The organism is Bacillus sp. 5mfcol3.1 (assembly GCF_900114335.1).
GTDB lineage: Bacteria > Bacillota > Bacilli > Bacillales > Bacillaceae_G > Bacillus_A > Bacillus_A thuringiensis_S.
On record NZ_FOST01000003.1, the window covers coordinates 115,343 to 173,013 of the forward strand.

The following is a 57,671-nucleotide window of genomic DNA, read 5'->3' on the forward strand; positions in this document are numbered from 1 at the left end:
AGTAGCGGGAGAGAGTTAGATTATATGACTGCTCTTAATGAAGCAAAATCAGGGAAGTTAGCTCATGTGGACGTATTTCATAAGTATGGCAGAGATATTATACGTAGTGAACCGGATGGAATAAAAGAAAATAACTTAGATAATTTACCTTCATTTTAAACGGGTAAACCTCAAGAAGAGAATGTACATTACGATATTCTCTTCTTTGTTTTGCGAAGTTTTCCTAGCAAATAGACGATTCATTTTTAAAGTGAGATCATACTTTTAAAGAGTGCTCTAAATTTCTCTTTATCTTCTGCTGTAAATGGTTTCGGTCCCTTTGTACGTTTACCACTTTTTCGAACCATTGCACTTAAATATCGTGTTTGTAACAATTGTTCAATGTTATCATTCGTATACTTATAGCCTTTATGGTGTAGAACGATACAGCCTTTTGCTAAAGCGAGCGAAGCAAGACCGTAATCTTGTGTTACGATTAAATCTTCTTTTTTTGCTAACTGCATAATTCGGTAATCTGCAGCATCTGCTCCAGAATCAACATAAATTGTTTCGACACCTTTTGGCTGCTCTGCATTAGAATAATGTGAAAAACTAGTAACGAGGGTAACAGGAATTTCCACATTCGTAGCCTCAAAAATAATCACATCTTTTACAGGACAAGCATCTGCATCAACGTAAATCTTCATTTTATCACTCCTATAAATAGGTTCGAGTTGATAATAATGGTAGATTTAGGTTTTGTCAAACGAGAAAGCTTTATTTAAAGTTATTTTCACATACCAAAATAGCCTGGCGTAAACGAGAAATACCTTCCGCAATTTGATCAATATCCACTTTTCCATAAGATAAACGTATATAACCATCTTTCGCACCGAAAATACTACCTGGCATAAAAGCAATTTCTTGTTTTAAACTTTGCATAATGAGTTGTTTTTCGTTTATAGGTTCTTTTAATTTCCCCCAAATGTATATACCACCAGTAGGGTTTGAAAAAGAGATTTTATCATGAAGTTGCTCGTTTAGGGCACGAACGATAACGTCTCTTTTTTCTGCTAATTGTTTTCGTAACGGTACGATATGAGACTGAAATGGTACGGTTTCGAAAAATTGCTGCATAAGCCACTGCGGGAAAATACTCATTCCTAATTCCATTTGGTGCCGTGCGTCTGACAATCGCTCTACGACAGACTGTGGGGCGACAAGCCAACCGACTCGTAATCCTGGCGCAATCATTTTTGATAAAGAATGTACATAAATGACAGTTCCGTTTTCATCTATTGATTTCAAAGTAGGACAAGGTTGTTTCTTTTCTAGCGTCAGCAAACTAGAGGGATCATCTTCAACGATTGCAATTCGTAAATCTGCGCAAAGTGATAATAGTTTTTTTCTACGGTTTGGATGAAGCATCGTCCCCGTAGGATTTTGGAAGTTTGGATTTAAAAAGATCATTTTAATACGGTGTTTTCTATATAACTCCTGTACATCATTTGGATTAATACCATGTTCATCGACAGGTAACGGGAAAATACGAATACCTGCTGATTGGAATAACGGCAAGGAATAACAGTGTGAAGGACTTTCGAAAGCAACAGCATCACCTGGATTTAATAAACATTGCACGATAAGGTGAAGTGCTTGCTGTGCGCCAGATGTAATCATAATGGATTGTTCAGTCGCCTCAACTTTTAAATATTCCTTCATATATTTTACGACCGCTTGTCTTAGCGGGAGATAGCCTTGCGGATGATCGTAACTTAATGAATGCGTTAACGGTTGTTCACGTAAAATCGCTTGTAGTTGATCGTGGGGATAAAGATTACAACCGAGCTCTCCGTTTGCAAAATCAATAATATTTTCATTTTGTTGTACTTCTGCCCGAATATGGCGAAGTAGTGGTAAGTTTGGTAAAAAAGTACCACCTTCTACGAAATTTCTCCAGTTCGGCGTTAATGTTGGAGAAACACCCCACATATGTGTACTCACTCGTGTTCCTTTACCAGTCGTACTCTCTACAATTCCCATAGCACGTAGTTCATTATAAGCAGTCGTTACTGTACTTCTGTTTACATTTAACTGCGTAGCTAATTTCCGTTCTGAAGGGAGGAAGCTTCCTGGAGGAAGTTCTCCATATGTAATACGTTTTTCAATAAAGTCAACAACTTGCTGATAAATAGGGATTTTACTGTCACTATCTAGTTTCCATTCCATAAAAAACGCCTCCGTATCTCTTATATACATCAAGTATAGCAAATTGGCTGGGTAAAAAAACAGCCAATTGGACGGTGTTATATCCAGCCAATTTTACTATGCTAAATAGGGAAGGGGAGATTCGGATGAAACGATGGCAAATGGAATGGCTCCTAGTATCAGTTGCATTAGTATGGGGAGCAAATTATACAATAGGAAAGTATGGAGTGGCATTTATGTCATCCATTCAATTTAATAGTTTACGATTTTTAGTAGCATCACCGGTATTATTACTTATCACTTTTATGATGGAACGCTCATTACGTATTGAAAGAAAAGATTGGTTACGATTAGTAGCAGTCGGTATCGTTGGTACAACAATGTATCAAACGATGTTTATGCTATCTGTGAAATATACTTCAGCAACAAACGCCTCATTATTAATTGCAATGTCACCTATTTTTACAGGGATATTAGCAGTATTGCACAAACAAGAACGTTTTTCGATGAAAGTACAAATTGGTTCAATAGTGGCCTTTGTTGGTGCAGCATTCGTTTTATTAACAGGGCATACAGGAGGAGCTACTTACGAATATGCGTGGCTCGGAAACATAATTGGATTAGTCGCAGCGATTGCGTGGGGATGGTACCCAATATTAGCGCAACCTCTTATAACAAAATATTCCGCAATGAGAGTCACATCTTGGTCAACTTTAATTGGAATTGTACCTCTCGTTGTATATTGTTTATTCAACGTAAATACATTAACGTGGCCAGTAGACATGCCAAGCTGGGGGTCTCTAGCATATTCAATCGTCTTCGCGACAATCTTCGGACTTGCAATGTGGTATGTCGGTATTAGTAAAATAGGCTCAACGAAAGTAATGGTTTATATGTATCTTGTACCATTGTTCGCAGTTATCTTCGCGGCAGTAACTATCGGAGAGCAAATCAACATGATGCAACTCGTTGGCGGACTTATAATCTTTATCGGTTTATATGTTGTAAAAAAGGGTGGAATTCAAAAGCCAGCTCTCAATTTGAAAAAAGTAAGTTAACAATAAAAAGGATCTCTTTCATATAGAAGGAGATCCTTTTGGTTTTTGTAATAAAAGCGCTTGTTCAACAGCCCATTTTTGATGATCATGAATGAGAAGCTCTACAGCAAGTAAAGGAGACATCCACCGCAAAACATGATCTTCCTCACAGTTTTCAGTTTGTGTCTGCACCATGTGCGCAATATAAAAGAACCCATCGTTTAAATAATAAGTATCTTCTTTTTCCGCATAAAAATATCGCATTGCATTACCGATATATTGATTAATTTCAATTACCCATCCTAATTCCTCTAGTAGTTCACGATGTAAGCATTCATCTTTTGTTTCGGTACCTTCCATACCGCCACCAGGTAAAAAATAACGGTCTCCTTTTTGGATAATAGCAATGTTTGAAGAAGTTGAGTTAAAAATAATTGCATAACAACTAGGCCGTAATACATATGCTCAGTAGGCTTTTTATAACCAAAAATAAGTTTAGATATCATAAAACACGTCACCTCTCTATAAAATACACAAAAGGAATAATAAGGTAAAAATAGAATTGTATAAGTATAATCTTACGAGATTGGAGTGATAACAAAATGATAAATCGAAAGTGTTCGCGCTGTAAAGAAATTACAGGTACATTGCACGGTGGTAAAAAAATTAAGGAAGAATTTCTATGTGAGGACTGTTTGCAAAAAGGAATTGCGAGTGGAGAAATCGAATTATCACAAGTGGAAGAAAAACAAACTTCGTATCTTTCTATAAAAATATTAAAAATAATGAGTGTGATTTATTTAATAGGATCTATTTTAATGGCTTTTTCAACTGGTCCATTTATACATAATCTGGGGTTTGATGAAATGTCCATTTCAGGATCAGAATTAGGTTTAATAAGTATTGTTATGCTAGGTTCTATATTTCAGTCAGTTCTCGTATTTTGCGGGATATGGGTATTTATCCTATTAGTAGAAACAGTCATTAAAATTTATGAAAAAATGAAGTGAGTGAGAGGGAGAAACATATGCGAGTAAGAAACATCCAAGGGGAAGATTATGTAAAGATTCATTCTGTTTTAAATGATTGGTGGGGCGGGAGAGACATGGCTACCATGTTGCCAAAATTGTTCTTCATTCACTTTCAAGAAACGAGTTTTATTATTGAAGAAGAGGGAGAAACGTTAGGTTTCTTATGCGGTTTTTTTTCACAAACATATAAAGATGAAGCATACGTTCATTTTATCGGTGTGAATCCGAAGTATAGAAGAAGAGGAATTGCATCGACATTGTATTCTTATTTCTTTGATATCGCTCGTGCAAATAACCGTAAAGTTGTAAAAGCAATCACGTCACCAGTAAATAAAAAATCAATACAGTTTCATAGGGAGATTGGCTTTCGAATTGAGGCTGGGGATGATGAAATAGAGGGTGTATCGGTACATACAAATTATGATGGGAATGGTGGTAGTAGAGTATTATTTTTGAAAAATGTGTAAAAGTAGGCTAGCACAAAGTTAGCCTTTTTGTTGTGAGGAGCTAGAAATATGGAGAGTAAACAAAGTAGAAATGAGTATTTAAGACGCATACATAAGGTTCAAGATTATATAGAATCAAACATAGACAGTTCACTATCCATTGAAAAGCTAGCGGATATAGCAGGATTTTCGAAGTTTCATTTTCATAGAATTTTTAAAGGAATAGTAGACGAGCCGTTATCACGATATGTAAATCGATTGAAGTTAGAAAGGGCAACAAATCTTCTTACATATCGATTGGATATGACGATTACGGATATCGCTTACCATTTTGGTTTCACAGATTCAGCAGTTTTCTCCCGAACATTTAAAAATTATTACGGTGTAAGTCCGTCTCAATATCGAAATGACAATAGCAAGAATTGCAAAGACGTAAGGGGAATTCCTCAATACAATGAATGTAAGCAGGTTCGAGGAAATGTTGAAATTGTAACAGCGGATGATATAAATGTTGCATACATAAGACATATCGGTACATATGGAGAGTTAACGATAGCTTTTCCGAAAATGATAGAGAAAGTATTTCATTACGCAGCTAAACAAAACTATCATGTATTTGATGATACGAAAGTATTAACCATTTACCACGATCATCATGAATTTACTGAGGACTATCATTTAAGAACAAGTTTATGTATAACAATTCCGGATGCGTCCGCAGTAGAAACGAACGACATAGGAATAATGATAATACCTTCTGGAAAGTATGCAGTAGGACATTTTGAAATATTCCAAGATGAATATAAAGGGGCATGGGACTTTATATACGGTGAGTGGCTGCAAAATAGCGGATATAAACCGAGAGATTCGTATCCTTTTGAAATGTATAAAAATGATCCAAGACGGCACCCGGAAAAGAAACATATAGTTGATATATATGTACCTATCGAACCTTTTTAATTATAGGTTAAAGGGGAATGAATGATGAAAAATGCTGAAAAGTTAAATCTGATTATAAAAGAAGAATATGAAAATATGAATGGGATGTTAGTAGTGCAAAAAGGGGATTATATTTTTGAAAACTATTATAACGGTCATGGTCCAAATGATGCATTTCATATAGCGTCAGTTACAAAAACGGTAATCTCTGCCCTAATTGGGATATGTATAGATAAGGGCTATATAAAAAGCGTTGATCAAAAAGTAATAGAATTTTTCTCGGAATATAACGTTAATTCATCTGAAATAACAGTACGACATCTGTTGACAATGACAGCTCCACATCCTTTCATAGACTGGCAGGAGCCGTTAGAAGAACTATGTATGCAACGAGATTGGGTACAGTATACGTTAAATAGGATAGGACAAGGCGGAGAAATTGGATCTTTTAAATATTCATCTGCAGGAGCACATGTACTATCAGCGATTATTACGAGTGTAACAGGAAAAAGTGCCCGTGAGTTTGCGAATGAATACTTATTTCAACCACTCGGCATGAGCGAAATTCCAAACTACAATATGAAAGCATTTGGATTTGATGACTTATTCGGAAAAGCTGTAAAGGGATGGGTTCACGATCCAAACGGTATTTCGACGGGTGGCTGGGGACTAACGTTAACGGTTAGAGATATGGCTAAGTTTGGACAGCTGTATTTGAATGAAGGTATTCATAATGGAAAACAAATACTATCAAAATCATGGATAAAAGAATCAATAGCGATGAATTCAAATCAATATGGTTACTTATGGTGGTTACGAGAAGAAGAGGGTGTCTATTCGTATTGTGCAATGGGTGATGGTGGGAATATGATTTGCTGTATTACGGAGAGGGAATTGGTGGTGGCGATTGCGTCTGAAAGTATACCGAATGCAGGGGATAGATGGAAGTTAATTAAAGAGTGTATACTTCCTTATTTAAAAGATTAATATGTTTATATTATGAAAATAAGAATAAAAGGTCTAGTTATACTTGTTTTGTTTTCCATAATATAAATAAGTGTTGTGAGAACAAAATTGTTCAACTAAGATTATAAAACTTCAACACCTATACGATTATTGAATAATTGCAAGGTGTTGAAGTACTTTATGAGCAATTAAAGGTACTTTCAACTAAAAGTGGAAACACCTTTTTTCTTTAGTTTTAATTATTCTTTAACTTTGTGATGTATAAGATACATTATGCCGAGCACAATTGCTAGTAAGATAAATTTAATTAATTCTATTAGGCTGGCATCCCACTTGTTTTGCACTACATCTGTTAAATAAAATACATTAAACATACCATGTAAAATTGCGGGTGATATTACAGAACCACCGTATTCTCTCGCGTATGTCAAAATTATAGATAATATAAATAATAAAGCGAGATAACTTAATATTCCTACAAACCAAAACTCATAATTTTTATAAAAGATTGCTACTGGTAAATGCCATAAAGACCAAAACGAAGCTGTAATAATAGCTGTTTGCATGAATGAATATTTTTTTCGTAAATAGTAATGAAAATTTCCGCGCCATATAATCTCTTCTAATAATGCAGATAAAAATCCAACTGTAAGACCAACGAGTAAGAGAAATCCTAATTCATTCCAATGATTATATAAGAACTTAATATCATAAATATAAAAATAAAAATGGAGACATAGTCCTAGAAGTAGTGGGAATAATATGGAGAAGATTAGTGTTTTTATTTTTGGACGTGTAATTCCAAATGTGTGAACTATTTTTTGCTTCTTATATAATTTTTGATATAAAATAACAGCTAAAAACGGAACAACCATCGTAAACCCCAAATAATTACGACCATTTTCTATGTTCAGCAAGATGACATATACAAGTGATGTAAGAAAATAAATACATAATGTTGAATGATAAACTATGTGTTTATTAATATTTTTCACCTGCCTAAGTATGTATAAGTGGTTAATCGAATATCCGATATTTTAATTATATATGAAATGGAAATCGACAGAATGAATATTTCCATATTATTGTTTTTAAGATAGAAAAAGTGTCGAAATTGCATATATTGAACTTGTAGAAAAAATTTAATTATCCCCGTAACTTTTCACAACAAAAAATCGTTAAACAAAAGAATAGATTTTTTATCACGAATGGGGGAGAACCATGAAAATTCTAATACTAGGCGGTACACGATTTTTAGGAAGAGCTTTCGTAGAAGAGGCGTTGAAAAGAGGGCATGAAGTTACAATATTCAATCGTGGAACAAACAATGAAATTTTTCCAGAAGTGGAACATTTAATCGGTGACAGAAATGGTGATGTATCAAGTTTAGAAAATCGAAAATGGGATGTTATCGTAGATACGTGTGGGTTTTCTCCGCATCACATTCGGAATATTGGAGATGTCTTAAAAGATAATTTAAAACATTATATATTCATCTCAAGCCTTTCCGTATATAAAGATTGGATTCCGCATGACATAAAAGAAGACTATATATTACAACCTGAACCGACGGAAGAGCAAATAAAGGCTGTAGAAAATGGTGAAATATCTCCTTATGAGCATTATGGTGCGCTGAAAGTATTATGCGAAAAAGAAGCAGAGAAGTATTGGCCGGGGCGTGTTTTACACGTAAGAGCAGGACTTCTTTCAGGAATGTTCGATTATACAGATCGACTTCCATACTGGATCGGGCGTGTAGCAAAAGGAAGTAAAGTGTTAGTTCCAGGAAGAAAAGACCATCCAGTACAGATAGTTGATATAAAAGACGTCGCAAACTGGGGACTAAACATGGCAGAAAACAAAAATGCAGGTACATTCAATGTAACAGGTCCGAATTATGATTTGACGATGGAAGAGCTATTAAATACGTGTAAAAAAGTTACGAATAGTGATGCTGAATTCGTTTGGATAGAGGAATCGTTTATGAATGAACATAAAGTGCAGCCTTGGACAGAGATGCCTTTATGGCTTCCAGAAACTTTTTCATTAGAAGGTGAAACGAAGCCGTGGAAAGGTGGATTTTCAATTAGTATTGAAAGTGCTGTTAAAGAAGGACTTACTTTTAGAAGGTTAGAACATACAGTTACAGATGTGTATGAGTGGATGAAGAGTGTGGACGAATGGGAATTAAAAGCAGGGATTTCAAGGGAAAGAGAAAAGATGTTATTGGATAAGTGGTATGGAATAAAGAGAGTTTAAATAAGAATCTTGTGAAAAAAGGACTCTGTTTATTGGTTAAACAGAGTCCTAATATGAATCTACCACTCAATCGGTTCTTCCCCGTACATCTCCCATAGTGTAGGAAACATCTTTTTTAAACCTTCCTCATCGTCTTCATCCCAATCTAACTCGATATCAACTTCCTCAAACTCTTCATTTGTTAAGACATGGTATAGTGTAAAGTAAGTATCATCTTCATCCCCAGTCTTCTCCATGTAAACTTCTTGCCCGAAATATAGAGTAAGTTCTTCAATCTCTGGGACGTCATACTCACTCAAGTTTTCTAATACAGGAATTAATCGTTCTGGATCTTCAATACAAGCTTCGTATGTCTCTTTTCCTTGATATAATAACCATCCGCGGAAGTAATCGAAAGTATCATCTGAACAGCCACCCATAATAATATAGGCTGCTGTCCATAAACGGGAGGTATAGGAGTCTTTCAAAAGGCGATGCATATGCGTATCAAAAGCTACAATTTCATGTACTGTACGTTTAGCAAGGTGAGAAGTAAGCCATTCTATTTGTTCTTCTTGGTCCTCACCTTTCGTTTTTGCACGATGAAGTAGTTCCCAAAATTCTTCTTCGGTTATCGTTTTTTCTTTTATGTAATCTTCCCCAGGCAACGGGTCTGTATATCCTTTTTTACGTTTGGAAGCAACTAGTTTATTAGCTTCTTTCATACATTCTTCTTCTGTTTCAAACTCTTTAGCTTTCACACTGCCAGCTGTGCCAATTTTTCCGTAAAACACAACATAGTCTTTTTCTTTCACAACGATTTTCCAAAACTTATTTGATTTCTCAGTTTGCTGGATTAATAACGTTTCCATCCGTACCCCCATAATGTTTTCTAGTGTGCAATATGATTGTAACATATGTATATACACTTGTAATGATGAAAAATAATAGTTTAGAAAATTCAAAAATCATTGAATGAAGTGAATAAATTTAGTAACCTTATTTGTACAGTAATTACATAATATTTTTGTAATAATTCGATATTTATATGAGGGGGCATTACGGATGGATCTTACGTTTAAAGTTGAGGAAACATGTTTTAATTACCGCGTTGGAGCAATTTGTAAACATGATAATAAAATACTCATTCTGCAAGGTGACGGTGAAGATTTTTGGTATGTACCCGGCGGTAGAGTAAAAATGCTAGAGAATAGTGAAGATGCATTAAAACGAGAGCTTGCGGAAGAGATAGGTGTTCCTATTAAAAGGAAAAGGTTAATATGGTCAGTAGAAAATTTCTTTACACTTTCTGAGCGAAAGTTTCATGAAATTAGTTTTTATTATGAAGTAGAGCTACATGAGTTACCTGCGAGTGGAGCGGATCAATATATTTTGGAAGAAGAGGGTAGAACGTATTTGTTTAGATGGGTGCCAGTAGAAGAACTGCATACATATAACTTACAGCCTGCATTTATAAAAGAGAAAGTAAAGGATGTATCAGTTCACACAGAACATATCGTATTACAAAAGTAAATGTATTCGGAGGGGAAAATGGTGAAGGGAACTAAAAAAGAGGTACATATAAATGACAAACTAATTCGTTACACACATATCGAAAAAGGTTCTAGTACGGTTTGCTTTATGTTTTCAGGTTCAGGATACAATTATGATAAGCCGTTATTTTATTACGCAACGATGTTAATGCTTGAACATAAAATAGATGTAGTACATATTCATTATTCTTATGACGAACAAGTAATGAATAAATCAATGGAAGAAATAACGAAAGTAATGATGGATGATATTAATCCTATAATGAAGGAAGTATTAAAGGGTAAGCAATATAACGATACTATGTTTTTAGGGAAGTCACTTGGAACAATTCCGATTGCAAATGATTTAATGAAGAGAGAAGAGTTTTTACAGTCAAAAATGATACTACTTACACCTTTACTAACTTTTGATTCTATTTTTGAGGCGATTTTACATAGTCATCATGAAGGGATATTAGTAATTGGAGATAAAGATCACCAATATAATGCAGATCAAATTGATCAGTTGAATAAAACGAATCTAACGATCGATGTTGTTAAAAATGCAAATCATTCTGTAAATGTTGGGGAATATGAAACAGAGAATTCAATTGAGGCGATAGCAAATATAATAGAAAAACTTAAAGAAGTTATTAGGACAAACTAACCTATCAATACATGCAAAAAGAGGTGCAATTTGCACCTCTTTTTTACTTAATAAGCCCTCAAAACATGAAGTAAATAATCCTTACGATTCAGCGGATTATAATCAACACGTTTTCGAGTAGGGAAGGGAGCCTTCAGTTCTTTGTAACCAGATGGCTTCATTGTAAATATTCCTTCTCCTTCAGTGAATGAATGGAGTATTCGCTTAAAATTCTCTGTTTTCGCAACAGGTAATGAGCCTGTTAACTGGTAAGAATCATTGTATAATTTAGGCTCGCTAAAAGTTGCTGGAATAGCAGCTAATTTATACATCGCGGTACTAATTGCGTACTCCGGTACATTCAATTCAAACTCGTTTACTGGTTCATATACATATGTTTCAGCTTGAATTAAAGCATCCATTAAAACGAGTGGTGTTAAGTTCCTAAAGTCACTCGCTGTTGTAACAGGACTAGCATAACCTGTATGTGTTAACGTGACGATAATGTCCGTAACTTCCCATCCGTATAAACCTTGTTTTAACGTTTGAAATACAGTATCTTCAATTGCTTTATGAAATGCTAATGGAAGTGATCCCAGTTCAACACCTAACTTATATGTTACGCCAGAATTAAGTTCATCACGTTCGATTTTAAAACCAATTGTTGCGTAAAATGGATTCGCTTTTTCGCCCATTACTTCAACACTTTTCCCTATGCCAATGGGTTTTTCAATACATACGACACGCGTATTTGAGAAAGTAACTTGCAAATTATATTTCTCATAAAGAGTTGTTTCAATTACTTCTTTTTGAACTTCACCGAAAAGGCGAATATATAGTTCATTATGAATATCATCTTTCCACACTTTAATAAGCGGATCTTCTTCACATAGCTCCATAAGTGCAGCGTATAGATCATGAATACGTTCTTTTGGTAATGCTTCAATAGCAGCTTCCATTTGTGGTTCGGCAAAGTGAATATCTTTTATATAATCAGTCCGTTCACCGATAATATCACCAATTTTAATATCACTAAGTCCCCACACTTTGCAAAATTCTCCGCTAGGAACGATTGAAGCTTGAACTGCATTTCCGTTATGAAACATACATATTTTCTTAATCTTTTCTTTATGAGCTAGAGCATCATCACGCAGTATATGAACATATTTTCTAACGTGTAAACGACCAGAAAAAACTCTTACATATGCAATCTTTTCCCCAGAAGGTTCACGTTCAATTTTAAAAACAACACCGGATAATACTTCATTTTCTGCCGACTTATTAGCGGGAATTAAGTCTGAAATATTTTCGAGCAGTTCAGTTACACCTGTACCTGTCATGGCTGAACCGAAAAAGATAGGGAACACATTTGCTTGCGCTATCTGTTTAATGAGTTCCTCTCTTAATAGTGCGCCCGGTACGATTTCATTATTTACATATGACTCAAGTAATGATTCATTATATGGTGCTAACAGTTCCATACAATTTTCATATGATTTGTATTCAATGATTCGGGCTTCTTTCGTTCCTTCGTTTTCTACAGAGTAGAAAGGGAATGCTTCATTTGAAAGAACCTCTTTTATTTGTTTCATAACTTTTTCAGTATTTGCACCGCTACGATCAATTTTATTAACGAATAAAATAGTCGGTATGTTTAGTTTCTGTAATGTTCGCATTAAAATTTTTGTTTGCGCTTGCACACCTTCAGCAGCAGAAATAACTAAAATTGCACCGTCTAGAACACGAAATGATCGCTCCACTTCAGCGATAAAATCAGCGTGTCCAGGTGTATCAATGACATTTACTTTTATGTCATTGATACAGAAAGAGACGACAGATGCTTTAATCGTAATTCCGCGTTGTCTTTCTAATTCCATTGAGTCAGTTTGCGTATTACCACTATCTACTCGGCCAATTTCTTTAATCACATTTGTTTCATAAAGAATACGCTCAGTCAAACTCGTCTTGCCAGCGTCTACGTGCGCGACAATCCCTATATTTATTGTTGTCATATGTGAATATCCTCATTTCATTTTCCATTTTTAATTCCTCATTTCTATTTGTGTATTGCCGCATTACAATCACTCTCCAGTCATTTAAATTAGTACTATTATAGTGCAATTAACATTATTTGTAACGCGACAAAGCGCCTTAATTTGGAAAAATATAAATGAAAACAAAATGCTTGCATTCTAAATAGATATAGATTATATTAATTGACATATCAACTATTGATACATCAAACGTTTTTATTTTGTGTATAAAGGAGGGATAGTTTGACAAGTTCATGCTCAAAAGAAGCGATTATTTTATATAAATTACACTTTCTAAATAAAGAAGTAAGTTCGAAGTTTGAAGGTTGTACGGGTATGAGCCAGTCCCGATTAGAGCTTATACTTCAGTTATATGAAGTAGGTGAAATTAGTCAAAAAGCACTTCAACAAGAAGTGAATATTGATAATGCTGCGATAACGAGGCATTTAAAGCAGCTTGAGGCAAATGAAATGATTACAAGACGTAAAAATCCAGATGATAATAGAATTACGTTAGTTTCTCTTACTGAAGAGGGACGAAATAAAATTCAGGCGTTTCAAGAGGAAAAAGAACGTTTTGCAGCTTCAGCATTTAAAGGGTTAAGTGAAGAACAGCGCGATAATCTTTTAACTATGTTAAATCACATTCAAGAAAATATAAAAGAACTATAAAAAGGGAGAATTCAACTATGACTAACTCAGTAAAAACAAATAATTTTAACGAAATTTTAACAGGACGCCGTTCAATTCGTAAATACGATTCTTCAGTGAAAATTAGTAAAGAAGAAATGACAGAAATTCTTACAGAAGCAACACTTGCACCATCTTCTGTAAACATGCAACCATGGAGATTTTTAGTGATTGAAAGTGACGAAGCGAAAGCGACACTTGCACCACTTGCGAAATTCAATCAATCTCAAGTAGAAACATCTTCAGCAATGATTGCTGTATTTGGTGATTTAAACAACTTTGATAACGCGGAAGAAATTTACGGTACAGCTGTAGAGCGCGGTTTAATGCCAGCAGAAGTAAAAGAAGATCAAATGAAAAAACTTTCAGCTTACTTCTCAATGGTTACACCAGAAGTTATGAAAGATACAGTACTAATTGACGGTGGTCTTGTAGCAATGCAATTTATGTTAGCGGCTCGTGCTCACGGTTATGATACTTGTCCAATTGGTGGATTTGAAAAAGACCAAATCGCAGAAGCATTCGGATTAGATAAAGAACGTCACGTACCAGTTATGTTAATTTCAATCGGAAAAGCTGCTGACAGTGGTTACCAATCAGTACGCCTTCCAGTTGAAAAAGTTGCTGAATGGAAGTAATTTTATAAATACAGAAATAAGTGAGATATGAGAGGGGAAACATCATGATTATAATTCACGCAATATTTCAAGTAGATCCAGCAAAACAACAATCATTTTTAGAAGAAATTCGTCCGCTAATTCATAGTTCAAGAGAAGAAAGTGGAAATGTATCTTATGATCTTTATAAAGATACGGAAAAAGAAAATGTGTATACGATGGTAGAAGTATGGAAAGATGAAGCAGCAGTTGCAAGTCATAATAAGAGTGAACACTTCACATCTTTCGTTAGCAAAGTAAAATCGTTTTTAACTGCTCCTCTTGATATAAAAGCTTATAATGGAGCGTTAGTAAAATAATATGGTGAAAAGGATATCCTTAGCGTTTGCTATGGGTATCTTTTTTTATTTTGATAGGAATATATTTACTTCTACTGTGATGTGTTATAATTTGGAAATGAATAATTCTTAATTTTCAGAATAAATAAAGTTAGGAGATATATACATGAGTACATTAAAGAAAATTACGGACAATATTTCGAAGGTTATTATAGGAAAAGATGAAGCGATTGAACTTGCAGCTATAGCACTTATAGCAAGAGGGCATATTTTATTGGAGGATGTACCTGGGACGGGGAAAACAACATTAGCGAAAAGTTTGGCTAAAAGTATAGATGCTAAATTTCAAAGAATTCAATTCACAGCGGATACTTTGCCTGGAGATGTTATTGGTCTCGAATATTTTGATGTGAAGGAATCGGAATTTAAAACGAGGTTAGGTCCTATTTTTGCAAATATAGTAGTAGTGGATGAAATTAATCGAGCTGTACCAAGAACGCAATCTTCGTTATTGGAAGTGATGGAAGAACGTACTGTTACGATTGCGAAACAGACACATTCATTACCAGAACCTTTTTTAGTTATTGCAACGCAAAATCCTCTTGAATCGGCCGGTACATTTCCTTTACCTGATGCACAACTAGACCGTTTTTTACTAACTATACGTCAAGGCTATCCTACGAGAGAAGCAGAAAAGGAGATGATGAATCGTTTTCAAATGAATGATCCGTTAGAAACGTTACATTCAATTATTTCAACTGAAGAAATTATTACAGTGCAAAAACGAGCAAGAGAAGTGTTAGTAGGGAATGATGTGCAAGATTATCTACTTGAGATTATTGAGGCAACGCGTAAACATGAGTTAATTGAAATTGGAGTAAGCCCGCGGGGGACGTTGGCATTTATGAGAGCGATTCAAGCAAGGGCAATATTAAATGAAAGAGATTATTGTACGCCAGATGATATTAAGACGCTCGCAGCATCTGTTTGCGCTCATCGTTTAACGTTAACGATTGAGGGGGAGATGAAAACAACGAGAGAACAAATCATGAAAGAAATTCTTCATACGATTAATGTGCCAGTGGAGAATGTACAATGAATCAACAACTTGTGTATACACCTTTAGCGGAGCCTTTAGTAATGGGAGTTATGTCAGGTGTAGCCGTTATTTTATGTGTATTTTCAAGTAATCTATTGTTTTTATCTCTCGTATTTTTGTATGTAATTTTAATAGGTGCGATGCATGTATACATACGTAAAGTATCTCGTGTTGAATGGGAATACAGTCAAGGGAATTCAAACGTTTTTATAGGTGAAGCGAATGTGTGCAAAATGAAAATTTCAAACAAGTCGTTATTCCCTATTTTCAATATCGTATTTCGATTTAAATGTGAAAATAAGTTAACTTGGAATCATGATGAAATAAACAAAAATCATAGTACAGGTTCAAATTATTATATAAATTTTAATATAAAAGGAAGAGAATCAGTTTCATTTGATTTGCAAGCTGTAGCTGTAAAAAGAGGAATTGCGAAATGGGAAGAAGTTGAAATTGTCATTACGGATCCCTTTGGATTCATAACGAACCATATAACGTATAAACAAGTTGAAACGCCGTCTTATTTAGTTTTACCAGCTGTTCCGAAAATCCAAGTTCCTGAATTGCAAGAATGGTCACGAGGGTTTCGAAAAGCGATGTCATCCCCCTTATATGATGAAACGAAAGTAATGGGAGTGAAGTCGTATGAAAATGAAGATTTTCGTTCTATCCACTGGAGTGCAACAGCGAAAACAGGGACGATAACCGCGAAAAAGTACGAGCGAACACAATCAGATAAATATGCGATATATCTCAACTTGCAAAATAAAAGCGGTATTTCTTTGCGAAATGATACAGAGGAACTCATTGAATTAACGGCAGGCATATGTAAACAACTGCTTATGCAAAACTGTTCATTTGAAGTATGGATCAATAGCGTAAAAGATAACGGTTTGCTACATATAAAGAACGGTCATAACCGAAAACATTTGCAAAATGTATTAAAAGTACTTGCCTCAATATCGGACCAAGATACTCCTGTATCGTCTACTTATTTTTACACAGCAGGCTTTCGGCGAAAAGAATTGGATGCAGTTCCTTTAATTCTTGGTACTTCCCCAAAGAAATACAGTAGAACGAATAAATGGGTCGTAATTAAAGAATAAGAAGGGGTTTATGTTATGGCTAATAAAGAGCGACATATGAAGGTGAAGATTTGGAGTATTAGAGTTTTCATGATACTTTTCTTTACGGTTAGTGCGATAACGTTATCACAAGGTGTTGTGCATGTACAAGACATAGTAAAAGGGCTTTTTTCTAGTAAGACGGAGACAATATCGGAAAGAAATTATGATTTTACTAGTTTAGACGAACAGTTTGATGAACCTGAAAGAATTATAGATGAAGAAACAGGAGTTGTAGATACAAGAACAAAAATAGATAGGAAAATTCCACTTTTTGTACGAAAAAATTCATGGACTGATGTGTTTTCTGTTCTTTCAAATTCATGGATTAGTGTCGTTTTTTATGTAATTATTGCAGTGGTCATTCTATATGCTTTTTATAAATTAATGAGGAAAAAGGTAATGAATTCAGAAATAGAACAGGATAAACAATCGATAACAAAAGAAAATACGGATAGAACCGAAAAGAACAAGAAAGTGAAGCATCAGTTTGAACAGCCGTTACCTAAAGATAAGATAAGGCAAACGTTAGTGGAATGGGAAAGAACTTTACCATTTCACGAACAGAGAAGGTCATATGAAACGATGCAACAATGGTTAAGTAGAATTTGTAGAACGCGAGATATTATTCCGATATATGAGTCTGTCCGTTATGGAGAAAAGACGTATACGGAGTTAGATGTAGAGAAGACTGTACGATGGATAGAGCGAGACGGGAAAGCGTGACATTAATATAAGTAAATGAAATTAACTGTAAATTAATTTCATTTACTTATATTTAATTACATGGTAATGTATACTTACTTTTTTATATCTCTACCAATGGAAAAAAGTTGCCTTAGTAGAGTATTGCTCGTTACATTTTTTATGAGTTTATCTTCGCTTCATCAGTATAGAATGAAAAAGAGATGAATTGATTACGGGTAGCATGTAAATAAAAAATTATAATTTATTTTTAAATTTTTATAAGGGTGTGAAAATAGAATGAAACCTGTATTGAAAAACATACTCCTTTCCTTTATTTTTTCTGCAGCAGGGATGTGTTGGTTTCTGTTTATGTTAGTTAGAGGAGGCGGAGACTGGTTATTGTCTTGGGTAGGTGTATTCATGGCCTTTTTATCTTTATACACGTTAATAGATTTATATTGTAAGTATACATACGATAAAAAATGGAGTAAATTGTTTATCAAAGCAACAGTTACTACCTTTAGTTTTGCAGTATTGGGAATCACCTTTGGTATTGTACACGAGCTATTACAGCCATGGAGTCTCAGTTTAATGGTTTGGTATTGGTTGTTAGTGTTACTTTTATTTGTAACGACCATAATATTATTAGTTTTTGTATTATTTGTTAATCGTAAAAATTATAATATTCCTGGGAGATATAGAATACTTATACTGCTTAATCTATTTCTTACGTTAGCACCAGTGCTGTGGCCATTAATACTTACTATTATCGGGAATGGCATGAACGCTAGTGCAGGATGGTAAAAGTAAATGAACTAAAAAGTTGATATAGGGTTTTAAATATGTAAAAGAACGAGTTTTCAAAAATTGAAAACACGTTCTTTTTTTATTTTCATACATTACTTTTTCTCATCTGGGCGTCTAATTTTGAAAGTAAGTATTTCGTAAGGAATGGATAAGAAAAAAGAGAGTTTTATCATTTAGGATGAAAGTATAGCTTGAATCAATACGATATGAATAGAGGAGAGAAAGCCTTATGAAAAAATGTTATTCCATTAAGTTAGCGAGTTTGGCAGTTTTATTAGCGGGTACTACTTTATTCACACCCGGTTTTACTGTGAAAGCAGAGTCTATTCAAAATATTTCTAATTCATCAGAAGCACATGACCAAAAGAATCGGAATGGTTGGAAACAAGTCATGCAGGAAACAATCCAAATTGGAGCGCCAGGGGTATTAGCTAAGACGTATAATAACGGTAAAATTAGTAGTTATAATGCTGGTTTGGCGGATTTAAATAGTAAGAAACCAATGAAATCGGATTATCGTTTTCGGATTGGAAGTGTGACGAAGACTTTTACTGCTACGACTGTTCTTCAATTAGTAGGAGAAAATCGTGTGCAGCTTGACGATTCGATTGAAAAGTGGCTGCCCGGCCTCATTCAAGGAAATGGTTATGATGGCAATCAAATTACGATACGTCAACTTTTGAATCATACGAGTGGTATAGCTAATTATTTAAAGTCAAAAGACGCTGATATTATGAATTCGAAAAAAACGTATACAGCAGAAGAAATAGTAAAGATAGGACTTGCTCTACCCCCAGATTTTTCGCCAGGTAAAGGTTGGTCGTATTCAAACACAGGATACGTAATACTAGGAATGCTTATTGAAAAAATAACGGGTAATAGTTACGCAGAAGAAATCGAAAAGCGCATTATTGAACCTTTGGATCTATCAAATACGTTTTTACCAGGGAATTCACCCGTTATTCCAGGTAAGAATCATGCTCGAGGGTATATGAAAATTGACGAAACAAGTGAATTGAAAGACATGACGTATTATAATCCGAGTTTAGCTAATTCAGCGGGAGATATGATTTCAGATGCAGACGATTTAAATAAGTTCTTTTCATCTTTACTCGGTGGTAAGTTATTGAAGGAACGCGAGCTAAAAGAAATGCTTACTACAGTTCCTGTAGAAGGAAAAGGGGTTGGTGATGGATATGGTCTTGGAATCTATGAGACTAAACTTCCAAATGGTGTCTCAGTATGGGGTCACGGAGGATCAATTCCTGGGTTTATGACTTTTGCAGGCGGAGTAATGGGAGGCAAGCATACATTTGCTGTCAATGTTAATTCTTTAGGTCCGGTTGATATTCTTACACAGTTTGATAAAATGATGCAAGTTGAATTTCAGAAATAGATGGAAAGAATGTGAATGGAATCCTGCTTTAAAGGACAGTATTAACATTCATAGTAGAACATCAAGAGTAATTCAACAATAAAAAAGGATGTCAGTTACACGACATCCTTTTTTATTGAGAATCAAAGAAGTATGTTTTGAATTTTGAAAATTGTTATTTTTGCAATTGTTCCATATAATGAAGGGTAGAGGGGTTATACAGGGGAGTTATGAATGGAGAATACTTTAGTTAGTTAATTGTTTTTATTTTAATAAATAAAAGTAAATTGATTTGGAGTGAAATTCATTGGGAGAAAATCAGTTTAGATGGAGTAACAAGCAATTACGAGAACATGTTGAAATAATAGACGGTACACGAAGTCCACACAAATTATTAAAGAATGCAACATACTTAAATTCCTATATACGTGAATGGATGCAAGCAAATATTTGGATTTATGATGACCGTATTATATATGTAGGAGAAAAGTTGCCAGAGCAACTATATAAATGTGAAGTCATTGATTGTGATGGAAAGTATGTCGTTCCCAGTTACATAGAACCGCATGCACATCCATATCAGTTGTATAACCCAGAGACGCTAGCAAATCATGCGATGCAATTTGGGACAACGACTTTTATTAATGATAATTTAACTCTATTTTTCACATTAAAACGTGAAGAATCATTTCGTTTAGTAGAGGAATTTAAAAAGATTCCAGCTACTATGTATTGGTGGTGCCGTTTTGATGGACAGACTGAATTGCAAAACGGGGAATCTTTGTTTAATAGTAAAGAAATAATAGAATGGCTGAAACAAGAAGCTGTTCTTCAGGGTGGGGAGTTAACAGCATGGCCAAAATTATTACATGGTGATGATGAAATGTTAACTTGGGTGCAGGAAACGAAGCGATTGCAGAAGAAAGTAGAAGGCCATTTTCCGGGTGCATCTGAAACGACTTTAGCGAAGTTAAAACTGTTAGGTACAGATTGTGATCATGAAGCGATGACAGGGCAGGAAGCTTTCACTCGTCTTATGCAAGGTTACACCGTTTCTCTTAGAAATTCTTCCATTAGACCGGATTTAGAAGTTTTATTAAAAGAATTGTTGGAATTAGGCGTGAAACAGTTTGATAGATTTATACTTACTACAGACGGCTCACATCCTTCGTTTTATGAAAATGGAATGACAAACGTAATGATTTCTACCGCGATAAAACAAGGAGTGCCAGTAATAGATGCATACCATATGGCAAGTTATAATATTGCTCGCTATTATAATATGGAACATGTACATGGTTCGATTGCGACAGGTAGAATTGCTAATATCAATATTTTAGAAAGTAAAGAAAACCCAGTACCAATTAGTGTTCTTGCAAAGGGGAAATGGGTGAAGCGTGACGGTGTAAATACGCATGAAGCATTACATATAGACTGGAGTAAATATAAAGTAACTCCATTATCATTAGATTGGTCAATAGAAAAAGAGGATATGATTTTCTCTAATAAAACGGGGATACACTTATTAAATAACGTTATTACAAAACCATATACTAGTGAAATCAATATAGACTGTGATGAATTATCCACAGATCATGATGAATGCTTCCTCATGATGATTGCTCGTGATGGTACTTGGCGAGTAAATACAGTTGTAAAAGGTTTTGCGAAAGAATTAGGTGGTCTTGCTAGTTCTTATTCCGGCACAGGTGATATGATTCTCATTGGAAAAAGTAAAGAAGATATGCTTACAGCTTTTCGTAGAGTAAAAGAGCTCGGTGGTGGAATGGTCGTAGCAGAAAACAATGAAATGTTACACGAAATAGCATTACCATTGCTCGGGATTATGTCTAATTTAAAAATGAGTGAATTAATACAGGAAGAGAAACAGATGGTGAAATTACTACAAGAGCGTGGCTACGCGTATGATGATCCAGCATTTACAATTTTATTCTTTTCTGCGACGCACTTGCCTTTTATACGAGTAACACCTATAGGATTATATGATGTGAAAAGTAGTAAGGTACTGGCTTCGCCGGTGAATTTAATAAAGCAATATTAAAAGGAAAGGCCCTATAATAGTCTAAATTATAGGGCCTTTTACATTATTAGTATAAGAATATTGTAAGCCTCAAATGATATAGTATCTAAATCATTTGAGGTGATATGTAAATATGAAAAAAATATTTTACATTTTAAGCATATTTATTCTGTGTGTATCGATACAACACGTTGTACATTCCCAATCAGATGCACCAAGGTTATCTTCGGATTGTTTCGAAGAAAGAAAAGTTCGAGATGAAAAGTATGTGAAGAATATAATACAGGACATTAAATCCACATTTAATTTAAATATTGATGAACATAGTTTTTGGGAAGTAAGTAAAAGAGATCTGGAGGCTGCCCATTTGATGTATGGTGGAAAGGAAAATGATTCTTATTATAATTCGCTAACTAAAATTTATGATAGTGGTGGATTTAGCGAACAGCCCAGCTTATTTGTGAGGGCGCAAGAAGCATTTTTACTTTATAAAGAAAAAGATAATATCAATGTAATGAAACGCCTAAAACTAGACGTTGAAAAAGGGGAATGGCTCGTTATAAAAACGAAAAAGAAGAAAGGGAAAAAAGTGAAATTCAAGCCTTTGCAATGTGAAAAAGATTATATGAAAAAGAGAAATGAATAACAAAATACTTATTCATGCTGTTTTTATTCAATGATATTTTGCTGTTGATTTGAAATAGAAAAAGGTAAACGAACATATTAGCTTTATGGAATATGTTTGTTTACCTTTTTTTGAGAGATTTAAAAATTGGGGATGTTTTTAGTTGGAAATTATGTACTGGCTAATGAACTTATAACATTCAATGAATTTGTTCTTCATAAACATTAGATTTTGTGTCAAATGATTTATACATTGCCGAACCACCTATGTATATTTTATTCTACAGTATTTATAAAAGAATATTGGCCATGCATAAGAAATATGATTGGCACAGTTTTTGCTTGTATTAAATGTAAGGAAGGGAGATTGTATGTAAGGAATCTGTACTCGTAATAGTATAAAACAAGCTACTATTGCATTATTAATCATAGTTGTATTTATAGCGGAACTGTAAATACATACAAATAAGTAGGTTTTCGGTTTAAAAATTCTGAATTTTCTTTTAAATTATTAGGGGGCAATGGTATGGTTAAATATTCGAAAATTTCTAAGTGGATTCTTGGTGTTGGACTAGTGACAATAACATGTAATGGTTTGCAAATTCAAGCAGAGACAAAAGAGAAAAATGTGAAGAACGTATTACAAATGGAGCCGGTAGGAATACAGAAATCTGTTGATGAATTGGCGCACCCTTCAAAAGTACAAGAAAATGCATCTTTTACAAAACGGTTAAAATTAGCGGATTTATCGCAGCGTCCACTAGCACCAAACGATAATATTAAACCGTTAGCTGAAGAAAAAAAGTATTCAATGGCTGAGTTAAATCAATTAAATAATAAACAATTAACTGATCTTCTTGTGACAATTAAATGGTATCAAATTCCAGAATTATTTCAGTTTAATAGTGATAGTCTTAAATTCTATCAAGATGATAGTCGAATGCAAGCAATTATTAATAAACTAGCAGAACAAGGACAAGCTTATACGAAAGATGATTCAAAAGGGATTGAAACATTAGTAGAAGCTCTACGTGCAGCATTTTATTTAGGTTTTTACCATGATGAATTAAGCAAACTAAATGAGCGTAGCTACCATGATAAATGTTTACCAGCTTTAAAAACAATTGCAAAAAATCCAAATTTCAAACTTGGTACATCAGAACAAAATAAAGTAATTGCATCATATGGAAAATTAATTGGAAATGCATCAGCAGATGTTGAAACGGTTTTATATGCAGGTGAAATTTTTAAACAATATAATGATAATCTTGCAACTTTCATTGAAGACCGAACAAAAGGAGACGCTATATATGAGTTGATGAAGGGAATTGACTTTGATATTCAGACGGATATGTACACGACTGGAAAAGAGCCAAAAGATACGATGTGGTTTCGAAATATTGATAACTTTATTAATGAAGTAAATCGTTTTGCACTACTTGGTACAGTAACAAATAAAAACGGATGGTTAATTAATAATGGAATTTACTATGCTGGACGATTGGGCAAGCTTCATAGCACGCCGACAAAAGGACAACAAGTTGTTACAGATGCAATGCGAATTTATCCATATTTAGGAGAGCAATACTTTGTTGCGGCAGAACAAATTACTACAAATTATGGAGGAATAGATGCGAACGGAAAAACTGTAAATTTAGATCAAATTCGAGAAGAGGGTAAAAAGAAATATTTACCGAAAACGTATACGTTTGATGATGGAGCAATTGTCTTTAAAGCTGGGGATAAAGTTAGCGAAGAGAAAATTAAACGTCTATACTGGGCGGCAAAAGAAGTGCGTTCTCAATTTTATCGTACAGTTGGTAGCGATAAACCACTTGAAAGTGGACATGCTGATGATGTGTTAACGATGGTTATTTATAATAGCCCAGATGAGTATCAATTTAATCGTCAACTGTACGGATATGAAACGAATAATGGTGGGATTTATATTGAAGGGACAGGGACTTTCTTTACATATGAACGTACACCAGAGCAAAGTATTTATAGTTTGGAAGAATTATTCCGCCATGAATTTACGCACTACTTACAGGGAAGGTACGAAGTTCAGGGATTATGGGGACAAGGAGAAATGTATCAAAATGAACGTTTAACATGGTTTGAAGAAGGAAACGCAGAGTTCTTTGCAGGTGCAACGCGATTAGATAGTGTAGTACCGCGAAAAAGTATAATTGGTGGGTTATCTAATGATCCTACAAAACGTTATACAGCATCACAAACATTAAATGCGAAATATGGAACGTGGGATTTTTATAATTATTCGTTTGCGCTGCAATCATATATGTATAATAAGCGCCCTGAAATGTTCGATAAAGTGCATGATTTGATTCGCGCAAATGATGTTTCAAGTTACGATGCATACCGTGCTACATTAAGCAAAGATAATAAGTTAAATGAAGAATATCAATCTTATATGCAAATGCTTATTGATAATCGCGATAAGTATACAATTCCACAAGTATCAGATGAGTATTTAACTCAGCATGATCCAAAATCGCTTTCGGACATTACTTCAGATATTACGAATGAAGCGAAATTAAAAGATGTGAAAGTAACAAAGAATAAATCACAATTCTTTAATACATTTACACTACAGGGGACATATACAGGAAGTGCGGCTAAAGGAGAAGTTGAGGACTGGAAAGTGATGAATGAAGCAACAAATGATATGTTGAAACGTCTTTCAGGAAAAGAGTGGACTGGATATAAAACATTGACTGCTTATTTTGTAAATTACCGTGTAAATAATGCTGGGCAATATGAATATGATGTTGTGTTTAGCGGAGTGAATACGGAAGAAGGTACGGCTGTAGAAAAAGAACCAAATAATTCATTTGAAACAGCAAACCCACTATCTTTGAATATTTTGTTAAGAGGAACCTTGAGCGATCAAGATCAGGGGGATAAATTTGTTATTGATGTAAAGGATCAAAAAGATTTACAAATTTCTGTTACGAACGAACAAAATCTTGGACTGAACTGGGTATTATATTCTGAATCAGATCTAAATAATTATGTAGCTTATGCAACAAAACGTGATGGAAACAAATTGCTTGGAAATTATAATGCAAAGCCAGGGAAATATTACTTAAGTGTATATAAGTATGGTGGTGGAACAGGGAATTATACGGTACAAGTAAAATAGTTTACTATAATTTATTTTGAAAGGAAACTTATTGCATTTTTTAGCAAAATAAAGTATGTAATGTTAAAAATTAAACTATATCAATATATCCCTGTTCTAATTATAGAACAGGGATATATTGGCTTTATATTTTTAAATTAAATAATCTCATTGGATTTTGACAAGAAAATAATTAATATAGATTTGAATTCTCATTCGTAAAGAATACTTTAATCTTCTTAATGCTCTTTCATTTTTGTCTCAATGCTTGTTTTCAAATCAGTTGATACTTGATTGAAATACCCCAAAACGATCTCCCTAATATCATCGGATATAACTTTCAAATCACTAGCTAAGTTCTCAGCGAGATGTTCTTTTTCTATCGGTTTTAACTTCGTATAAAATTCACCAGCCTGCGTAAAGTCATTCTGTTTTGCTATAGAAGTTCTTTCAAGTTTACCTTCAACGTACCTTCCGTCACCGCTTGTAATTTGATTAGCGGGTGTCCAATCTTGCTGTTGGTTAATCGTTAATTTGCGAAATTCGGGACCAATTCTTCTTCTTTGTGAATCACTGTAAATGTTAGCGCGCCCTTGCAACATTTTATCATCTGATAGTTCTGCACCATCCAGTAAATTAGAAGGGGAGAATGCGACTTTCTCTACTTGTTCCATAAAATTTTCAGGATTTTTATTTAATACCATTTTCCCGACTGGTATGAGAGGATACGTCTGTTCATCCCATACTTTTGTGTCATCTAAAGGATCATAAGATAGGTAAGCTTCATATTTCGGATCCATGAGCTGGACGTATAAACCATACTCCACTGGTTTACCATTTTCAATAGCATCATATAAATCTTTCCCGCTATAATCAGGGTTTTCAGCAGCTAGTTTAATTGCTTCTTTACTAGTAATGTACTGTACACCTTCAAATGGGTACCAATGATACTTTACATACTTTCGATTACCTTCCGCATTTCTCCATACATATGTATTAACACTATGTCCTGGAATGTGGCGAAGACTTTTGGCCGTACCATTATTAGAGTATAAACGGACAACAAAATGAATAGATTCAGGTGCTTTAGCGACAAAACTCCAAAATCTATTAGGATCTATTAAGTTATTTTTAGGTGAAGGCAATAATGCTTGAATCGTTTCAGGGAAACGCATTGGGTCACGAACAGAAAAAACAGGAATGTGATTACATAAAAGGTCAAAAATGCCTTCTTTTGTATAAAATTTTGTAGAAAAACCGCGTACATTTCTAGCAGTATCCGGTGTTCCTTTCGTACTAACAGCTAACGAAAATCGCACCATAACAGGAACTTTCTCATTAGAATTTTGTAAAAAACTTAATTTAGTATGTTCAGACATCGAATATATCGTTTGAAAATAACCGAACGCACCAAATCCTTTTACATGAACAGGTCTTTCTAAAATTTTTTCATGAATAAATTCTTGTAATGACTCATGCAGTACACTATCTTGCTCTAGTACGGGTCCACGTGAACCAACTGTTTGAGAGTGAAGTTTAGCTTGTTCATTACGTTCGTCATTTTCATTAAAGTCTTTCCCTAGTATAGATTGCCCCTGTTTATCATAGTTTTCATCCATCGATATAGCCTCCAAATCTTTTTTGTCCAATGTTACTAAATATGATTCTATAGCCCTAATTATGTATGACATGCAAAGTTCAAAGCAGTAACATACCGCTAGATACAAAAAACACATATGTAGTGGACCTGTTGAAATAGAAGAAATTATGGAAAAATGAATATCGGGAAGAGAAAGCACGCGTTTTACTAAAAAGGTGGAAGAAAACCACTATTAAAATTTCAATCTTAAAACTTAATTTATAAACGATTATATAGAGAATGAACGTTAAAAAAGGAAAAATAACTAGGAGGAATTTAACATGTCGGATTGGTTTCAATTAGATAAAGAATATATGATGTCTACATATTGTCGTACAGAGGTTGCAATGGAAAGAGGAGAAGGGTGTAAACTGTATGATGTAAATGGTAAAGAGTATTTAGATTTATTTTCTGGCGTAGGAGTAAATGTATTAGGATACAATCATCCTAAAATTGTACAAATGACAATGGAGCAAGTTGCGAAATCGTTGCATTTACCGTTTCATTTTTTAAACCCAGTTGCAATTGAGTATGCAAAGAAATTAGTAGATTGTACTTTAAAAAGCGGAAAAGTCTTTTTTACAAACTCTGGTACGGAAGCGACAGAAACAACATTAAAATTAATTGATAAATATAGATTTATTGCGAATGAAGAGCGTGATGGAGTAGTTGTGTTAAAAGATAGTTTTCACGGGAGGACGTTAGGGGCACTGCATTTTACGAGACAAGAAAAGGTATATCAAAATTTCCCTAAAACATCTATTCCTGTATATGAAGTAGAGCGCGAGAATATAGACCAATTAGAAGAAACCATTATTAAAGAAAATCCAATTGCGATTATGCTAGAGCCTGTTTTAGGTAGCGGGGGGATTTATCCTTTATCAAGTGAATATTTACATGGTGTTCAAAATTTATGTGAAAAATATAATGTACTTCTTGTCGTTGATGAAGTTCAAAGTGGTATGGGGCGAACGGGAAAATTATTTGCTTATCAAAATTTTAATATTACACCAGATATTATTCAAATTGGTAAAGGAGCAGGAGGCGGGATACCGCTAGGAGGAATTATTGTAGGTGAAAGGTTATGTGATGTATTTTCACCAGGAGATCACGGGACAACATTTGCTCATTCATCAATGGGAACAGCTTTAGGTTTAACTGTATTAAATACATTACTTGATGATGGGTTAATGCAAGAAGCTTATGAAACGTCACTATATTTGAATGACAAACTGCAAGATATTCAGAAAGAAAATGCTTATTATATTCAGGAAGTACGTCATGCGGGGATGATGTTTGGGATAAGTGTGAATGACACGAATGAAAATGTAAAGAAATTACAGATTGAGTTAATGAATAAAGGGATGTTAGTCGATGTAACACAAGGGAATATTATTCGATTACTTCCGCCGTATATTATTACGAAAGAGGAAATTGACGCATTCACTTATGAGTTTATTTCCTGTGTTCATAACATAGCTGCTACAGCAAGTATTTAAAAAAATATAAAAAAATATAAAAAGCTGAAGAAGCCGCTATTTTAGCGGCTTCTTCAGCTTTTTAAAATAGTAAATTACTTAACATAGAGAGCATCTCATTGGACAAATAATTAATTATGTGAAACAATAATAACAGATAAGGAGACGTTAATTTTCCTTAAGTGCTTCGAATTAATTTTATTCAATAAGAGAAGGTGTGCTTAAAGAAGTTAAATTAAATAAGGAGCTGTTTTATTATATGCAACAAAATAATGATTTAAATTTTGAACCTCAAGACGTTAATATTGTCAATCCTAAACAAGCCAGGAAAGCAGTAATTGCTACTGGTATAGGGAACGCAATGGAGTGGTTTGACTTCGGATTATACGCGTATTTAGCGGTTATCTTAAGTCAATTATTCTTCTCAGGTGTTGATAATAGTGGATTGCAACTTGTACTTACATTCGGTACATTTGCAGCAGCCTTTCTCGTTCGACCAATCGGAGGTGTATTCTTTGGTAGAATAGGAGATAAGTACGGCCGAAAAATCGTGTTAAGTACTACTATTATTTTAATGGCACTTTCTACATTATTCATCGCATTACTACCAACCTATGAACAAATTGGTGTATGGGCACCAATACTACTTTTAGTTGCCCGAATGATTCAAGGCTTCTCTACAGGCGGCGAATATTCAGGAGCAATGGTTTATATCGCAGAATCTTCTCCAGATAAAAAGCGTGGTATACTCGGTAGTGGTCTTGAAATTGGAACACTCTCAGGTTACATTGCTGCATCGGTAATTGTTACCATTTTGACGTTATTGTTAACAGATGAGCAAATGCTCAGCTGGGGATGGCGTATTCCGTTCTTAGTAGCTGCACCAATTGGTTTGGTCGGTTTATACTTACGCCGTCATCTAGATGAATCTCCAATCTTTGAAGAGATGGAAAAAGCACAAGAGGAATCTGAAGACAATGAACAATTTTCATTTATGGATATTATTAAATATCACAAAAAAGACTTCTTATTAAGCACAGTAATTGTCGCCTTCTTTAATATTACGAATTATATGATTCTTTCGTATATTCCTTCTTATCTAACTCAAGTACTTAAAGTCAAAGAAACAACGGGCTTATTAATTATTTCTATTACGATGGCACTTATGATTCCACTAGCACTATATTTTGGTAAATTAAGTGATAAAATTGGTAATAAACGCGTCGTGCAAATTGGTTTACTTGGTTTAACTGTATTTGCAATTCCAGCATTTTTACTAATAGGTAACGGACATATTGCAGCTATATTTGCAGGTATTTTCGTACTAGGTTTCTTCTTAAGTGTATATGAAGGAACATTACCTTCATTATTACCATCACTCTTTTTCACTGATGTACGTTATCGAGCACTTTCGATCTCATTTAATATTTCTGTATCGATATTCGGTGGAACAACACCGCTTGTATGTTCATACTTAGTTCATGCAACTGGTAACCCGCTTGCGCCAGCATTTTATTTGACGGGTGTAAGTATTATTGGATTAGTTGTATTTAGTGTATTATTTGTTACGACTTCAGGGCGTGCGCTAAAAGGTTCATATCCTACAGTAGAAACGAAAAAAGAAGCACACCTAATCGCTAAAGAAGACCCTGAAGAAACACTTTGGTGGCATGAAGAGTCATTAGAAATTGAAGCAGGGAAGAATGCTTCCATTTAAAAAGCAACGTAGAAGTATAAAAAGACTCCTATGAATATAGGAGTCTTTTTGTTACGTTATTTCTTTCGTTTCTTCAAACTTTTCTGATAGGCATAAAGCTTATGAATCTCTTCCTTAAATTCATGCAGAAGTACAATGCTTTTACCATTTGAATAACGCACCGTATTATAAGCATCTATAATAATATCACTTTGAATATTTACATCTTCTTCATCATTTATTCTTTCTAGCCAAGCCTCAACAGTTTCTCCCCGTTTTCTATTTAAAGGAGGGGTTAACTTACTCTCTAGCTTGAAAATTTCCTTCCGAATTTCGTTATGCGGCGGTTTATTTCGTTTAAAACGATTTTGGTTCGTTCCTTCTTTATTAGTAATAATAGTAGATTCGAAGGCGGGCATATTTGGTAAACTGAATTGTTTTCGTTTTTTTACTATTTTCCAAACGACGTAAATAGCGATAGCTGTACATGCTATTATGGTAATGCTATTTATGAGTGTGGGGTCAAAATCAGGAAGTTTTTCCCCATTGTCTTCAATTTTAGGTTTTAAGAGATGCCCTTTACTTGCCCAAACCCCTTCAGTATCTTTCAATTCAGCTGCTACGAGAAATGGATTTATAACATAACCGACTCCTAACGCGACTACTTCTGTGATAAAGCTAAAAATAAGACGAATAAAAGGAAAAACTAAAACAAGTACTATACTCATTACACCAATCGTAATGATAGAAATGAAACGTAATAACTGTTGATTCCGATTTGCCCCAGTTAACCAAAATGTAATCATAATGTGTATAACTAATAGTAACAGCTTCCACAAAGGTGGAAAGGGCGCATAAAATATGGCTGAAATACTAAAACAAACAATACCGCCTAACGATTTTTGAACTGGATATCCTGGTCCGACTACATGTACGATAAAGAAGAAAAGCGGTAACATAATTGTGCCGAATAGAGAGAATGGGAGAAGGAAAGAACAACCAATTATTTGAGTAATGAACAGTATGACAAATCCTGTTGTTTTTTTATTCATAAATTTATGAATAAGAAATACGCCTACATAGCCTGTCGCTAAAAATATGGCAATAGCAACAAGGTCATCCCTTTCTGTTAATAATGAAAGGAGGAGAAGCAAAATAAAGTCATTAACGTGATAGAGCCAAGTTTTCAACCAATTCCACCATCCCTTCGCTATTAATGAGGAACGTTGGCTGCGAGAGAAGAGGGAGTTCATTTTTCTGTAAACCAATGTATATCATTGTAGACGAACGTTCTCTCTTTCTCGTTACATAATGAAGGAATCCTTGTTTCGGAAGTAACGTACTATCATCTGAAATACGTGCTAATTCTTCTAAAGCTTTTGCATATTGTGTTTGCCCTTCATGTAACGATAAATGTAATGCACCACCTTCTGCTAATACACTAATAAATAATTCAAACGGTATGTGATGCTTCGTTGCATATTGGCAAATGTATGTTGTGAATGAAATTAAATCTTCAACATTATCTTTCCAACCAAATCCACGATCGGCAGCTAAAGAAAGACAAATCGTCCAACTATAATTTTTTACAGGTTCAAATTGCTTCGCTTGTAATTCTTGCATTTTAGCAGATGCCTTCCAATGAATAGAGCGGAAAGACTCACGCTCATATCGCTTTACACCGATAATAGATGTTTCATCATTGTAAAAAGAAAAATTAGTTCGATAAGAACCAGTTAGAAGTTGCTGAAGTTCTTGCAAACCTGCTACTTCTTTAGGAGAAGGATACACAATAATTTCAGTTTTTAACTTATCGAAAACAGGTAAGTGTACATTTAATAAATGAAAAGGATCTTTTAAAACGCATTCGAACTGTTCAATTTGAAACACACCACGTTTCGTTGCGGTTAATGTTAAATCCCATTTTTGCGCCGAATGTGCAGGTTGTGAAAATGGAAAAGAGAATAACGTTTTTGATATTCGTTCAATTCCTTGATCTTTATGCTGTATAAGAGACGAATCTAAATGAAAATAACAAACACCATTAACGAGAGGGATATGTGCACCGTTTTTCAAATGAATAAAAAACTTTCCAGATTCATCAGGGAAAAGCCGAGTTGTTTGTCTCTCGTTTATAACTTCAAATTTTTTCTCTATGTAAGCGACATATTTATAAATGAAAATCGCAAATAAATAATAGGAGAAAAAGAGAAACATTATAATTCGTTGCGGCATAAAAAAGGTAAATAGTATAGCGCCTGGCACAGTTAGTTGAATAATATGGAGTTGAAAAAATAAAGGTACAGTTACAACACGCTGTCCATTCATGCTTGCTCAATCTCCACAGGTACGTCAACTTCTTTTAAAATACTTTGCATTATATCATTTTTAGTCGTGCGCAGGGCACCTTCCATTGATAAGACAATACGGTGATTCCAAACAGAAGGAGTTAAAAATTGTATATCTTCAGGGGTGCAATATTCTCTCCCGCGTAAGAAGGCTAATGCTTGAACTGCGCGCACTAAAGAAAGTGTGGCACGTGGGCTTACACCGTTAGCGATGTAATCGTGATTTCGAGTAGCTTGTGCAAGTTTAATTATGTAATGTTCTAACGGTTCTGATATGAAAATTTCTTTTATTCGTTTCTGTGATTCTAATATATCTTCTAAAGAGATAACAGGTGTGACACGTTCTAGCGGTATATCGTTACGAAAACGTCGCATCATTTGTAACTCATCTTCAGGAGTTGGATAACCGATTGAAATCGTCATTAAAAAGCGATCAAGCTGTGCATCTGGAAGAGAGAAAGTCCCTTGTGATTCAATTGGGTTTTGCGTTGCAATAACAAAGAACGGTTTTGGGAGAGGAGTAGACAGTTTTTCAAGCGTCACTTGTCGCTCTTCCATCGCTTCTAACAAACTAGATTGTGTTCTCGGCATTGCACGGTTAATTTCATCTGCTAGCAAAATGTTTGTCATAACGGGTCCAATTCTTAACTCAAATTCACTTGTTTTTGGGTTAAAGTATTCAATACCTGTTACATCACTTGGAAGTACATCAGGGGTAAATTGAACACGAGAAAAACTACCGCCAATACTTTTTGACATGGTTTTCGCCAGTAACGTTTTCCCAGTACCAGGCACGTCTTCGAGTAGTACATGTCCATCAGCAAGCAGTGAAACAAGCAGTAGATCAATAACATTTTCTTTACCAACAAACACAGATCCTATGTTTTCTTTCAATTTATTTATCATATGTACCATTCCTTTCAGTATAAAAGAGCTAATATTTCTATATTTTAACAAATTATTCAGAAAATTAGTATGATTTTTTAATTCAAAGAAATAGATATTTAATTATTAAATTAAGCTTGCATATTTTGGAATATGATTATACAATATCGGTATATGATGTATCGTTAGTCGATATATCATAAGGCGATGTATCGGAGGTAGTTATAATGAATGCGAAGGCGCAAAAATATATTCCGTTAACTGAGGCGACATACTACATATTATTGTCACTTGTAAAGCCAATGCATGGTTATGGAATTATGCAAATGGTAGAAGAGATGACAAATGGAGAAGTAAAACTCGGTCCTGGTACGTTATACGGGAATACGACGAAATTACTAAAAGAAAAATTAATTGTTGAAGTTGCCTCTACAGATAGAAAGAAGTGCTATGAGTTAACAACGTTTGGGAGAGAAGTGTTAGAGCTCGAGTATAACAGGTTACAGAGATCTGTAAGGAATGGGAATAGTATATTAGGGGAGTGAATGGAATATGGAGACAAAGAAGTTATTCAAACCTTTCGCGATATGGAGCTTGGAAAAAGAAGAAGCTTTTTTAAGAAGAATGCATCAAAAAGGATGGGCTTTACAAAAGTATAATGTAATGTATACGTTTAAGAAAACTGAACCGAAAGATGTAATATATAAAGCGGATTTTAGACTGGATTATATAGATTCGAAAGAAAAACAACTAGAATATATTGATATATATGAAATGTGTGGCTGGAAACATGTAACGAGTTTTGCGAAATGGAATTATTTCTGTAAAGAAGTAGACGAGGAAAATGAGTTACCTGATATTTATTCAGACAAAGAAACGAAGATACAAAAACTTGTTGAATTGATACAGTTCGTTGCAATTATGTTTGTAACGTTAATTCCAGTGCTTTACTTATGTTTTCTTGGAGTATCAGAATCAGGATTATATAGAGGTATGGTAGGGTTTTTAGTTTGTATATATTCATATGCGTTTATTAATTTATTTAGAAAGCTTAAAAAAATGAAAAAGGAAATATTTTAACAAAGAGTGATATTCTTAGAGAAGATATATTGGGAAATCATCTTCTCTAATCTTTATATATATTTATTTTGTTCATTCTTTTTTACATAATAAAAGACTACCTTTTTAATTCATAGAATTAACAGTTACAAAGATAATACCAGTAACAATACCTAAAAAAATCATAAATGAAGAAGAAATAATTAATAATAAAGAATTAGCAATAAATATCACTTTATTAGATTTTTGATTTTTAAAATGGTAATAAAGTAAAAGACCACAAATAGTAGAAACAATCCATATTGTTAGACCGTAAGGAGTCGTTATTTTTTCAAAATCGAAGATCCAAAAGTAAAAGATGACTATGTGGCAAGTTACTAGTATAAATGTTGATGGAAGCATTATCTTTTTATTTAAAATCATTTGTTTTACCTCCCTTATGTAAATATTACCAAAAGGGTATGGGTTTTAATATATAATAAGGAAGAAATACATCTTTAATTAACTTATTAAATGGAAAAATCCCTTATAGAAAAATCTATTTCTACAAGGGATAATAATGTTTTTATTAGAAAGACTGATTTTGCGCAGGTTTAATAAATTGTTCTGGGTTTTCAACAAGTCCGCATACAGCACACTGGACACGGTATGTAGGTCCTTGATAGGCCATATGAAAAGCATTCATCGTTTCATTTGTGTATTCTTCTTCTACTTGACCAGTTTGTGGATTTAATTTGACTGGTTTTACTTGTTGTTCAAGAATATTAAAGCGAGTACGGTTCGTTTTACAGCTTGGACATAGCATTGGTTCCATATGTATACACCTCCATTTGTATCATTTCTTAAAATCTTTAATTTTATGCAAGCAAAAAACTTTCTCAATATAAATAGGTGTTTAATGTATTTAAAATTCAGAAAAAATAAAATATAATAAAAGCACGAACTGGTTATGTCCAAACCAAATCTCCTGTTTTATGCCAATAAGCTGGGGGGCCGAGAAATCGGCCTCATTTTTTTTGCTCATTACTACAAGGAACAAGGTTTTTGTGAGACTTTTGTCGAAATTTTAGGGATAGATATAAAGGGGGATGTAAAATGGATTTGAAAATGAAGTACATCATTTTATATGTAGAAAAGTTTGAGGAATGTTTAAAATTCTATAAAGATATTTTACAGTTACCTATAAAAGCAGAGCATGGTACATATATTGAATTTAATACTGGAACTACCATTTTAGCGATGAATACGCGGCAAGATGTGAAAGAATTAACAGGACTACCGCTTACAGAAGGTGAATTAAAGTCTTCTCATTTCGAATTAGGATTCGTTGTTGAGAATGTACAAGAAACGATTGAGCAATTTAGAGAACAAGGAATCAAGATTTTAGTTGAACCTATTGTAAAACCGTGGGGACAAACAATTGCCTACATTGCTGATCCAGATGGAAATTATATTGAAATTTGCAGTTCATTAGAATAGAGGGAGAAAGAGAGATGGGATTTCCAAAACTAGAAACAGAACGTTTACTCTTAAGAGAACTTACACTATTAGATGCAGAAACGATGTTCCAATATTTTTCGAAAGAATCAGTTATACGTTATTTCGGAATGGATTCTTTTGAAAATATTGAGCAAGCGAAAACAACGATTCAAACGTTTAAAAATCGTTATGAAGAGGGCAGTGTATTTCGCTGGGGAATCGAGAAAAAAGGGACGGGCCAATTAATCGGAACGTGCGGATTTCATTTAATTAATAATAATCATAAACGAGCTGAAATTGGTTATGAATTAGATGATACATATTGGGGACAAGGATATGCATCGGAAGCATTACAAGCGATTTTAGCTTACGGATTTGAAATGCTGCAACTGATAAGAATCGCAGCGGTTGTATATGTAGAAAATAAAGCTTCTCAAAAGTTGTTAATAAAAGCAGGATTTCAAGAAGAAGGATTACTTCGAAAACATATGATTCAAAATGGAGTTGCTCATGATACCATTTTATATTCTTTATTAAAAGAAGAGTGGATGAAGTAATGAGTACAAACGAACTTATAACGATTATGAAGAATCATAGGGAAAATAGATTCATTTTAGGTATAGATGGTTTAAGTCGTTCAGGAAAAACAACATTCGTAGCAAATTTAAAAGAAAATATGAAACAAGAAGGCATTCCGTTTCATATTTTCCATATTGATGATCATATAGTGGAGCGTAATCGACGCTATTATACAAACCATGAAGAATGGTATGAGTATTATTGTTTACAGTGGGATATTACATACTTGAGGCAGAAGTTTTTTCAGAAGTTACAACATGAGACAAAATTAATTTTGCCTTTTTATCAAGAGGAAACAGACTCATGTGAAATGAAAAAAGTACAGATTCCTATTGTAGGCGTAATTGTTATTGAAGGAGTTTTTCTGCAGCGAAAAGAATGGAGAGATTTCTTTCATTATATGGTCTATTTGGACTGTCCAAGAGAGACAAGGTTTCTACGTGAGAGTGAGGAGACACAGAAAAACCTTTCAAAGTTTGAAAATAGGTATTGGAAAGCAGAGGATTATTACTTAGAAATGGAATCGCCGAGGGATAGGGCGGATTTAGTCATTAAATGATTTGAACATAGAAGGTGAATAGAATGAATATTTTATGGGATTTTGATGGGACGTTATTTGATACGTATCCTGCATATACAATGATGCTTTCTGAAATATTAGGTGATTCAGTAGAAAAACAAGAAATATACAAAAACTTAAAAATATCATACTCTCATGCAATTCAGTATTATAATATTTCATGCGAGCAGGAAGAAAAGATTAAAGTTTTGAAGGGAAAATTCACGTCAAAAGATATGAAACCTTTTGCAGGTGTCGAAGAGGTTTTGAAATTTGCAAATAAAAATGTGATTATGACCCATAAACATAGGGAAGGGGTTATGGGCATTTTAAAATATTACGGCTGGGAAAAATACTTCGTAGATATGGTTACAATTGACGATGGCTTTCCTCGAAAGCCAAACTCTTTAGCTTATAATCATCTGCATAAAAAATACAATATTGATTTAGCTATTGGAGATAGAGAATTAGATTTATTACCTGCAAAAGAATTAGGTATTTCAACATGTATGTTTCAAGGTAATTGTGATGTAGCGGATTATTCTTTATCACATTACTCGGAGTTTTTTAAGGTAGTGAGTGATAGAGAGTTTTCTTTATAAAAAAAGTTATTAATAAAGACTGTATCTTTCATTTTAAAGGTACAGTCTTTATTTTTTAGAGCTATTATATACCAATTGCCGTGGATTAAAGAATGATTGTATATCTTTAGTAAAGAAATAGTCAGGTTAGTTGTTAGATAGAAATAAACTGACAGATAAAGTGATAGTGTCCGTTTTATCTGCTTTTTATCATAACCAAATTATGGTTATTCATGCTAATATAAACTCATAGCTATATAGAAGGGGTGGGATTAGTATGAAAACAGAAATAGTTCCTAAAAAGAAGTACAGTATAATAAGCTATATATCTTTACTCATCGGCATTTTGTGTTTTCTATTCGTTTTTATAACGCCACAAGGATAGCGAATGCAGGTAATATAGTTGGAGATTATATTACAATTGCCCTGACAGGTGTAGGTATCATGCTTTCAATAATCACAATGACGAAAAAAACAGAGAAGAAGGGGATTGCTATCCTTTCATTAATACTGTCCTCATCATTTTTTATATTTTGGATCATAGCGATTATCCTATTGTTTACTGGTCAAATTAGTTTTGCGCCGTAATGTGAAATAAAAAGAGTCCTTTTCGTATGATAACGGGTATAGTTACGGGAGTGAAAATATAAAATAACATACAAATTAGGGATGTAAATCACTTATGATTTAGCATCCCTTTTTTTATTGTTATTTCAGTGTTTAAGCGCTTTTATATAGTTAAATAGCGTTCTAAATAATAAGATAAATGGAAAATTTATGTTAAAATAATTATAGAGATTGTGAAAAAATGTTCTTAAACTAGCGTTCAGATTACTTTAAGAAGGTTTTTTCAAAGGTAATGGTAAATATCATATTTTGAAGGGGTGATTGTAGTGGATTAAGTGATTTTTTTAATCTTGGTTAAATACTTTGAAGATAGGGGTTTATAACTATGAATACAAAACTAATAATAGTAGAAGGGTTACCTGGATTTGGAAAATCAACCACTGCAAAGCTAATAAATGAAATTCTAAGCCAAAATAAAATTGAAGTTGAACTATTTTTAGAGGGAAATTTGAACCACCCAGCCGACTATGATGGTGTATCTTGTTTTAATAAATTTGAGTTCAATAGATTATTATCTAACAGTGGAGATTTTAAAGAAGTGCTCCTTAAGAAAGTTCTAAAAAAAGGAAGCAATTATTTATTACCATACAGAAAGATGAAAAATGAGTTTGGTGACCAGTTTTCGGACGAATTATTTAACATTATTTTAAAAAATGATATATACGAATTACCATTCGATAAAAATGTTGAATTAATTGCTGACAAATGGAATGACTTTACTGAAATCGCTCTAGAAGACAATAAGGTTTATATCTTTGAATGTTGTTTCATACAAAATCCATTAACTATTGGGATGATTAAATATGGTGAACAAAAAGAAAAAATAATAAATTATGTAATGAAAGTTGCAAAAATCATAGAGAATTTAAACCCAATGTTATTGTATGTAGAACAAGATAATCTTGAATTTTCATTTAGGAAGGCGTTAAAAGAAAGAACTCCAGAATGGTCCACAGGAATTATCGACTATTACACTAACCAAGGCTATGGGAAAGAACATCACCATTCAGGTGTAGAAGGAGCGATAAAAGTTCTTGAAGCTAGAAGGAATTTAGAATTAGAAATATTCGATATGTTAAAAATGAAAAAAGAAACAATCAATAATACAAAATATGAAATTGACTCATATAGGTCAATGTTAAAAGATAAGTTAGCCATACAAATGGTGAAATAGCTTTTTACACTAACTGGTGCTTTAGTTGAAGAAGGAAATAAAAAACGCTCAGAATATTTTCTGAGCGTTTTAGTTTGTTATTTCTAATGTTTATTAGCATTTTTCTCTTCCTAAACTGAACCCATTACTCGTATGAAGGACTCTTTTTATTCGGTATCTTTAGGTTGATATTCTAAAATATCCCCCGGTTGGCATTCTAATGCTTTACATATTGCTTCTAAAGTTGAAAAACGGACTGCTTTTGCTTTTCCATTTTTCAAGATAGAAAGGTTAGCCATTGTAATTCCAACCTTCTCCGAAAGTTCTGTTACACTCATTTTTCTTTTTGCTAACATTACATCAATATTAATAATAATTGCCATATTATTCACCTCAGACCGTTAAATCATTTTCTGATTTTATATCTATAGCATCTTTTAATAGTCTTTGGAGAACGGCAGCAAAGACCGCGATTACCATTGAAGCAAAAATCATAATCATTCCGATAATAATAATGCCAGGGGCATCATCTCTCTCTGCCACGAGATAGAAAAGTGGCATACCTAATACATATAATACACTAATTGCCAATGCGCTGTACTTAATATTTTTTAAAGCTTGAACAGATAACTCTGAGAATGCGTTGTTTTTATCAATATAGTTTAAAAGCTTAAATGTTTGGTACAGTGCGAAGTAATAAGGTATTGCTGTTGCGTATAAATTGATAAATACAAGATATTTAATATATGAAATATCTGGATATAATTCTGCGGCGAAATTTCCTATTTTAGGGACTAAAAAAATGCACATAGCAAGAACGGGGATTCCGATCAGAATCACAACGGTCTTTAAAAAGAGTGTGGATCCTTGTTTCATAAAAAGCACCTCATTTATTTATTATCTTATTAATTTAACATAAAATTTATTGTTTAACAATAAATTTTTATTCCTTTTAATCGAGGATTTATTGTTACGCAAGTAATTAATGAAAAGGATGCTAAATCTTTTTTATAAGATAGATGACACATACCGGTATTTAATTAAGGAAAGAAAGAGAAAGTAACTATTGTTAGCTTTATAAGAATTGGGAACTAATAAAACATATGTAGGTTGTGGAATGAAAAAGGAAATAAGGTGTATTGAAATGAATGCAAAGTTTATGGAGGAACAATCATGGTTAATTATGGTGTGAAGATGAAAAAATTACTATTAGTGGGAGCTATAATAGTAAGCGTATTAAGTACGGAAAGTATGATGAATTATCATGCGGCCAAAGCTAAGGTGAAAAAAGTAGAACACCAGCCTAAAAATATAATTATGATGGTTATGGATGGAACGAGTTCAACGGCGACAACATTGGCTCGCTGGTATAAAGGGGCACCGCTTACGTTAGATCAAATTGTAACAGGAGGTGTTCGTACGTTTTCGGCGGAATCAGCTATTACAGACTCAGCGCCAGCAGCAACAGCATTAGCAACTGGAAATAAATCGAATTCAGGATATGTAGGCGTACTACCTTCTATTGTAAATTCACCTAACTTAAAGCCAATAAAAGAAGAGGACAAGTTACGACCGGTCGCAAACGTATTGGAAGGTGCAAAACGTACTGGCCGTGCAACTGGAATTGTTGCTACATCTGAAATTCAGCATGCTACTCCGGCGGGATTCTCGGCTCACCATGTCAATCGCAAGCAATTTGACGTAATTGCGAAGCAGCAAGTATATCAAAATATAGATGTCGTATTAGGCGGGGGAAAAGCGGCGCTGCTACCTATGAAAAGTAATGGAATCCGAAAAGATGGTGAAAATTTAGTAAAGGTGATTCAAGACAAAGGATACGATTTTGTTGAAACGAAAGATGCGTTATTGAACTCCAAATCTAATAAAATTTGGGGCTCTTTCTCAAATCATGCTCTTGCGTTTGATATAGATCGTATAGCAACAAATCCAGAACAACCAACACTTTCTCAAATGACAGAAAAAGCAATTCAAACATTATCAAAAGACAAAGATGGTTTCTTTTTATTCGTAGAAGGTAGTAAGCCTGATTGGGCAGCGCATGCTAATGATCCAATTGGGATGATTAGTGATGTATTGGCATTTGATGAAGCGGTAGCAAAGGCATTACAATTTGCGAAGAAAGATGGGGATACGATGCTCATAGCTTTAACTGATCATGGTAACAGCGGTATCTCTATAGGGAATAGAAATACGACAAAAGGATACAATACTACACCGGTTTCTGCATACATTGATTCATTGAAAAAGGCGAAAATGACACTTGAAGGAACTATAAATAAACTGAAATCTGATTTATCAAATGTAGAAGATGTAGCTAAACTATACGGTTTGGATAATCTAACTCATGATGAAAAAGAAAAATTAAAAGCGGCAAAAAAGAAAATGGATGTAGGACGAATTCTTACTATATTATTGGCTAATCGTGCAAATATCGGCTTTACGACAGGAGGACATACAGGTGAGGATGTATTTTTACATTCTTATGGACCTCAAAAACCAGAAGGCTTAATCCAAAATACAGACATTGCGAAGACGATGGCGAAAGCGATGGGCTTTAACTTAGAAGAAGTAACGAATAAAATATTTTTAGAGAGTGAACAAGCCTTTAAGAAAGTCGGTGCAACTGTAACAGCTGACAAAACCGAAGGAGCAAACTCGTTACTCGTGGTAAAACATAATAAAGTAGAAGCACAACTATTTGGTAACAAAAATATAATTCGTATCAATGGTAAAGGGTATGAATTAGGAAGTATTATTGTAGAGAGTAATGGAAAGTGCTATGTACCAGAAGAAGCAATTCAACTATTTGTAAAGCATTCTCGTTAAAAAATTGCTAACCAGTTAAGCTAACTGGTGGCAATTTTTTGCGTTTATTCTAAATATAAGGGTTCGGATTGTTTTGGAAAGTTTTCCAGATGAGACTTGTATAAATGTTAAAGGGGAATTATATTTTTTTCTTACATTAAAAAATTTCGTTTTGTAGAATAGAGAATTTATACATATAGTAAAGTCTAATGTATTATCAATTAATATTTATGAAAAATATATTAATACTTTAGAGTTTCTTTAATTTTCATTATTTCTTATTTAATATTATTCGTTATATTTATAATATGTTTATTTCAATTTATCGTATTGTAGCGCAGTTTCATATAATTATAAAGCAAGCATCAAAATAAAATCTCCACTAGAGTAAATTTATTATTTTTTTGCGTCTTTTTTATCCCGCTATTTGCTGGGCAGTAAGACCCCCACCTCAAAATTCAGCGAAAGCAAAGAAGTTAGGTGGGGATCGGGCTGCCTGTAAAAGCCCGATTGGTGAGGGCTAATTAAAGTTTCACTTTATTTACGAAAATTATTATGCAGCTAAGAAAACTGTAGTTCATTGAATTAGAGGTATATTAGAATTTAGTTGAAGAAAGAGAGAGGGAATAAAATGAATATAGTGCACTTACGTCCTAAACAGCGGTCTAAGTATCGCATTATGCTAGGGACGTGGTATTACTCTACAAAGAGATACATTCAGTGGTTAGTAGACGGAAAAACATATGCAAAAAGGCTCCAACAAGAAAAGCTACCTTGTACAGCAATTCAGCACCGAACGATATTACTTCGTAAGCTCAAAGATGTAGATATGTGGTATCAACAGAATAAGGTTGTTAATTTGAAAATTGCTGTTAAAAAACTAAATGGTATCGTCATTAGACCAGGAGAAACATTTTCTTACTGGCGTTTAATAGGTAAGCCTACGAGGAAAAAAGGGTATGTAGAAGGTATGGTATTACACTACGGATCTTTTCAAACAGGTATTGGAGGAGGTCTTTGTCAGCTTTCGAATTTAATATATTGGATGACTTTACATACACCACTGACAGTAACAGAACGATATCGTCATAGCTTTGATGTCTTTCCTGATTCTAGGCGAACTCAACCGTTTGGGAGTGGAGCGACTTGTTCCTATAACTATTTGGATTTACAAATTAAAAATGAAACGGACCAACCGTATCAACTTCACCTTTATATGACAGATGAATATTTAGTTGGTGAATGGAGAACAGTCTATCCGCAACTTTATCAATATGAAGTGTATGAGAAAGAACACTCAATTCAACCTGCATACTGGGGCGGTTATATACGACATAATGTGATTCAACGTAAAGTATATAATCAACAGAAACAGTTAATAGAAGATCAATATGTAACGGAGAATCACGCTATAATGATGTACGAACCACTATTAGCTTGTAATAATGAGAATAGTGAGTAATGTGGTAATCCATAGATTAAATAGTATAGAAAATATTTAATTCTTATTTTTATTAAAAAAATATAAATCTCAGATTTACTGGATTTTGATTGTAACTAAGAACATATAAAAGTTCACTGTTATTTATAGGAGAGCCTGTTTGTTTTTCTATCTTTTGTATTTCACTCTGCATAAAAAAATATTTCTCAACATTTTATTTGTTGAAAAAGATTGAATATTCGTATTATAACGAATATTATGTTGTTATCGGCAAAAAACGATAATTTGCAGACACTGGGGAGGAAATACATTGAAAAAGAAAAAGAAATTAAAACCATTAGCGGTATTAACAACAGCAGCGGTACTAAGTAGTACGTTTGCTTTTGGAGGTCACGCAGCGTATGCTGAGACACCAACATCATCTCTACCAATAGATGAGCACTTAATACCGGAGGAGCGTTTGGCAGAAGCGCTAAAACAGCGGGGGGTAATTGATCAATCTGCATCACAAGCTGAGACGTCAAAAGCTGTCGAAAAATATGTTGAGAAAAAGAAAGGGGAAAACCCTGGGAAAGAAATCTTAACAGGAGATAGTCTTACACAAGAAGCTTCTGATTTTATGAAAAAAGTAAAAGATGCAAAAATGAAGGAAAATGAACAGGCACAGCAGCCTGAAGTAGGCCCAGTAGCTGGACAAGGTGCAGCATTAAATCCAGGGAAATTAAATGGAAAAGTACCTACTACATCAGCGAAGCAAGAAGAATACAATGGAGCTGTTCGAAAAGATAAAGTACTTGTTTTACTTGTAGAATTTAGCGATTTTAAGCATAACAATATTGATCAAGAGCCAGGATACATGTATTCTAAGGACTTTAATCGTGAACATTATCAAAAAATGTTATTTGGTGATGAACCATTCACTTTATTTGATGGATCGAAGATTAACACATTTAAGCAATATTATGAAGAACAATCTGGTGGTAGCTATACAGTTGATGGGACTGTAACAGAATGGCTTACTGTTCCAGGAAAAGCATCAGATTATGGTGCTGATGCGGGTACTGGGCATGATAACAAGGGGCCTTTAGGACCAAAAGATTTTGTGAAAGAAGCATTAAAAGCAGCGGTAGCAAAAGGAATCAATTTAGCAAACTATGACCAATTTGATCAATACGATCAAGATGGTGATGGAAATAAAAATGAGCCAGATGGAATTATTGATCATTTAATGGTTGTACATGCTGGCGTTGGTCAAGAAGCTGGCGGCGGTAAATTGAAAGATGATGCGATTTGGTCACATCGTTCAAAACTAGGTTCAAAACCATATGCAATTGATGGCACGAAATCTTCTGTTTCGAACTGGGGCGGAAAGATGGCTGCATACGATTATACAATCGAGCCTGAAGACGGAGCGGTTGGTGTGTTTGCACATGAGTATGGCCATGATTTAGGCTTACCAGATGAATATGATACAAAGTACTCAGGACAAGGTGAACCTGTTGAGTCATGGTCTATTATGAGTGGTGGTAGCTGGGCTGGAAAAATTGCAGGAACAGAGCCAACGAGTTTCTCACCACAAAATAAAGAGTTTTTCCAAAAGAATATGAAGGGGAATTGGGCGAATATCCTTGAAGTAGATTATGACAAACTTAGCAAAGGCATCGGTGTTGCGACATATGTAGATCAAAGTACTACAAAATCTAAACGACCTGGAATCGTTCGTGTTAACTTGCCGGACAAAGATATAAAAAATATCGAATCGGCGTTTGGTAAGAAGTTCTATTATAGTACAAAAGGAAATGACATTCATACAACACTTGAGACACCAGTATTTGACTTAACAAATGCAAAGGATGCTAAGTTCGATTATAAGGCATTTTACGAACTTGAAGCGAAGTATGATTTCCTTGACGTATATGCGATTGCAGAAGATGGAACGAAGACACGCATTGATAGAATGGGCGAAAAAGATGTAAAAGGCGGCGCGGATACAACTGATGGTAAGTGGGTTGATAAATCATACGATTTAAGCCAATTCAAAGGAAAAAAAGTAAAACTGCAATTTGAGTACTTAACAGATATTGCAGTAGCTTATAAAGGATTTGCGTTAGATAATGCAGCATTAACTGTAGATGGAAAAGTTGTTTTCTCTGATGATGCAGAAGGTCAGCCAGCAATGACGTTAAAAGGCTTTACTGTGTCTAACGGATTTGAACAGAAAAAACATAATTACTATGTAGAGTGGAGAAATTACGCTGGTTCTGACACTGCGTTACAACATGCACGTGGCCCAGTATTTAATACAGGAATGGTTGTATGGTATGCGGATCAAAGCTTTACAGATAACTGGGTAGGCGTTCATCCAGGTGAAGGGTTCTTAGGAGTAGTAGATTCCCATCCAGAGGCAATTGTAGGGACATTAAACGGACAACCTACTGTGAAGAGCAGTACGCGTTATCAAATTGCCGATGCGGCATTCTCATTTGATCAAACACCAGCATGGAAAGTAAATTCACCAACTCGCGGTATCTTTGATTATAAAGGATTACCAGGAGTGGCAAAATTTGATGATTCTAAGCAATATATCAACAGCATCATTCCTGATGCAGGACGTAAGTTGCCGAAACTAGGACTGAAGTTTGAAGTAGTAGGCCAAGCTGAAGACAAGTCTGCAGGTGCGGTTTGGCTTCATCGATAAAATAAGGTAAAACGAAGAGGAGCTGCCACAAGTCGGTGAAACTGACTTATGACAGCTCTTTTCTTCTTGTGAAAAAACTCTCTGTTTTTTTATGTACTTATTGGAAAAATTCGAAGTTTCTTTGATACATAAAATGCTCCGTCTGTCCAATTATAGAAGCTATTTTGGACGTAAGAAATTTGTAAGTAATGAGTAAGAAAAAAGAGATTTTCATAGTATAAAATATTTATTATAGCTACTTTTAACACCTGATACTAATAGTGTGCTATAATATGAATTAGCAACAAAAAGGAAAGGAATTAGAACAATGACCTTAGAAAATACTAAAAATTTAAAAAAACAAGTTGCTCCTTTTGAAAAATCAACGATTAAAAAAAGTGTTTGGCAACTGATCAACACAATCGTGCCATTTATTATTTTATGGTACCTTGCTTATAAAAGTTTGTCAGTTTCTTATTGGTTAACATTAGTTCCAGCACTGTTAGCCGCTGGATTTATGACAAGGATTTTCATTATTTTTCATGATTGCACCCATTATTCGTTCTTTAAAAGTCGACGTGCAAATAGAATAGTTGGAACGTGTATGGGTGTTTTAACATTATTCCCATTTGATCAGTGGGGGCATGAACATTCTATTCACCACGCTACAAGTGGTAATTTGGATAAGAGGGGTACAGGGGATATTTGGACGCTTACAGTTGATGAATATGTAGCTGCACCATTTAGACTCCGTTTAGCATATCGTTTATATCGCAATCCATTCGTTATGTTTGGGTTAGGCCCGATTTATGTTTTCCTGCTTAAAAATAGATTTAACCGAAAAGGTGCTAGAAAAAAAGAACGTATGAACACTTATTTAACGAATATTTTAATCGTTGCTATTATAGGAATGCTTTGCTGGGAAATTGGATGGCAATCGTTTCTTTTAGTACATGGTTCTATATTTTTAATAGCAGGTTCAGTAGGGATTTGGTTGTTTTACGTACAGCACACATTTGAGGATTCTTATTTTGAAGAGGATAAAGATTGGGAATATGTGAAAGCGGCAGTGGAAGGAAGTTCTTTTTATAAGCTTCCTAAAATTTTGCAATTTCTAACGGGTAATATTGGATTCCATCATGTTCACCATTTAAGCCCAAGAGTACCTAACTATAAACTAGAAGAGGCACACAATAATACGCTTCCGTTAAAAAATGTACCAACGATTACGCTTGCTACAAGCTTACAATCACTACGTTTCCGCCTTTGGGATGAGAAAAGTAACAATTTTGTTAGCTTTAAAGATGTCAAAAATATAATTAAAAATAATGTTTCTGTTCGAGTGAAATCTGAACTATAATTGCATCGTATATAATACTCCCCTTAATCATTTTCGATTTAAGGGGAGTTTGTGTTTAAAGAGTAGATGCCAGATAAGAAGAAAATTTACATAATTCAAATTGTAATTGAAGCAGATTAGGAATAGCTCGTACGTAAGTACAAATATAAGATGACAGTAAATGCATTATGTTAACAAATTTATAGTAAATGGGGAATCGTACAACATTATATCCAAAAATAAGAAAAAACTTGAACGGAAATTCCATTCATTTTTCTTGGTGTTCCTCATTCCATACACTTAAATAGGACGCATATTCTAATTCATCTGGATTCTTATGTAACATAGAAATGAATTCTAATTTATTTCCATCACAATCTAGAAAGTATACACTTGCAGCAGGCATCCACCTTTGGACAATTGGCTTTTGATTTCCTTTTCCTTGACTTCCTATCACTGCTATTCCACGTTCCTCTAACCACGCTTTAGAAGTCATTAAAAACTCTAAATTTACACCAAAAGCAAAATGTCTCGGCTCAAAGTCTTCAATGTTATGTACTTCCCATAGTCCAAGCATTTGTTGTTTATTTTCTCCGACCCAAAAGAAAGCCACTCTTCTTTTGGAGAATTTTCTTGCTAACGTTAATCCTAGCTTGTTTTGATAGAAATTTATTGCGTTTTCTAAATTTCTTACATGTAAATGAGTTTCGTATATGTTCTGTATTATTATGATCATTCCTTTCTTTATTGGTAACTACCAATTAAATAGTGAATGTAATTCTAAAGTTGAAATATGTATAAGCCTAGTAATGTACATCTATATCCGATATACCTATTTACTATTATATTGAAATTGGAATGTGATAAATCCCACTGAGGTAGTAAGTGTTTAAATGAACACTCTACTACTTTTGTAGGAGAGGGGATATATCTATTAAATTCAGATGAAATCATATTTAAATAATGAAAAACGCTATTCTTTTCGTAAGAATAGCGTTTTTTTATGTTTTTAAGTTGGTGGCCATAGGGTAGAATTTGAAAAATGAGGATTTACAAAGCTAAGAAGTTTAACTCCAAAAAAAAATCGATTTCCTGTGGAGTTAAAGGAATCGACTTTTTTATTTACCTTGATGTATTAACGCAGCTGTTAACTTAATAGTAAATAAGTAGAATCCACTATTTCTCCCAAAGTTCGATCAATCGACCTTCAGGATCCTTAATCCAAATAAACTGTCCAAATTCACTGATTTCTTCTTTCTTCTCAAGAGGTACACCAATATTCTCAAGATGCTTTATAGTCTCGTTTAGATTATGTACTTCGAAATTTAACATCACTTGTTGTTCTTTTGGAAAATAATTGTCATTCTCTGTAAAGAAAGAAAAGATGGTCTCATTTCCTAACTGGGGTTTAATCACAGTTCCATTCCAATCTTCTATATCAAGTTTCAACACTTCACTGTACCATTTTTTTATAACTTCAAGATTCTTAGTTCTCCAAAATATTCCTCCAAAACCTTTTATCATCGTATCTAACTCCTGTCTGTCTTTAAATATATATTAAATATATCAAAACAAAACAGTAATAGTAAGCAGAATCATCAACTTATGAATAGTAAAAATAGTAATTGTTAGTATTATAGTATTTACTACATTAACACTTTCTACAACATCATTAGCAGAACTTGAAATTTCGGGAAAGGTATAGAAATGCTCATTTTTCAACCCAAAGTTCACCTGAGCAATCCAGAACTTAAAGTGTTATAAATAATTCTTTCAATAGTAGGGGGAAATGAGAGAAGGAACGATAAAAGACCACACATGAAGTGAAACGCCATGTGTGGTCTTTTATGTATCGTCAAATATTACGAAGTCTCGCTAATTTTAGTTTCACTATGAGTGTTAGTAGAATTTCTTTTCTTAACTTTAAAGTGATAGTAAGTGTAGCAAAAGATGATAAATGGGACAGTGCAATAGATTCCAAGTCGTTGTTCTGGGATAAAAATAAGACTGATTAATATAATGCCATACAATCCAAAACCAAGAATTGGTACGAGTGGATAAAGTGGCGTTTTAAATTTTAAGTCTTCTAATTTTCCGCCGTCTGCTAAATAATGTTTGCGGAAAAAGAATTGAGAAACACAAATTGACATCCAAACAATAATGGTAATGACTCCGGAAATTGAAATGAGCCACAAGTAAACAGTTTCAGCAGCTACTACGCTTGTCAAAAGAGAAAAAGCAGAAATAGCTATCGTCATGATTAAAGCGTTGAGAGGAATCCCACGTGATGATAATTTCTTTAAAAAGGCTGGAGCCATTTCGTTTTTTGATAAAGACCAAAGCATTCGAGTAGCAGCGTATAGTCCTGAGTTTGCAACAGAAAGAACAGCAGTAAGAATAACAAAGTTCATAATATCAGCTGCATATGGAATACCGATATTATCAAAAACAGCAACGAATGGGCTCTTTGTTAATCCAGCTTCTTCCCAAGGAATTAAAGCAACAAGAACAAAGATTGCTAAGACGAAGAAAAACATCGTGCGCCATATAATATTTCTAATAGAACGAGGTAAAGTTTTTGCTGGATCTTCACTTTCACCTGCTGCGATTCCAACAAGTTCTGTACCTTGGAAGGAATAGTTGACTGTAACCATTGTTAAAAGAATAGCGGCAAGTCCATTTGGGAATAAACCACCATGATTTACGAAATTTGATAATAGCGGAGCGGGTTCGTCACCTTTTAAATCAATAAAACCGAACATAGCGGCGCCGCCAAGAATAATGAAAGCGATAATGGCAGATACTTTTATACTTGAAAACCAAAATTCTGTTTCTGCATAACTACGAGCAGATAATGCGTTAATAGTGAAGATTGTAACGCCAAATATTAAACACCAAACCCAAACAGGAATATCAGGAAACCAGCGCTGCATTGTAATGCCGGCAGTTGTAAATTCAAGACCGGTCGTATTCGCCCAGCTTAACCAATACAACCATCCGATTGTAAAGCCAGTTGCAGGATTGATGAACTTAGTGGCATATTCTTGGAAAGAACCTGAAACAGGCATGGCTACAGCAAGTTCACCAAGACATAGCATAACGAAATACATTAATAATCCACCCGCCATAAAGGCAAGTACGGATCCGCCAGGTCCAGCTTGACTTATAATAAAGCCAGATCCGTTAAATAACCCCGTTCCAATCACACCACCGAGTGCAATCATGAATAAGTGTCTACTTTTCATCGTCCGTTTTAATTCATTGTTTGTATTGCTTACTTGCGCCATTGTTTTCCTCACTTTCATAGTTGATAGAATAAAGTTTGATGTTTTTCCGTATTATGGAATGTATTCCGTGATGTGAAATCTTGTTATAATTTTCAGATAATTAAAAAGAAAAGTCAATAATTTTTTGTTTGCGTTTTCAATTCTTTGTTAGTGATACGTTTTTTATTGTTAGAAAATTAAATAAATAGATTGATTTCATTTTGAATGTTTGCTAAATTGATAGTTAATTAAGCATACTAACATATTACGAGTAAAGTTGAGGCGAGTTATGGTACAGTCCATTGATCGAGCGATAAGTATTATTAAATTATTGAATTCTACAAATGAAAAAGAGTATTGGGCTATTTCTGATATAGCTGATGGAACACATCTCCCGGTTAGTACAGTACATAGATTACTTAACTCTTTAATGGAGCATGGGTTAGTTACACAAATTTCAGAGACAAAACAGTACAAAATTGGACCAATGTGGATGGAAATAGGGTTACGTCAATTGGAGAAGGTAGACTACAGATCTGTTGCAAGAGAAGTGATGAAACGTTTAGCTGCTGAAGTGGAGGAAAGTGTCTATTTAAATATTCCAAACGGAACACATTCTATTATCATTGAAAGAATTGATAGTCCTTTAAAAATTCGAGTTATCGATAATCTAGGGGAACAAATTCCACTTTCAATTGGTGCTGCAAATAAAACGATGCTTGCCAATATGAAAACGAATGAAATGGAACATATTGTAGAAAATTTACTTTCTTCATTACCAGAACAAAAGCAAATTCTTCTTAATCAAATAAAGCAAATAAAAAATGAAGGATATGCTGTCAGTTATGGTGAAAAAACAGAAGGGACAGCTTCAGTAGCTGCACCTATTATCGGATTTAATCATAAAGTAGTAGGAGCATTAAGTGTTGGGTTAATTAGTCATCGTATTAATGATGATCGACTATCTTTTCTTATTAGCAAGGTAAAACAAGCGGCTCATGAAATATCAATAAAAATCGGCAGTACATCAGAACTATAATTTTGATAGCTGTCGTCATTTTTTTTATTCATATACTGGAATTAGTTTTCATAATGCGGAAAAATAGGGGGATTTATATGTCAAAGTGGCAATCAAAAGAACAATTGATTCAATTATTAAGCGGTCTTGTTGAAATTCCTAGTATTACCGGTTCAGAAGCTGAAGTAATATTGCCAGACTTTGTTGTGGAACAGTTATCTGATTTACAGTACTTCAAAGAAAACCCGCATCATTTACAAAAAAATCCGACAGGGGACGGACGATATTTTGTTACAGCACTAGTAAAGAAAAGCGATAGTACAAAAAATACTGTAATTCTAGTAAGTCACTTTGATGTTGTAGATGTACAAGATTACGGAGTGTGGAAAGAAGATGCATTTAATCCTAAAAAGTTAACATCTATGTTTTATTCTCATAAAGATGAACTTCCAGACCATGTACGTGAAGATATAGAACATGGAGAATGGCTGTTTGGTAGAGGAACAATGGATATGAAATGCGGCCTCGCATTACAAATGGCAATGATTGAACAAGCATGTGAAGGAAGATTCGATGGGAATGTTCTTTTATTGGCTGTACCAGATGAAGAAGTGAATTCTATAGGGATGAGGGCGGCTGTTCCGAGATTGTTAGATTTAGCAAGAGAGCATAACTTAGATTATAAAACGGTCTTAAACTCAGAGCCTATGTTTTCAAGACATCCTGGTGACCAAAATAAGTATATTTACACTGGCTCTATTGGTAAAGTGTTACCTGGTTTTCTTTGCTATGGAAAAGAGACACATGTAGGTGAACCTTTTGCAGGCTTAAATGGGAGTTATATGGCCTCATTAATAACAGCAGAATTAGAGTTAAACACAGACCTTTGTGACATTGTAGAAGGGGAAGCGAGTCCTCCGCCAACTAACTTACTTCAAAGGGACTTAAAAGAGGATTATTCTGTACAAATTCCGCATCGTGCAGTTACATTATTTAATTTGTTTTTATTAGAAAAATCAATGACAGATGTAGTTTCATTGTTACGTCAAAAAGTAACGAAAGTAGCAGAGAAAATAGAAGAGTCGTATGAAAAACATGCATATCGTTTTTCTAAATATAATCCATTTATACCACCTAATCTTAAAGTAAATGTATTAACTTATGAAGAGCTTATCACATATGCAATTGAGCAACATGGACAAGAAAAAATAAATCATATTCAATCTAATATTATAAAAAATAGAGAAGATAAAGATGATCGTGCGGTAACGATTGATTTAGTAGATAAATTAGCGATTTTATGTAAAGAAAAGGCACCGATGATTGTACTTTTCTTCGCTCCGCCGTACTATCCAGCTGTGAGTTCGCGCAACAATCCTTTAATAAAAGAGGTAGTTGTAGAAATGGAAAAGTATGCACACTACAATCATAAGATTACATTTGAAAACCAAAATTATTTTGGGGGGATTTCAGATTTAAGCTATGTAGGCTTGCAGTATCCACTGGATTCAATGAGTTCTCTTGTAGACAATATGCCATTATGGGATAAAGGTTATTCAATTCCACTTCAGGAATTAGAAGAGTTTGATGTTCCAGTATTAAATATGGGGCCGGTAGGAAAAGATGCACATCAATGGACAGAACGTCTAGATGTAAACTACGCATTTGAAACACTAATAGATATGTTACCGAAATGCATTGAAAAATTATTAGTTTCTAATAAAATTACACAATCATAGTAGGGAATAGGTAAGGGATAAAACAGAACCTTTAAAGAAGATTCGAATGAAATTATTTTAATATAATTAAAAAGCGGAACGGCCAAGCTCAATTTTATATGAGTTTGGCCGTTTATCATGTAGTGAATTTTTAATTAAAATTATGTGAATTCATAGCTAACGTAATCTCTTTTATAGTTTTATTTTTTAGTTTGACCAGATAGTTCAACAGACTTTTGCGTACAACGTTGCATAGCTGAAATAATCGCTGTTCGTAATCCTTTTTCCTCTAATGTTGCTACAGCTTCTATTGTCGTTCCACCAGGAGAACAAACCATATCTTTCAATTCACCTGGATGTATTCCTGTTTCTAGTACCATTTTTGCAGAGCCTAACACAGCTTGAGCAGCGAATTTATATGCTTGATTTCTTGGCATACCATCTAGTACAGCAGCATCTGCCATCGCTTCTATAATCATATATACATAAGCTGGTGAAGAACCACTTACAGATGTTACAACATCCATTAATTTTTCACTTACGATCTCTGTTTGACCAAAACTATTGAAAATGTTTAGTACATCTTCTAAATCTTTTTCTGTCACCATTTCATTAGGGCATAATGCAGACATTCCTTCTCCAACAAGAGCAGGAGTATTAGGCATTACTCTTACAACCTTTAATTTTTTATTAAAGGCATTTTCAGTACTTTCAATACTTTTCCCAGCAGCGATCGTAATGATGATAGCATCGTTTTTGATTACTTCTTTTATTTCATTAATTATTGATGCGTATAGGTCTGGTTTGATTGATAAAATTAAAATATCAGCATTTTTAGCTACTTTATTGTTGTCGGTAGTTGTAGTTAGCCCATATTTTTCACTAGCATTTTTTAAATTAGCAGTGTTTAAATCTGAACAAATAATATGATTTGAAGACACTATATTTTTGTTTATCATTCCGCCAATCATAGCCATTCCCATATTTCCGCAACCGATGAATCCAATTTGTTTATCCATAATAACTCAATCTTGCTCCTTTTATAATCAATTATATCGGTTTGATATTATTTTCTTAGAATAAGAATAACATCCCTGTGCAATATAAAGAAACATTCTAAGAGAATATATTCCTTTTTGCAACACTAAAAGATAAAAATTAATTATATTCGACATTATGTAAATATATACACTATAATTTAAGATTTTATGTTTATGAATATGAGTTAAACTTATATCATTTTGTATTTTCATTCAGTAGGGCGATAATTTCATACAAATAACTTGTGGCTCTATTTATTTTTAAAAATACCTCTTGACACCGAATCGAACTATATCGCATAATATAAAAAAATTAGATTGAAAATCGTTGAAGGGAATTAGTACATATGTCTTCTTGCGAAAGAGAGTGGAATTCACCGGCTGAAAGATTCCTCGTATAGAATATATCGAACCTATCCCTGAGTCTTAAATGAAAGTTTAGGCGTTCGCCTGCGTTATAGGCACCAAGTGGATATCTATGTATATCAATTAAGGTGGTACCGCGGAACAATGACCGTTTCGTCCTTTTTATTTTATTAAGGGCGAAGCGGTCATTTTTATTTTGCTCTTAAATACTTCAGTGCAGCATTGATGAGAATAGATATAGTTACAAAGTGAATGAAGTGTAATTTATAAAAAACTTTGATTTTAGACTTGGGGGATAAAAAAGTGAAAAAACAACGAGTTGTTGTAAAGATTGGGAGTAGTTCCTTGGCAGATAGTCACGGAGGCATCTCTACAGAACAGCTTTCAGATCACGTTGCCGCATTGGCTCGGTTGAAAGCTGATGGGCACGAGGTTGTGTTAATTACATCTGGAGCCGTCGCTGCAGGTTTTTCAGCGCTAGGATATCCTAGCAGACCTGTAACGATTAAAGGGAAACAGGCTGCAGCAGCTGTCGGACAAAGTTTGTTAATGCAGGCGTACACGGAGGAATTCCGTAAATATGGCATCGTTACTGCGCAACTTTTGTTGACGAGAAGTGATTTTTCTAGAAAAGAACAGTATAGTAATGCTTACGCTACGTTAGGAGAATTATTAAACCGTTCCGCTCTTCCAATTATTAATGAAAATGATTCCATCTCTTTAGAGGAGCTGACGTTCGGTGATAATGATATGCTGTCAGCTTTAGTAAGCGGGCTTGTTTCGGCGGATATGCTTATGATCTTTACAGATGTGAACGGGTTATATGACAAAAATCCTCAGAAAAATGCGGATGCAAAAAAATATTATTTTCTTCCTGAAGTTACGGAAGAAATTTCTTCTCTTGCAGGAGATGCTGGCTCAAAACTTGGGACTGGCGGTATGAAATCAAAAATCGATGCTGCAAAGACAGCACTCTCTCTTGGTGTGAGTGTATTTATCGGAACAGGACGTGGACAGGAAAAGTTTGTAGATGTTTTGAAGGGTAAGGGTGATGGAACGTATGTCGGTAATGCTCCTCAAAAAGAAATGAAGATGAACAAGCAATGGATTGCCTTGCATTCGCTTGTTAGCGGACAAATTGAAGTAGATGCTGGGGCAGCTACTGCCATCATTCAGCATGGTAAGAGTTTACTTCCAGCTGGTGTTACGAATGTATCAGGATTTTTCCAAGTGGGTGAAGTTGTAGAGGTTGTAACGCAACAAGGGCGCGTAATAGGAAAAGGACAATGCACATATAGTGCAGAGGAACTAAGAGATGTAAAAGGTATGCAAAGCCAAGATATTCAAGTAAGAGGCGAGAGACATAGTTATGAAGTCATCCATAGGGATCATTGGGTTTCACTTTAAAAAGGAGGAAATAAAAATGAATGAAGTGTTGGCAAAGGGGATAAAAGCAAAAGAGGTTGTTAGGGAACTTGTACTAAAATCTACAAATCAAAAAAACGAAGCACTTGCTGCAATTGCAAATCAATTAATAAGTGAAACAGCTTATATTTTAGAGGAAAACAAACGGGATATAGAAGAAGGTAAGGCAAAAGGGTTTTCTGATTCTCTCCTTGATCGCCTTATGCTGAATGAACAGCGTATTGTTGATATGACAGAAGGGATTAAGCAGCTAATTGAATTACGTGATCCTGTAGGAGAATGTGTAAGTGCATGGGAAAGGCCAAATGGACTATCTATTCAGGAAATGCGCGTACCACTTGGTGTTGTTGGGATGATTTATGAGGCAAGACCGAATGTAACAGTGGATGCTGCTACAATTTGTTTGAAAACAGGAAACGCAGTCATATTACGTGGTAGTTCTTCTGCTATTCATTCTAATAAAGCGATCGTTGCCGTTATTCACAGGGCGCTCAAACAAACAAGCTTACCTCAAGAAAGCGTCCAGCTTATAGAAGATACAACGCGAGATAGCGCAAAGCAGTTGTTTACAATGAAGGATTATCTAGACGTTCTTATTCCAAGAGGTGGCAAACAATTAATCGATACTGTTGTGAGAGAAGCGTCTGTTCCAGTACTTGAAACAGGTGCGGGAAATTGTCATATATTCATTGATGAAACAGCGGATAAACAAATGGCATTGGATATTATTATAAATGCAAAAACGCAGCGTCCATCTGTATGTAATGCGATTGAAACGATTGTTCTTCATGAGAAGTGGGCAGAGAAATATGGTAGCGAGTTGTTTTCTTCTTTGAAGGATAGAGGTGTGGAGCTACGTGGTGATCAAAAAGC

Annotated in this window: 54 protein-coding genes, 2 pseudogenes and 1 other annotated feature (2 of these 57 running past the window's edge); of the genes and pseudogenes, 38 read left to right on the top strand and 18 right to left on the bottom strand. The window is 34.2% G+C overall.

Annotated elements, in window-relative coordinates; all coding sequences use genetic code 11:
- Window positions 1-159 carry the 3' portion of a DUF3892 domain-containing protein gene (locus BM089_RS18720; RefSeq protein ID WP_000358159.1) on the top strand. It extends 156 nt beyond the left edge of the window, so 159 of the gene's 315 nt are visible here — the last part of the coding sequence; the start codon falls outside the window, past its left edge; its stop codon occupies window positions 157-159.
- Window positions 160-245: 86 nt separating this feature from the next.
- Here the strand turns inward: BM089_RS18720 and BM089_RS18725 are convergent, their stop codons facing one another.
- Window positions 246-686 (bottom strand): YaiI/YqxD family protein, encoded by a 441-nt coding sequence (locus BM089_RS18725; RefSeq protein ID WP_000708772.1) that lies wholly within the window; start codon window positions 684-686, stop codon window positions 246-248.
- A 70-nt stretch (window positions 687-756) separates the two neighbouring features.
- A complete protein-coding gene (locus BM089_RS18730) occupies window positions 757-2,208 on the bottom strand; it encodes a MocR-like pyridoxine biosynthesis transcription factor PdxR (protein WP_069355842.1) in 1,452 nt (483 codons plus the stop codon).
- A 125-nt stretch (window positions 2,209-2,333) separates the two neighbouring features.
- Here BM089_RS18730 and BM089_RS18735 point away from each other — a divergent pair, with 125 nt between their 5' ends.
- Window positions 2,334-3,245 carry a DMT family transporter gene (locus BM089_RS18735; protein ID WP_053564117.1) on the top strand — a complete coding sequence of 304 codons (912 nt, stop codon included), beginning with the start codon at window positions 2,334-2,336 and terminating at the stop codon, window positions 3,243-3,245.
- Between the two features lie 18 nt (window positions 3,246-3,263).
- On the opposite strand, the pseudogene BM089_RS18740 reads toward BM089_RS18735, so the two are convergent.
- Window positions 3,264-3,730: pseudogene (locus BM089_RS18740) on the bottom strand (NUDIX hydrolase).
- 96 nt (window positions 3,731-3,826) lie between these two features.
- On the opposite strand from BM089_RS18740, the gene BM089_RS18745 reads away from it, so the two are divergent.
- Genes BM089_RS18745 through BM089_RS18760 form a run of 4 tightly spaced genes read left to right on the top strand, consistent with a single transcriptional unit; the run spans window position 3,827 to window position 6,627 of the window.
- Window positions 3,827-4,234 carry a DUF3980 domain-containing protein gene (locus tag BM089_RS18745; RefSeq protein WP_000610492.1) on the top strand — a complete coding sequence of 136 codons (408 nt, stop codon included), beginning with the start codon at window positions 3,827-3,829 and terminating at the stop codon, window positions 4,232-4,234.
- A gap of 17 nt (window positions 4,235-4,251) precedes the next feature.
- Window positions 4,252-4,722, top strand: coding sequence for a GNAT family N-acetyltransferase (locus BM089_RS18750; RefSeq protein ID WP_075717775.1), 471 nt, complete (start codon window positions 4,252-4,254; stop codon window positions 4,720-4,722).
- A 48-nt stretch (window positions 4,723-4,770) separates the two neighbouring features.
- Window positions 4,771-5,661, top strand: coding sequence for an AraC family transcriptional regulator (locus BM089_RS18755; RefSeq protein WP_075717777.1), 891 nt, complete (start codon window positions 4,771-4,773; stop codon window positions 5,659-5,661).
- A gap of 24 nt (window positions 5,662-5,685) precedes the next feature.
- Window positions 5,686-6,627: a serine hydrolase domain-containing protein gene (locus tag BM089_RS18760; RefSeq protein WP_090977703.1), complete on the top strand. Its 942-nt coding sequence runs from the start codon at window positions 5,686-5,688 to the stop codon at window positions 6,625-6,627.
- A gap of 218 nt (window positions 6,628-6,845) precedes the next feature.
- Here the strand turns inward: BM089_RS18760 and BM089_RS18765 are convergent, their stop codons facing one another.
- Window positions 6,846-7,601, bottom strand: a complete 756-nt coding sequence (locus BM089_RS18765; protein WP_080451038.1) for a CPBP family intramembrane glutamic endopeptidase — start codon at window positions 7,599-7,601, stop codon at window positions 6,846-6,848.
- A 226-nt stretch (window positions 7,602-7,827) separates the two neighbouring features.
- On the opposite strand from BM089_RS18765, the gene BM089_RS18770 reads away from it, so the two are divergent.
- Window positions 7,828-8,865: an SDR family oxidoreductase gene (locus tag BM089_RS18770; protein ID WP_090977705.1), complete on the top strand. Its 1,038-nt coding sequence runs from the start codon at window positions 7,828-7,830 to the stop codon at window positions 8,863-8,865.
- Between the two features lie 59 nt (window positions 8,866-8,924).
- On the opposite strand, the gene BM089_RS18775 is transcribed toward BM089_RS18770, so the two are convergent.
- Entirely contained in the window at window positions 8,925-9,716 is a 792-nt protein-coding gene (locus BM089_RS18775) for a DUF4240 domain-containing protein (RefSeq protein ID WP_075720336.1), read from the bottom strand.
- Window positions 9,717-9,909: 193 nt separating this feature from the next.
- Between BM089_RS18775 and BM089_RS18780 the strand changes: the two genes are divergently transcribed.
- Together BM089_RS18780 and BM089_RS18785 are read left to right on the top strand one after the other, a co-directional pair.
- Complete coding sequence (locus BM089_RS18780; protein WP_000366230.1) at window positions 9,910-10,377, top strand: NUDIX hydrolase; 468 nt, start codon at window positions 9,910-9,912, stop codon at window positions 10,375-10,377.
- Window positions 10,378-11,043 (top strand): alpha/beta hydrolase, encoded by a 666-nt coding sequence (locus BM089_RS18785; RefSeq protein ID WP_175495693.1) that lies wholly within the window; start codon window positions 10,378-10,380, stop codon window positions 11,041-11,043.
- A 47-nt stretch (window positions 11,044-11,090) separates the two neighbouring features.
- On the opposite strand, the gene BM089_RS18790 is transcribed toward BM089_RS18785, so the two are convergent.
- Window positions 11,091-13,034 (bottom strand): elongation factor G, encoded by a 1,944-nt coding sequence (locus BM089_RS18790; RefSeq protein WP_025117848.1) that lies wholly within the window; start codon window positions 13,032-13,034, stop codon window positions 11,091-11,093.
- Between the two features lie 264 nt (window positions 13,035-13,298).
- On the opposite strand from BM089_RS18790, the gene BM089_RS18800 reads away from it, so the two are divergent.
- From BM089_RS18800 to colA, 11 genes are all read left to right on the top strand, one after another.
- Window positions 13,299-13,727 (top strand): MarR family winged helix-turn-helix transcriptional regulator, encoded by a 429-nt coding sequence (locus BM089_RS18800; protein ID WP_000204169.1) that lies wholly within the window; start codon window positions 13,299-13,301, stop codon window positions 13,725-13,727.
- Between the two features lie 17 nt (window positions 13,728-13,744).
- On the top strand, window positions 13,745-14,383 hold the full coding sequence (locus tag BM089_RS18805; RefSeq protein ID WP_061660012.1) for a nitroreductase family protein: 639 nt from the start codon (window positions 13,745-13,747) through the stop codon (window positions 14,381-14,383).
- Between the two features lie 44 nt (window positions 14,384-14,427).
- Window positions 14,428-14,721 (top strand): putative quinol monooxygenase, encoded by a 294-nt coding sequence (locus BM089_RS18810; RefSeq protein ID WP_000583827.1) that lies wholly within the window; start codon window positions 14,428-14,430, stop codon window positions 14,719-14,721.
- Window positions 14,722-14,866: 145 nt separating this feature from the next.
- Window positions 14,867-15,799, top strand: coding sequence for an AAA family ATPase (locus tag BM089_RS18815; RefSeq protein WP_000105647.1), 933 nt, complete (start codon window positions 14,867-14,869; stop codon window positions 15,797-15,799).
- Complete coding sequence (locus BM089_RS18820; RefSeq protein WP_001075956.1) at window positions 15,796-16,905, top strand: DUF58 domain-containing protein; 1,110 nt, start codon at window positions 15,796-15,798, stop codon at window positions 16,903-16,905. Before BM089_RS18815 ends, BM089_RS18820 begins: the two co-directional genes overlap by 4 nt.
- Window positions 16,906-16,920: 15 nt before the next feature.
- A complete protein-coding gene (locus BM089_RS18825) occupies window positions 16,921-17,649 on the top strand; it encodes a hypothetical protein (RefSeq protein WP_001284442.1) in 729 nt (242 codons plus the stop codon).
- A gap of 258 nt (window positions 17,650-17,907) precedes the next feature.
- Window positions 17,908-18,414 carry a DUF3902 family protein gene (locus BM089_RS18830; RefSeq protein WP_000805743.1) on the top strand — a complete coding sequence of 169 codons (507 nt, stop codon included), beginning with the start codon at window positions 17,908-17,910 and terminating at the stop codon, window positions 18,412-18,414.
- Between the two features lie 232 nt (window positions 18,415-18,646).
- A complete protein-coding gene (locus BM089_RS18835) occupies window positions 18,647-19,813 on the top strand; it encodes a serine hydrolase domain-containing protein (protein WP_000710680.1) in 1,167 nt (388 codons plus the stop codon).
- A gap of 286 nt (window positions 19,814-20,099) precedes the next feature.
- The gene (locus BM089_RS18840) at window positions 20,100-21,854 is read left to right on the top strand and encodes an adenine deaminase C-terminal domain-containing protein (RefSeq protein ID WP_090977707.1); all 1,755 of its coding nucleotides are present in this window, start codon (window positions 20,100-20,102) and stop codon (window positions 21,852-21,854) included.
- 112 nt (window positions 21,855-21,966) lie between these two features.
- Entirely contained in the window at window positions 21,967-22,479 is a 513-nt protein-coding gene (locus BM089_RS18845) for a hypothetical protein (RefSeq protein WP_090977709.1), read from the top strand.
- Between the two features lie 504 nt (window positions 22,480-22,983).
- Window positions 22,984-25,620 carry a collagenase ColA gene (gene colA, locus BM089_RS18850; RefSeq protein WP_000241872.1) on the top strand — a complete coding sequence of 879 codons (2,637 nt, stop codon included), beginning with the start codon at window positions 22,984-22,986 and terminating at the stop codon, window positions 25,618-25,620.
- A gap of 218 nt (window positions 25,621-25,838) precedes the next feature.
- Here the strand turns inward: colA and BM089_RS18855 are convergent, their stop codons facing one another.
- Entirely contained in the window at window positions 25,839-27,218 is a 1,380-nt protein-coding gene (locus BM089_RS18855) for a catalase (RefSeq protein WP_090977712.1), read from the bottom strand.
- A gap of 301 nt (window positions 27,219-27,519) precedes the next feature.
- Between BM089_RS18855 and BM089_RS18860 the strand changes: the two genes are divergently transcribed.
- The gene (locus BM089_RS18860; RefSeq protein WP_090977713.1) at window positions 27,520-28,737 is read left to right on the top strand and encodes an aspartate aminotransferase family protein; all 1,218 of its coding nucleotides are present in this window, start codon (window positions 27,520-27,522) and stop codon (window positions 28,735-28,737) included.
- A 238-nt stretch (window positions 28,738-28,975) separates the two neighbouring features.
- Entirely contained in the window at window positions 28,976-30,433 is a 1,458-nt protein-coding gene (locus tag BM089_RS18865; protein WP_001186932.1) for an MFS transporter, read from the top strand.
- Window positions 30,434-30,489: 56 nt separating this feature from the next.
- On the opposite strand, the gene BM089_RS18870 is transcribed toward BM089_RS18865, so the two are convergent.
- Genes BM089_RS18870 through BM089_RS18880 form a run of 3 tightly spaced genes read right to left on the bottom strand, consistent with a single transcriptional unit; the run spans window position 30,490 to window position 33,666 of the window.
- Window positions 30,490-31,602, bottom strand: coding sequence for a DUF4018 domain-containing protein (locus BM089_RS18870; RefSeq protein WP_061660018.1), 1,113 nt, complete (start codon window positions 31,600-31,602; stop codon window positions 30,490-30,492).
- Window positions 31,577-32,740, bottom strand: coding sequence for a DUF58 domain-containing protein (locus tag BM089_RS18875; RefSeq protein ID WP_001014381.1), 1,164 nt, complete (start codon window positions 32,738-32,740; stop codon window positions 31,577-31,579). Before BM089_RS18875 ends, BM089_RS18870 begins: the two co-directional genes overlap by 26 nt.
- On the bottom strand, window positions 32,737-33,666 hold the full coding sequence (locus BM089_RS18880; protein WP_000608795.1) for an AAA family ATPase: 930 nt from the start codon (window positions 33,664-33,666) through the stop codon (window positions 32,737-32,739). The genes BM089_RS18875 and BM089_RS18880 overlap by 4 nt, the downstream gene beginning before the upstream one ends.
- A gap of 206 nt (window positions 33,667-33,872) precedes the next feature.
- On the opposite strand from BM089_RS18880, the gene BM089_RS18885 reads away from it, so the two are divergent.
- Together BM089_RS18885 and BM089_RS18890 are read left to right on the top strand one after the other, a co-directional pair.
- The gene (locus BM089_RS18885) at window positions 33,873-34,190 is read left to right on the top strand and encodes a PadR family transcriptional regulator (RefSeq protein WP_000991893.1); all 318 of its coding nucleotides are present in this window, start codon (window positions 33,873-33,875) and stop codon (window positions 34,188-34,190) included.
- 79 nt (window positions 34,191-34,269) lie between these two features.
- A complete protein-coding gene (locus BM089_RS18890; protein WP_307839223.1) occupies window positions 34,270-34,725 on the top strand; it encodes a DUF2812 domain-containing protein in 456 nt (151 codons plus the stop codon).
- A 105-nt stretch (window positions 34,726-34,830) separates the two neighbouring features.
- Here the strand turns inward: BM089_RS18890 and BM089_RS18895 are convergent, their stop codons facing one another.
- Together BM089_RS18895 and BM089_RS18900 are read right to left on the bottom strand one after the other, a co-directional pair.
- Window positions 34,831-35,127, bottom strand: a complete 297-nt coding sequence (locus tag BM089_RS18895) for a hypothetical protein (RefSeq protein ID WP_000602670.1) — start codon at window positions 35,125-35,127, stop codon at window positions 34,831-34,833.
- A 145-nt stretch (window positions 35,128-35,272) separates the two neighbouring features.
- Complete coding sequence (locus BM089_RS18900) at window positions 35,273-35,518, bottom strand: hypothetical protein (protein WP_000433609.1); 246 nt, start codon at window positions 35,516-35,518, stop codon at window positions 35,273-35,275.
- Window positions 35,519-35,799: 281 nt separating this feature from the next.
- On the opposite strand from BM089_RS18900, the gene BM089_RS18905 reads away from it, so the two are divergent.
- The 6 genes and pseudogenes from BM089_RS18905 to BM089_RS18930 all read left to right on the top strand — a co-directional run bounded on the left by BM089_RS18905 (window position 35,800) and on the right by BM089_RS18930 (window position 39,703).
- Complete coding sequence (locus BM089_RS18905) at window positions 35,800-36,183, top strand: VOC family protein (RefSeq protein WP_000364497.1); 384 nt, start codon at window positions 35,800-35,802, stop codon at window positions 36,181-36,183.
- 14 nt (window positions 36,184-36,197) lie between these two features.
- Window positions 36,198-36,740, top strand: coding sequence for a GNAT family N-acetyltransferase (locus BM089_RS18910; protein WP_090977717.1), 543 nt, complete (start codon window positions 36,198-36,200; stop codon window positions 36,738-36,740).
- A complete protein-coding gene (locus tag BM089_RS18915) occupies window positions 36,740-37,321 on the top strand; it encodes a kinase (RefSeq protein ID WP_016512646.1) in 582 nt (193 codons plus the stop codon). Before BM089_RS18910 ends, BM089_RS18915 begins: the two co-directional genes overlap by 1 nt.
- Before the next feature lie 23 nt (window positions 37,322-37,344).
- A complete protein-coding gene (locus tag BM089_RS18920; RefSeq protein ID WP_016512647.1) occupies window positions 37,345-37,923 on the top strand; it encodes an HAD-IA family hydrolase in 579 nt (192 codons plus the stop codon).
- Between the two features lie 256 nt (window positions 37,924-38,179).
- Window positions 38,180-38,490: pseudogene (locus BM089_RS18925) on the top strand (hypothetical protein).
- 364 nt (window positions 38,491-38,854) lie between these two features.
- Window positions 38,855-39,703, top strand: a complete 849-nt coding sequence (locus tag BM089_RS18930; protein ID WP_001093199.1) for a P-loop NTPase family protein — start codon at window positions 38,855-38,857, stop codon at window positions 39,701-39,703.
- Window positions 39,704-39,849: 146 nt separating this feature from the next.
- Here the strand turns inward: BM089_RS18930 and BM089_RS18935 are convergent, their stop codons facing one another.
- Window positions 39,850-40,065 (bottom strand): helix-turn-helix domain-containing protein, encoded by a 216-nt coding sequence (locus tag BM089_RS18935; protein ID WP_000974623.1) that lies wholly within the window; start codon window positions 40,063-40,065, stop codon window positions 39,850-39,852.
- Window positions 40,066-40,075: 10 nt separating this feature from the next.
- Window positions 40,076-40,558, bottom strand: coding sequence for a DUF2975 domain-containing protein (locus BM089_RS18940; protein WP_000809125.1), 483 nt, complete (start codon window positions 40,556-40,558; stop codon window positions 40,076-40,078).
- A 297-nt stretch (window positions 40,559-40,855) separates the two neighbouring features.
- Between BM089_RS18940 and BM089_RS18945 the strand changes: the two genes are divergently transcribed.
- The 4 genes from BM089_RS18945 (at window position 40,856) to BM089_RS18960 (ending at window position 47,986) form a co-directional block, all read left to right on the top strand.
- Window positions 40,856-42,529, top strand: a complete 1,674-nt coding sequence (locus BM089_RS18945) for an alkaline phosphatase (protein ID WP_000248720.1) — start codon at window positions 40,856-40,858, stop codon at window positions 42,527-42,529.
- A 610-nt stretch (window positions 42,530-43,139) separates the two neighbouring features.
- Window positions 43,140-43,970, top strand: coding sequence for a VanW family protein (locus BM089_RS18950; RefSeq protein WP_016081140.1), 831 nt, complete (start codon window positions 43,140-43,142; stop codon window positions 43,968-43,970).
- Between the two features lie 289 nt (window positions 43,971-44,259).
- Complete coding sequence (locus BM089_RS18955) at window positions 44,260-46,647, top strand: immune inhibitor A domain-containing protein (protein ID WP_090977719.1); 2,388 nt, start codon at window positions 44,260-44,262, stop codon at window positions 46,645-46,647.
- Window positions 46,648-46,954: 307 nt separating this feature from the next.
- The gene (locus tag BM089_RS18960) at window positions 46,955-47,986 is read left to right on the top strand and encodes a Delta(5) desaturase DesA (protein ID WP_090977721.1); all 1,032 of its coding nucleotides are present in this window, start codon (window positions 46,955-46,957) and stop codon (window positions 47,984-47,986) included.
- 247 nt (window positions 47,987-48,233) lie between these two features.
- On the opposite strand, the gene BM089_RS18965 is transcribed toward BM089_RS18960, so the two are convergent.
- The 3 genes from BM089_RS18965 to BM089_RS18975 all read right to left on the bottom strand — a co-directional run bounded on the left by BM089_RS18965 (window position 48,234) and on the right by BM089_RS18975 (window position 51,252).
- Entirely contained in the window at window positions 48,234-48,692 is a 459-nt protein-coding gene (locus BM089_RS18965) for a VOC family protein (RefSeq protein WP_033657522.1), read from the bottom strand.
- A 449-nt stretch (window positions 48,693-49,141) separates the two neighbouring features.
- Window positions 49,142-49,489 (bottom strand): VOC family protein, encoded by a 348-nt coding sequence (locus tag BM089_RS18970; RefSeq protein ID WP_000589591.1) that lies wholly within the window; start codon window positions 49,487-49,489, stop codon window positions 49,142-49,144.
- Between the two features lie 338 nt (window positions 49,490-49,827).
- The gene (locus tag BM089_RS18975) at window positions 49,828-51,252 is read right to left on the bottom strand and encodes an amino acid permease (RefSeq protein ID WP_000079995.1); all 1,425 of its coding nucleotides are present in this window, start codon (window positions 51,250-51,252) and stop codon (window positions 49,828-49,830) included.
- 268 nt (window positions 51,253-51,520) lie between these two features.
- Between BM089_RS18975 and BM089_RS18985 the strand changes: the two genes are divergently transcribed.
- Both BM089_RS18985 and BM089_RS18990 read left to right on the top strand, forming a co-directional pair.
- Window positions 51,521-52,270, top strand: a complete 750-nt coding sequence (locus BM089_RS18985) for an IclR family transcriptional regulator (protein ID WP_000250751.1) — start codon at window positions 51,521-51,523, stop codon at window positions 52,268-52,270.
- Between the two features lie 53 nt (window positions 52,271-52,323).
- Window positions 52,324-53,988, top strand: a complete 1,665-nt coding sequence (locus BM089_RS18990; protein WP_003274521.1) for a M20/M25/M40 family metallo-hydrolase — start codon at window positions 52,324-52,326, stop codon at window positions 53,986-53,988.
- 179 nt (window positions 53,989-54,167) lie between these two features.
- Here BM089_RS18990 and proC read toward each other — a convergent pair whose 3' ends face one another.
- Window positions 54,168-54,986: a pyrroline-5-carboxylate reductase gene (proC, locus tag BM089_RS18995; protein ID WP_000360722.1), complete on the bottom strand. Its 819-nt coding sequence runs from the start codon at window positions 54,984-54,986 to the stop codon at window positions 54,168-54,170.
- A 340-nt stretch (window positions 54,987-55,326) separates the two neighbouring features.
- Window positions 55,327-55,537, top strand: a binding site (T-box leader).
- 139 nt (window positions 55,538-55,676) lie between these two features.
- Here proC and proB point away from each other — a divergent pair.
- Window positions 55,677-56,780: a glutamate 5-kinase gene (gene proB / locus BM089_RS19005; protein ID WP_000744798.1), complete on the top strand. Its 1,104-nt coding sequence runs from the start codon at window positions 55,677-55,679 to the stop codon at window positions 56,778-56,780.
- A 16-nt stretch (window positions 56,781-56,796) separates the two neighbouring features.
- On the top strand, window positions 56,797-57,671 hold the 5' portion of the coding sequence (gene proA, locus BM089_RS19010; protein ID WP_001006625.1) for a gamma-glutamyl phosphate reductase. The gene runs 373 nt beyond the window's last position; the window shows 875 of its 1,248 coding nt (coding positions 1-875); it begins with the start codon at window positions 56,797-56,799; its stop codon lies off the right edge, out of view.

Coding starts and splice junctions, on each gene's coding strand:
- BM089_RS18725 (WP_000708772.1), bottom strand. CDS start 686: ATGAAGATTTACGTTGATGCAGATGCTTGTCCTGTAAAAGATGTGATT.
- BM089_RS18730 (WP_069355842.1), bottom strand. CDS start 2,208: ATGGAATGGAAACTAGATAGTGACAGTAAAATCCCTATTTATCAGCAA.
- BM089_RS18735 (WP_053564117.1), top strand. CDS start 2,334: ATGAAACGATGGCAAATGGAATGGCTCCTAGTATCAGTTGCATTAGTA.
- BM089_RS18745 (WP_000610492.1), top strand. CDS start 3,827: ATGATAAATCGAAAGTGTTCGCGCTGTAAAGAAATTACAGGTACATTG.
- BM089_RS18750 (WP_075717775.1), top strand. CDS start 4,252: ATGCGAGTAAGAAACATCCAAGGGGAAGATTATGTAAAGATTCATTCT.
- BM089_RS18755 (WP_075717777.1), top strand. CDS start 4,771: ATGGAGAGTAAACAAAGTAGAAATGAGTATTTAAGACGCATACATAAG.
- BM089_RS18760 (WP_090977703.1), top strand. CDS start 5,686: ATGAAAAATGCTGAAAAGTTAAATCTGATTATAAAAGAAGAATATGAA.
- BM089_RS18770 (WP_090977705.1), top strand. CDS start 7,828: ATGAAAATTCTAATACTAGGCGGTACACGATTTTTAGGAAGAGCTTTC.
- BM089_RS18775 (WP_075720336.1), bottom strand. CDS start 9,716: ATGGAAACGTTATTAATCCAGCAAACTGAGAAATCAAATAAGTTTTGG.
- BM089_RS18780 (WP_000366230.1), top strand. CDS start 9,910: ATGGATCTTACGTTTAAAGTTGAGGAAACATGTTTTAATTACCGCGTT.
- BM089_RS18785 (WP_175495693.1), top strand. CDS start 10,378: ATGTATTCGGAGGGGAAAATGGTGAAGGGAACTAAAAAAGAGGTACAT.
- BM089_RS18790 (WP_025117848.1), bottom strand. CDS start 13,034: ATGACAACAATAAATATAGGGATTGTCGCGCACGTAGACGCTGGCAAG.
- BM089_RS18805 (WP_061660012.1), top strand. CDS start 13,745: ATGACTAACTCAGTAAAAACAAATAATTTTAACGAAATTTTAACAGGA.
- BM089_RS18810 (WP_000583827.1), top strand. CDS start 14,428: ATGATTATAATTCACGCAATATTTCAAGTAGATCCAGCAAAACAACAA.
- BM089_RS18815 (WP_000105647.1), top strand. CDS start 14,867: ATGAGTACATTAAAGAAAATTACGGACAATATTTCGAAGGTTATTATA.
- BM089_RS18820 (WP_001075956.1), top strand. CDS start 15,796: ATGAATCAACAACTTGTGTATACACCTTTAGCGGAGCCTTTAGTAATG.
- BM089_RS18825 (WP_001284442.1), top strand. CDS start 16,921: ATGGCTAATAAAGAGCGACATATGAAGGTGAAGATTTGGAGTATTAGA.
- BM089_RS18830 (WP_000805743.1), top strand. CDS start 17,908: ATGAAACCTGTATTGAAAAACATACTCCTTTCCTTTATTTTTTCTGCA.
- BM089_RS18835 (WP_000710680.1), top strand. CDS start 18,647: ATGAAAAAATGTTATTCCATTAAGTTAGCGAGTTTGGCAGTTTTATTA.
- BM089_RS18845 (WP_090977709.1), top strand. CDS start 21,967: ATGAAAAAAATATTTTACATTTTAAGCATATTTATTCTGTGTGTATCG.
- colA (WP_000241872.1), top strand. CDS start 22,984: ATGGTTAAATATTCGAAAATTTCTAAGTGGATTCTTGGTGTTGGACTA.
- BM089_RS18855 (WP_090977712.1), bottom strand. CDS start 27,218: ATGGATGAAAACTATGATAAACAGGGGCAATCTATACTAGGGAAAGAC.
- BM089_RS18860 (WP_090977713.1), top strand. CDS start 27,520: ATGTCGGATTGGTTTCAATTAGATAAAGAATATATGATGTCTACATAT.
- BM089_RS18865 (WP_001186932.1), top strand. CDS start 28,976: ATGCAACAAAATAATGATTTAAATTTTGAACCTCAAGACGTTAATATT.
- BM089_RS18875 (WP_001014381.1), bottom strand. CDS start 32,740: ATGAATGGACAGCGTGTTGTAACTGTACCTTTATTTTTTCAACTCCAT.
- BM089_RS18880 (WP_000608795.1), bottom strand. CDS start 33,666: ATGATAAATAAATTGAAAGAAAACATAGGATCTGTGTTTGTTGGTAAA.
- BM089_RS18885 (WP_000991893.1), top strand. CDS start 33,873: ATGAATGCGAAGGCGCAAAAATATATTCCGTTAACTGAGGCGACATAC.
- BM089_RS18890 (WP_307839223.1), top strand. CDS start 34,270: ATGCATCAAAAAGGATGGGCTTTACAAAAGTATAATGTAATGTATACG.
- BM089_RS18895 (WP_000602670.1), bottom strand. CDS start 35,127: ATGATTTTAAATAAAAAGATAATGCTTCCATCAACATTTATACTAGTA.
- BM089_RS18900 (WP_000433609.1), bottom strand. CDS start 35,518: ATGGAACCAATGCTATGTCCAAGCTGTAAAACGAACCGTACTCGCTTT.
- BM089_RS18905 (WP_000364497.1), top strand. CDS start 35,800: ATGGATTTGAAAATGAAGTACATCATTTTATATGTAGAAAAGTTTGAG.
- BM089_RS18910 (WP_090977717.1), top strand. CDS start 36,198: ATGGGATTTCCAAAACTAGAAACAGAACGTTTACTCTTAAGAGAACTT.
- BM089_RS18915 (WP_016512646.1), top strand. CDS start 36,740: ATGAGTACAAACGAACTTATAACGATTATGAAGAATCATAGGGAAAAT.
- BM089_RS18920 (WP_016512647.1), top strand. CDS start 37,345: ATGAATATTTTATGGGATTTTGATGGGACGTTATTTGATACGTATCCT.
- BM089_RS18930 (WP_001093199.1), top strand. CDS start 38,855: ATGAATACAAAACTAATAATAGTAGAAGGGTTACCTGGATTTGGAAAA.
- BM089_RS18935 (WP_000974623.1), bottom strand. CDS start 40,065: ATGGCAATTATTATTAATATTGATGTAATGTTAGCAAAAAGAAAAATG.
- BM089_RS18940 (WP_000809125.1), bottom strand. CDS start 40,558: ATGAAACAAGGATCCACACTCTTTTTAAAGACCGTTGTGATTCTGATC.
- BM089_RS18945 (WP_000248720.1), top strand. CDS start 40,856: ATGGTTAATTATGGTGTGAAGATGAAAAAATTACTATTAGTGGGAGCT.
- BM089_RS18950 (WP_016081140.1), top strand. CDS start 43,140: ATGAATATAGTGCACTTACGTCCTAAACAGCGGTCTAAGTATCGCATT.
- BM089_RS18960 (WP_090977721.1), top strand. CDS start 46,955: ATGACCTTAGAAAATACTAAAAATTTAAAAAAACAAGTTGCTCCTTTT.
- BM089_RS18970 (WP_000589591.1), bottom strand. CDS start 49,489: ATGATAAAAGGTTTTGGAGGAATATTTTGGAGAACTAAGAATCTTGAA.
- BM089_RS18975 (WP_000079995.1), bottom strand. CDS start 51,252: ATGGCGCAAGTAAGCAATACAAACAATGAATTAAAACGGACGATGAAA.
- BM089_RS18985 (WP_000250751.1), top strand. CDS start 51,521: ATGGTACAGTCCATTGATCGAGCGATAAGTATTATTAAATTATTGAAT.
- BM089_RS18990 (WP_003274521.1), top strand. CDS start 52,324: ATGCGGAAAAATAGGGGGATTTATATGTCAAAGTGGCAATCAAAAGAA.
- proC (WP_000360722.1), bottom strand. CDS start 54,986: ATGGATAAACAAATTGGATTCATCGGTTGCGGAAATATGGGAATGGCT.